The sequence below is a fragment of the Faecalibacterium sp. i25-0019-C1 genome (assembly GCF_042854225.1).
GTDB classification, from domain to species: domain Bacteria; phylum Bacillota; class Clostridia; order Oscillospirales; family Ruminococcaceae; genus Faecalibacterium; species Faecalibacterium taiwanense.
The window spans coordinates 1533472-1591142 of record NZ_AP031428.1 but is presented as its reverse complement, the minus strand read 5'-3'; the positions used below and the strand labels follow the sequence as shown (position 1 = coordinate 1591142).

Below are 57671 nucleotides of genomic sequence, written 5' to 3'. Positions count from 1 at the left end.
TCGCGGTCAGGGCCTTTTTCCCAGTGGCCGCCCGTCGCCGTTTTGTTCCCGGCGGGAATGGAGTAATAGCTCTCGAAGCCGCGGAAGTGGTCGATGCGCACCACATCGTAAATGGAGGTGGCGTGCTTCATGCGCTGCTTCCACCACGCAAAGCCGGTGGCTTTGTGCGTGGGCCAGTCATACAGGGGGTTGCCCCACAGCTGGCCGTCTGCTGCAAAGGCGTCCGGCGGGCATCCGGCCACCTGGGTCAGATGCATTTCTCCGTCGGTCTGGAACAGCTCCGGGTGGGTCCACAGATCGCTGGAATCCGGGCTGACATAGATGGGAATATCGCCCACCAGACGGACGCCCTTGCCGTTGGCGTAAGCCTTCAGGGCGTTCCACTGGGTGTAGAAGAAGAATTGCACCGCCTTGTAGTAATCCACCGCACCGGCGAGACGCTGTTTTGCGGCAGCAATGGCTTCCGGTTTGCGGCAGCGCAGGTCATCCGGCCAGTCGGCAAGGCCGGCCTGCCCCTGTTCGGCCTTGACAGCCATAAACAGGGCGTAATCCTCCAGCCAGAAGCTCTGCGCCTCGCAGAAGGCTTCATAAGCGGGGGAAGGGGAGGCCAGCAGACGATCCGCTGCTTTTTTCAGGACAACGGGCCGCTCGTTGTAGAGCGCGCCGTAATCGATGGGGCCTACAGGCCGTGCGGCGGGCACTTCATCGGCCGTCAGCAGACCGACGTCGGCCAGCAGGCGGTAGTCAATGAAGTAGGGGTTACCGGCAAAGGCGGAAAAGCTCTGATAAGGGCTGTCGCCGTAGCCGGTGGGGCCGATGGGCAGGATCTGCCAGTAGGTCTGCTTTGCATCGGCCAGAAAATCCACGAATGCAAAGGCCTCTTTTCCCAGCGTACCGATGCCAAAAGGCCCCGGCAGACTGAAAACGGGCATCAAAATGCCGCTTGCACGCATAGTGTGCGCACCTCCTTAGCCCTTGACAGCACCTGCCACAACGCCCTCAATGATGTACTTCTGGCAGGTCATGTACAGGATGATGATGGGGATAATGGCAATGATGATGCAGGCCATCATGGGAGCCAGCTCCACACGGCCGTAGCCGCCGCGGAAGTACTGGATGGCCATGGGAATGGTGCGGTATTTCTTGATGTCCAGCACCAGAGTGGGCAGCAGGTAGTCATTCCACACCCACATGGTCTCGAGGATGGCGGTGGAGATCATGGTAGGCTTGAGGATGGGGAATACGACCTTGAAGAAGATCTGAATGGGGTTGCAGCCGTCGATCATGGCCGCTTCCTCAATTTCCATGGGCACGCTCTTCATGAAGCCGGTGAACATGAACACGGCCAGACCGGCACCGAAGCCCAGATAGATGATGCAGATGTTCCACGGGGTGTTCAGATTGAGCTGGTCAGCGGTCTTGGACAGGGTGAACATGACCATCTGGAAGGGCACGACCATGGAGAACACGATCAGCAGGTTCATGAACTTGCTCAGCTTATTGTTCACGCGGGTGAGGTACCAACCGGTCATGGAGCAGCACAGCAGGATCAGCGCCACACTGGTAACGGTGATGACAAGGCTGTAGCCAAGGCTGGAAAGGAAGCCCATCTTGGTGACACCGTAAACGTAGTTGCTCAGGCCCGCAAAGGTCTCGGCGGTGGGCAGCTTGAACACGGTGGAGGTGGTAAAGCTGCCCTCGACCTTCAAGCTGTTCAGCAGGATCAGCACGATGGGGTAGATCCACAGCAGACTCAGCAGCGTCATGATGACGGTGAGGATGTTATCCCACATTTTTTTCTGTTTAGGCATTACTGCTGCACCTCCTTGGAACGGGTAAAGTGGAGCTGGATCAGAGAAATGACCACGACGATCAGGAAGAACACCACAGCCTTCGCCTGACCAATGCCCTTCCACTGGGCACCGGAACGGCCATAGAAGGTGTTGTAGATGTTCAGGGCCAGCATTTCACTGGCGTTGGCGGGTTCGCCTGCGGTCAGGGCAACGTTCTGGTCGAACAGCTTGAAGCTGTTGGTCAGGGTCAGGAAGGTGCAGATGGTCACGCTGGGCATGACCATGGGAATTTTGATCTTGAACAGGATCTCGCGGTCGTTGGCACCGTCGATCTTGGCGGCTTCGATCAGGTCGCCGGGCACGCTCTGCAGGCCGGCAACGTAAATGATCATCATGTAGCCGATCTGCTGCCAGCACATCAGGATGACCAGACCGACGAAACCGGCCTTGGCATCCAGCGCCAGCAGAGGTTTCTGCAGGTTGGCCAGCACACCGTTGAGCAGGATCTGCCAGATGTAGCCCAGCAGGATGCCGCCGATCAGGTTGGGCATGAAGTAGACGGTACGGAAGATGTTGGTGCCGCGGATGCCGCGGGTGAGCACCAGCGCAATGGCAAAGGCGCAGACGTTGATGAGCACGGTGGATACTACAGTGAACGCTGCGGTAAAGCCGAAGGCGTGCAGGAAGGTGGAATCCTGAAATACGTTGATGTAGTTCTGGATGCCCACAAAGGTGGTCTTGCTAACAGTAGTGAACCGCTGGAACGAAAGGTAAATGCCCCAGATGAAGGGCCAGATAAAGCCGATGATGAACGCGAGCAGCGTGGGCAGCACGAACACCGGCCAATATTTGCTGATGGCTTTTTGCATGATGTACCTCCTATATGCGGAGTGGTTAACAAAAAAGGGGAGGCGGGGCGAACTTCTTCGCCCGCCTCCCTGTTCAGTTCTTTTTTATAGACCGATCAGGAGCTTAGCCGTTTGCCAGCTTGTATTCCTTAGCCCAGCCATCGACGAAGGCGGTCACAACGCCGTCCCAGTCGCCGGTGCCTGCTGCGTAAGCGGTCAGAGCGCTGCCCAGGCCGTTCTTCCACTCCTCGGAAGGCATGGTGGAGAAGCACCAGTCAACACTGGTCTTGCCGTCGGCCACATACTGGTTTGCAATGCCGATCAGGGGGTTGGTGGAGTCCTTAGCCTTCTTGAAGGGGATGACGAAGCCCATCTTGTCAGCCATCGCGCTGGTGCCGGCCTCAGAGGTGACACACCAGTACAGGAAGTCCAGAGTAGCCTGAATGTCGGCATCAGAAGAGTTGTTGTTCACGCACCAGAAGTTCTCGGAACCGGTGCACAGGCCCTGATTCTCCTCGCCATCCACGCCGATGTAGATGGGCAGCATACCCAGGTTGTCGTCGCCCAGATCCTTCACGTCATTGTAAGCCCAAGTGCCGTTCTGGTAGAACACAGCCTTCTTGCCCACAAACTCAGCCACAGCGTCGTCGCCGGTCTTGGAAGCCAGCAGGGTAGGATCGCAGGTGGAATCGGTGATGTACAGATCCCAAATCTGCTTATAGTTGTCCAGATAGGTGCCCTTGATGGCATCGGTGGAGCCGATGCCGTCTGCCTTGTACTCGTAGTAGATGGGCAGGTTTGCCAGATGGGTCTTGAAGCGCCAGTCAGAAGAACCGTCCATGCCAGCGGAGGTGAAAGCACCGTCCACACCCAGCTCAGCCTTGCGTGCCTGAATATCGTCAGCAACCTTCTTCAGATCAGCAAAGCCCTTGATATCGTCCTGCGTGTAGCCGGCGGCGCTCAGCAGTTCCTTGTTATAGATGATGCCGTAGGTCTCGATGACATATGCGATGCTGGTAACAGCGTCGCCATCCTTCAGTGCGAAGGAATCGCTGGTCAGCTCACCGTACAGCTGGCTGCCGGACAGATCGTAGCAGTAATCCTTCCAGTTTGCCAGACCCACAGGGCCGTTCACCTGGAACAGGGTGGGAGCCTCGCTCTTCTCCATCTCGCTCATCAGGGTGGTCTCGTACTGGCCGGAAGCGGCGGTGACAACGGTCACAGGCACGCCGGTCTCCTTGGTGTACTCAGCGGCCAGATCCTGCCAATCCTGATCCTGCTCGGGCTTGAAGTTCAGGTAGTAGACCTTGCCGTCTGCCTTTGCAGCGGTGCTGGAAGCAGCGGTAGAACCGGCAGCAGAGGAAGCGGTGCTGCTGGAGGAGCCGCCGCAGGCAGCCAGACCCAGAGCAGCGGCGGAAACGCCAGCGGCCTTCAGGAAGTTACGACGAGTGATCATTTTCTTCATAATAAGTTCTCCTTCTTATTAAAAATAAACTATTTCAAAATCTCCGTCCCCTGACGGAGGGAAAACAAAATTTAAATCGCCCTTACGCTTTCGCCCTGCTGCAACTCCGGCTGCAAGGTGATGGTCTGGGCCGGTGCACCGTGCTCGATCTGCCGCACCAGCAACTCAATGCTCTGCAGCGAGATCTGTTCACTGGGCTGCACAACGGTAGTCAGAACAGGCACACAGTAACGGGACATCGTGATGCCGTCAAAGCCGATCACCGAAACATCCTCCGGCACCTGCAGCCCGGCGCTCGCCAGCGCGCGGATGGCACCTAAGGCAATCACATCGCTCATGGCGAACAGGGCGGTGAAGTCGGCCCGGCGGGCCAGCAGGCTGTTCACGGCGTGATAGGCAGACTCAAAATCGTAGTTGGACAGGCCGTACAGCTTGTCGCTGAACAGGATGCCCGCATCCTGCATCGCCTGCTGTGCACCCTCGCGGCGCATCACGCTGGGATAACTGGTGACCGGACCACCCAGCACTGCGATCTTACGATGCCCTTGCTGGATGAGGTAGTCCACAGCAGTGTAGGCTGCAGCGCGGTCATCCACGCCCACCATGGAAAGATTGGGAAAGTCCAGCTCGTCGGAGACCAGTGTGGTCAGCACCGAGGGGACTGTGATGTTGGCAAAGCCTTTTTTGAAGTTGGCTACGCTACCGCCCAGAAAGATCATACCTTTGGGCTTGATCTCCCGCAGGATCTTTTCGGCGGCATCGATCTCGTTGGCGTTTTCATCCAAATAGGAAACGATGCCATTGTAGCCATACAGGGTGGCGGCCCGCTGCAGCTGGACTAAGAAGTCCGAGAAGAAGAGATTGCGGGTGCCTTTGACCACGAACACCAGACTGCGGGACTGCTGGATCTTCAGCTGCCGTGCATTGGTGTTGGGCACGAACCCGGCCTCCCGCATTACCTTGAGTACATGCTCCTTGGTCTCGGGCCGGACATCGGGCCGGTCGTTGATGACACGAGAAATGGTGCTTACCGAGCAGCCGCTGATCCGGGCAATGTCCTTAATGGTCAGATTCGGCATTTTGTCGGAGTACCTCACTTTCGGTAATAGATTCGGGAACGTTGTCGGGAACGTTTTCAGTGACTATAGTATGGCATAATTTGTATAAAAAATCAATAACCCAAAAGTGTTTTCGTGAAAATTGCATAGCATTCTGAGCTGCTTTTGTGCAGATTGAATTGCGTACAAATCAAAATGTGCCGACAGTTCCGCAAATTCCCGGTACAAATCAGAAACAACCGGTAAAACCGTACCGATTTGTAACTTTTCAACATAGAGCAGTGGTTTTATAAAAGGAGAAAGAAAAAAAGCAATGCCCGGCAGATAACACAGCCTGCCGGGCATTGCATGGTTTTGAAATGGTTTATCCGCTTTTTCAAAAATACGGGTGCTGATAGGGTTCGGGTTCCGGGCCGCAGTACAGGCCAAACGCATCGCAGATCCAGTAGCCGCCGTCCTCCATGGGCACGCGGCACCACTGGTGGCTGTACTGGTTCTCGTTCACATGCTCATATGGGATGCCCAGAATGTCCAGACACAGAGCGGTGGCCCGGGCACACCCGGCACAGGATGCTGTGCGCAGTACAAAATAACCGTAGGGGTCGTTGTAATGGTTGGCTTCCATAGAGTAAGCCATGGAGCCATCATCCACCACCGCACGCAGGGCAGAGGCAATGCCGTAAAGCTGGTCTTCCCGGCTCATGAGCGCCAGCGGTGTGACCACCTTCAGCGCTTCCTGATATGCCTGCGCAAACTCCTCATCGGTGCACTTGCGCTTGAGAGACTTGTAGTGGGCCAGCTTGTTGATGGCCACCGGCGACCAGACGGAAGAAAACTGCGCTTCGGTCAAAGAAAGCTCGTCATCACCGGCAATGCCGTCCGCAGAAGGCTTGCGGCCTTCGTCAATGCCGTGATCCAGATAATGACGCAGCAGTGCACCCTCGTCATTGCCGCATACGGCCGCAACATCCGGATACTGTGCAGCGTAGTATGCTGCATCAAAGGTAGAAAGCGCAGCAGCGGAAAGACCGGTCTGTGCGGCCAGTAGCACACCGGCCGTCAGCGCCGCAAGTCTAAGATACCGTTTTTTCATGACAAAAACCTCCTCAAAAAAGAATAAAACGTCTCCTGAGCTCAGTATAGCACATCCGGGCCGGAGGGAAAAGACAAAAAAGCGCTCCCACCTTGTCATCGGTGAGAGCGCTTTGCTGATTGCTGATTATTTTGATTGAGTTGATTCTTTAAAGATTAGTCACTGACGTAGGGCATCAGAGCAACGTGACGAGCACGCTTGATGGCGATGGTCAGTGCGCGCTGATGATAAGCGCAGGTGCCGGTCACACGGCGGGGAATGATCTTTGCACGCTCAGAGACGTACTTACGCAGACGGGGCACGTCCTTGTAATCGATGGTGTCGATACGATCGACACAGAAGCTGCAAACCTTCTTGCGGCCGCGACGCATGGGGCGTGCGGGGCGAGAGCCTTCGGTTCTTTCAAAAGCCATTGCTTATTACCTCCTATTGGATTTTTAACGGATTGACCGTTTCGTGTCAGAACGGCAGGTCGTCGCTGTCGTCGATGACGGCGAAGTCGTCTGCATTGCCGGCAGAGTAGCTGGGAGCTGCCTCCACAGCGGCCGGGCGGGCAGGCGCTGCGTTCTGGTAGGCGGGAGCAGAATGATTCTGATAATTTGCTCCGCCGCCTGCATTGCTGTTTTTGGAGCCTGCAAAGTTGATATTGTTGGCTACCACTTCCACAGCGGTGCGGTTGTTGCCGTTCTTATCCTGATACTGGCGGGTCTGAAGACTGCCTTCAATGGCGATCAGACTGCCCTTTTGGAAATACTTGCAAACAAACTCGGCCTGCTGACGCCATGCAACGATATCGATGAAATCGGCCTGACGCTGCTCGCCCTGACGCGCAAAATTGCGGTCACAGGCAATGCGGAAGCTGCACACATTGGTACCCTGCTGGGTGGTGCGCAGTTCGGGATCCGCCACAAGACGGCCCATGATGGCAACAACATTCAACATTTTACGGTCTCCCTTTCTGTCACAGAAGAATTACTCCTCGTGAGCAATGATCAGGCTGCGCATAACACCTTCAGTGATCTTGTACACACGGTCCAGCTCAGCAGGGAAGCTGGGCTCGCTGGTGAAGTCGATCACGGTGTAAACGCCTTCCTCCTCGTCGTTGATGGGGTAGGCCAGACGGCGCTTGCCCCACTCGTCGATGGAATCGATCGTACCGTTAGCCTCGATCAGGGACTTGAACTTACCAACCAGAGCGGCGGTAGCCTCCTCGTCGAGAGCGGCGCTGGTAATCAGCATGGTTTCGTACTTTGCCATTTTGTAGCACCTCCTTTTGGACTTAAGGATCCTGCAATCACAGGACCAAGGGTACACACAAAACGCGGCATCGCGCCTTGTGTGCGGCGTGTCTGTTCAGACAGCAATTTATTATAGCAAGCTGTGTGGATTCTGTCAAGCTTTTTCCGAAAAAAGATATAATAAAAAATATTTTGATTTTTTTGTGAAAGAGGAATATAATATAGTGGCTTTCAGAGGATGAACGGCAGGGCAGCCGGGGAACGGCCGTCTCTCTGCTCTCTGTTATCCATCTTCGGAAGGAATGTATATATGGTTCTGGGAATTTTATAGTAAAGGAAGGATTCTTTGTGTATTCGGTTTTCCGTAACCTGGCAATCATCATCCTCAGCGCAAAGTTCTTTGGCCTGGTGGCCCGCAAGTGCAAGGCCCCGCAGGTGGTGGGTGAGATCCTTGCCGGTTTGATCATCGGCCCCTGTGTGCTGAATCTGGTGCAGACCAGTGATGCCATCTCCACCTTTGCGGAGATCGGCGTGGTCATGCTGATGTTCACCACGGGCCTTGGCACCAATCTGAAGGAACTGATCAAAGCCGGCCCCATCGCCACCCTGGTCGCCTGCGTGGGCGTAGCCGTTCCGCTGGTGGGCGGCACCCTGCTGTACAGTGCGTTCTACGGCTTCTCTGCCGTGGGCAGCCCTGAGTTCTACCGTGCCCTGTTCATCGGCACCATCATGACGGCCACCAGCGTGTCCATTACGGTGGCGACCCTGCAGGAGCTGGGCCACCTGAAGAGCTTTCTCGGCACCACCATCGTCAGTGCCGCCGTCATTGATGATGTCATCGGCATCGTAGTCCTCACCTGCGTACTGGGCGCAAGCTCCGGCACCGGCACGGGTCTGGGCAAGGTGCTCATTAATACGGTGCTGTTCTTTGCCACTGCCGTGGGCGTGGGCGTTGTGGCTCACTTTGCTATGACATGGCTGGACAAGCGCAATCCCCACACCCAGCGCATCACCATCGTGAGCATGGCGTTCTGCTTTGCCATGGCCTACATCGCCGAGGAATACTTCGGCATTGCAGATATCACCGGTGCCTATATCGCCGGTATCGTTCTGTGCACCATGGACGATGCCCCCTACGTGGAGCGCCGCGTGGATATCAGCAATTATATCATTTTTGCGCCCATCTTCTTTGCATCCATCGGCCTCAAGACCGACATCAGCGGCCTGACGCCGGAAATTTTCCTGTTCTGTGTCTGCTTCGTCATTGTGGCCCTCATTACCAAGATCATCGGCTGCGGCCTTGCGGCCAAGATCTGCCGCTTCAACTGGGGCGACTCCCTCAAGATCGGCGTTGGTATGATGACCCGCGGCGAGGTGGCGCTGATCGTGGCCCAGAAGGGCCTGGATGTCGGCGTGGTGGACTCGGTTTACTTTACCGCTGTGATCCTGCTGATCGTGGTGTCCAGTGTGGCAACTCCGCTGGTGCTGAAGGCACTCTTTACCAAGATGCCGCCGCAGAAGCACCCCAGTCAGGTAAATGGGTAAACAATAAAAAAGATCCTCCGACAGGTCTGCCGGAGGATCTTTTATTTTCAGGATAAGTTACAGTGTCTTGCAGAACTCCTTTAGGTAAGCGCGGAATTCTTCGCCGATCTCCGGATGCTGCAGGGCCAGCTCCACCTGAGCTTCCACCACCTTGAGCTTGTTGCCCATGTCGTAGTGCTTGCCGGTGAACTCTACGGCCGTCATGCCGCCGCGGGTGCGGGCATACTCGGCCATGGCATCGGTCAGCTGGATCTCGCCGCCTGCGCCGGGCTTGGTGTGGGCAAGGATATCGTAGATCTCCGGGGTCAGCAGCACGCGTCCCAGAATGGAGTAGTTGCTGAACTCCTGTCCCTTCTTGGGCTTCTCGATCATGTCGTCCACAAAGAAATAGTTGTCGTGGATGGGGGTGGTCTTCAAGCTGCAGTACCGGCTCACATCTTCCCATGGCACTGCGGAAACGCCTGCCGCCGGGCGGCCGAACTCCTCGTAGGCGCGGATCAGCTGAGCACAGACCGGGTCCTCGCCCCAGATCACGTCGTCGCCGTAGATGACAACAAAGGGATCATCGCCGGTGAAGGCCTTGGCGGTGTTCACAGCATGGCCCAGACCCAGCGTCTGCTTCTGGCGCACAAAGAGGATGTTTGCCATGTTGGCGATGCCAAGGCACTCTTCCAGCGCCTTTTCCTTGCCGGGCTTTGCCAGCTTTTCTTCCAGCTCAGGGCTGCGGTCAAAGTGATCCTCGATGATGCTCTGGTTGCGGCCCAGAATGATGAGGATATCGGTGATGCCGGAACGGACGGCCTCTTCCACCAGATACTGGATGGCGGGCTTGTCCACGATGGGCAGCATGCCCTTGGGCATGGCTTTGGTGGCGGGCAGCACGCGGGTGCCAAGACCGGCGGCAGGGATGACGGCTTTGGTGACTTTCTTCATCATGATCCATATTCTCCTATTACTATTTTGAAATCCGCAATGCCAGCCTTTGCAGGCGGCATTGCAGATCAGAGCATCCCGGCCAAAGCGTCCAGATTCGGACCCATCAGCACGGTAGCGCAGGCACCCAGCACCATCAGCAGTACAAAGGCACCGATCACACCGGCGATGCTCACGCCGCCCTGCGCAGACAGGACCGCACGGCGCTGGGCAGCGTCCGGGAACTCAGCACGGATGCGGCGGATGCGCTCGGCTGCGCTTTTGCGGTACAGCCACTTGGCGTACAGGGTGCGCAGCATCACCAGTGCAAAGCTGAACACTGTCATAATGCGGGAAAGCACGACGATGGCAGTGCTGCTGATGCCCGCAGTGAGCGGACTGCCGGTGGCCTGCATCATGCTCAGCAGGGTGGGCAGGGCCACCACCAGCTCTGCGGCCAGAAAACCAAAGGCCGGCTTCCACGCTTTGCGGTAGAAGAAATAGAACGGGCCGAACACCAGCGCCGAGAAGCACATGGAAATTTTGGTGTGCTGCAGCTGCATCCGGCTGTAATCGTTCAGGTAGACGGGCGCGGCCTTGCCAATATAATCGTTCCAGTCGCTGTAAGGGATGCCGTCGATCAGCTCTTCCTTGCCAAAGGCCGCCTGCACGTTACGGCGGGTGGGCTCCTCCACCGTCTGCTGATACTGGCGGTAAAGGTCGTTGTAATCAAAGCGTCCGTCTGCGTCGGTGCCGGGCTGGCTCTGGGTGGGCGGCTCCGGGCACTGGCTCTCCGGCGGAAGAACGGCACCGCAGCAGCGGCAGCGCTCTTCGGTGCGCAGGGTGCGCTCACCGCAGCTGGGGCAGGTGCGCAGAGCATCGTCTTTGTACGGGAACGTCCATTCATAGCCCGCGCCATGGGCGGGGGTGTGGATGCAGCGGCCAAGCTTTTCGTAGCACTCGCGGTGATAGGGTGCGCCGCAGTCCGGGCAGACCACGATATCATCGGTCAGCGCCAGCGGTCTGCCGCAGCCTTCACAGGGACAGCCATAATATTTCGGCATGATTTCCTCCTGTTGTATGGTTCATACTGGTATTATACTCCCCTGAAAGAGAAAAGAAAAGGTGAAAATCTTCAAAATTCCAGCAGGATAATCCATTTACCCCTTTACTTTAGCATAGATTCTCGGTATACTAATGAAGTATCTGTGTATAAACTGTGTCTTTTGGCAAGTACAAAGGACTTTATCTTATTTATCATTTCGAGAGGGATTTAGAGAATGATCACGATTGACGAACTGAAGGTGCAGCTTGCCGATTACGGCAAGGCGGTCAAGGACTTGGAAGAAGCCCTTGCCATTGATGCCTCCCGCAAGCGCGTGCAGGAGCTGGAGCACACCATGAGCCGCCCCGGCTTTTATGATGATGCAGACCTGAGCAAGAAGGTCTTTGACGAAGTGGGCGACCTGAAGGGCAAGCTGAGCCGCTTTGAAAAGCTGCAGGGCCTGTACGATGATGCCGAGACCATGCTGGAAATGCTGGATGAAGAATACGACCCCGCCATGATCCCCGAAGCAGAGGAGTCTGTGAACGCTGTGGGCAAGGCAGTGGATGAGCTGCAGCTGATGACCATGCTGAACGGTGAGTACGACCACAGCAACGCCATCCTGACCTTCCATGCCGGTACCGGCGGCACCGAGGCACAGGATTGGGCCGAAATGCTGTACCGCATGTACAACAAGTGGGCTTCCAACCACGGCATGACCGTGGAGGTTCTGGATTATCAGGACGGTGATGAAGCCGGCATGAAGAGCGCCTCCATGATGGTGAAGGGTGCCAACGCCTACGGCCTGCTCAAGAGCGAGAACGGTGTGCACCGTCTGGTGCGCGTGTCGCCCTTTGACGCCAACGCCCGCCGCCAGACCAGCTTTGCTTCGCTGGAAGTGATGCCCGAGCTGGATAACACCATTCAGGTGGATATCCGCCCCGAGGACATTGAGATGCAGGTGTACCGTTCCTCCGGTGCAGGCGGCCAGCACATCAACAAGACTTCTTCCGCTGTGCGTCTGATCCACAAGCCCACCGGCGTCGTGGTCAGCTGCCAGACTCAGCGCAGCCAGTTCCAGAACCGTGACTACGCCATGGAAATGCTGAAGGCAAAGCTGTATCAGATCGCAAAGCAGCAGCACATGGATAAGATCGACGACATCAAGGGCGTGCAGAACGAGATCGCATGGGGTCACCAGATCCGCAGCTATGTGTTCATGCCCTACACCATGGTCAAGGATCACCGCACCAACTACGAGACCGGCAATGTGGATGCCGTGATGGACGGCGATCTGGACGGTTTCATCTTCGCATACCTCAAGGCTGCAAGCCGCGGGGAACTGCAGGATACCTGATCTTGAACGTATAAAATGCAAAGGCCGTGCTTCCTTTTATGGAGGCACGGCCTTTTTTGTGCTCTTACGCCAGATCGGGCAGAATGGTGTCCCAGAGATTTTCCTCCTGCCGCAGGGCGTTGAAGCAGCAGTCCAAGTACATTTTGTTTGCCGCTGCAAGGATCGTGCTGCGCAGAAGCAGCTTTTCATCTGCGGCATCCACGGCAGGGTCGCGGATCTCCCTGGTGCAGCCGAATACGAACGGCAGGCAGTTTTCCATCTCGTCGCAGAAGTAGTCGTAAGCTGCCCCGGCGGAACAGTGCGCCCGCTGCATTTTGAACAGGGCATCGATATTTTCCATCGAAAGAACGGTCTTGGAGACTGCAATGTACATCAGGGATGCGATCTGATCGCGGGCGTACTTCTTGCGCACCGGGTGGGACAGAATGCCCTTTTTAACGTAGTTGCTGACCATGGAAGAGGTGAGCTCCACGCCGCAGAAGGTGCGGAAATAGCTGTTGACGTACTGCACGGTCTGGTCAAGATAAAGCCCCATCTGCGGGAGATCGGCGTACCGGGGCAGGGCAAACCCGGCGGCGCAGGCCGCAACGCGGCATTTGGTTTCAGTTTTCATATCGTAAGCAGTTTTCTAAGGTTGGTGCAGCAGGGCTGCGCGGGATACAGAAAATGGTTTTCTGGCGGTATTATAGCGCAAATCGGTTCTCTGGTCAACGGATTTTTAAAACTTTTGAAAGAATGTACAAAATCCCTTGACAGGTTTTTGAAAAACTGCTATGATGTCTGCAGTGAACCGAAAAACCATGCAGGCAGAAGTGCGTGTAAGGCACGGAAAATAAAAAATGACCTGCTATCACAAAATAGATTTGGAGCGTGCATTTTATGAAAACCAAGATCGTTGTGGATTCTTCGTCCAGCCTGTATGCCCTGCCGGGCGTGGATTTTGCCTGTGTGCCGTTGAAGATCGTCACGGATGAACAGGAATATCTGGATGACGGTACTCTGGATGCTGTGGACATGGCCCGGTCTCTGCGTACTTACAAGGGCAAGACCAGCACCTCCTGCCCCAATGTGGCAGACTGGCTGGCTGCTTATGAGGGTGCGGAGCAGATCTTTGTTGCCACCATCACGGGCACACTGTCCGGCAGCTACAATGCTGCACTGCTGGCAGCGGAAGAATACAAGGAAACGCACCCGGAGGCCCGTGTTTTTGTTCTGGACAGCCTGTCCGCCGGGCCGGAGCTGCGTCTGCTGGCAGAGCGTCTGCGGGATCTCGTCCGGATCGGGATGGAGTTTGACGAGATCTGCGAGGCGATCTTGGCTTACCACAAGCACACACATCTGCTGTTTTCGTTGGAATCGCTGGCCAATCTGGCCCGCAATGGCCGTGTGAAGCCTGCTGTTGCCGCTGTGGCACGGATGCTGGGCATCCGGGTCATTGGTCAGGCCAGTGAGAGCGGCGAGCTGGAGGTGCTGTGCAAGACCCGCGGCGAGCACGGTGCACTGGAGCGCATCGTGCTGGAATTGAAGGATCACGGCTTTACCGATGGTAAAGTGCACATTGCCCACTGTGATAACCCGGAAGCTGCCAAGCGCCTGAAGCTGATGATCCACGCGGTGTTTGCAGGGGCGCAGGTGGATGTGGCCGAGTGCGGCGGCCTGTGCAGCTACTACGCTGAGCAGGGCGGCCTGATGGTGGGCTATGAGGACGGAAAAACAGAGTAAAAGAGTTTTTGATATTGCAAGCAAGCCGGGCCTGCGGGTCTGGCTTGCTTTTTTTTGAACAGCGCAAAACTTGAAAAAGTTGTAAAACCGCGCTATACTTACACATAATTATAAATGGGAAAGGAGGGCAGGCCCATGCTTTTTCGTTCACCGGTCGTGCGCTTTTTCAGCCGCATTCTGAACCGCGTCACTATCACGGTTGCATTGGTGGCATTGCAGCTGCTGTGGCTGTGCTGGGTGGCGTTTGCCATCACCACCGGCACGGGCCGCGTGTGGGTGAACGGCCTGCTCAACGCACTGAGCCTGCTCATCGTCCTGTACCTTGTGCGCAAGGATGAGAACAGCGCCTACAAGGTGGGCTGGATCGCGCTGATCGGCATTCTTCCGCTGCTGGGCGGTGCGCTGTATCTGGCCTTTGGCAACAAACGCCCGGCCAAGCGTCTGCGCCTGAAAATGCAGGCGGTGGAGGATGCCCACAAAAAAGACCTTGTACAGGAGCCGGGTGTGCTGGAAGGTCTGGATGCCCGCGAGCAGGGGCAGAGCCGATATGTGGCAAAGTACGGCCCCTATCCGGCGTGGCAGAACACTCGCACGCAGTATTTTGCCTGCGGCGAAGCCATGTATCCGCAGCTGCTGGCCGATCTGGAAAAGGCTGAAAAGAGCATCTTTCTGGAATTTTTCATCGTGAGCCACGGCTGCATGTGGAACGGCATTGAAAAGATCCTGCGCCGCAAGGCTGCGCAGGGCGTGGATGTGCGCCTGATCTACGATGATTTTGGCAGTCTGCTGGGTCTGCCCGCCGATTTCATCGTGCGCATGGAGCGGGCGCACATCCGCTGCATCCCGTTCAACCCGGTGGTGCCGCTGCTCTCGCTGGTGATGAACCACCGCGACCACCGCAAGATCGTAGTCATTGACGGTACGGTGGCCTACACCGGCGGCGTGAATCTGGCAGATGAGTATATCAATGCGGAGCAGCGCTTTGGCTACTGGAAGGATGCAGCCCTGCGTGTGGAAGGCGATGCCGCGTGGAACTTTACGGTGATGTTCCTCAACTTCTGGAACGCCTTCCGCCCCAGCGAGACGGATTATGATGCATTTCGCCCCATGCCGCTGGTGCCGCCGGTATCGGACGGCATCGTGCAGCCCTACGCGGACAGCCCGCTGGACGAGGAACCGATGGCCGAGACGGTGTACCTGAACATCCTTGCGCAGGCACAGCGGTACGTTTATATCTACACGCCCTACCTTGCCGTGGGCGAGGAAATGCTGGACGCACTGAAAAACGCGGCCAAGCGCGGGGTGGACATCCGGCTGGTGCTGCCGGGCATCCCGGACAAAAAGCTGGTGTTCCGGCTGAGCCGGTCGTACTATCTGCCGCTTTTGAGGGCAGGTGTACGCATTTACGAATATACGCCCGGCTTTCTGCATGCCAAGTGCTGGGTAAGCGACGATGTAACTGCCGTAGTGGGCAGCATCAACATGGACTACCGCAGCCTGTTCCTACACTTTGAGTGCGGTGTACTGCTGCAAAAGAACAGTCAGGTGGCAGTTCTGCGGGACGATGTACGGGCCACGCTGCCGCAGTGCCGCGAGATACAGGTGACGGAATGCCGCACCAGCCTGCCCGGCACGGTGCTGGACAGTGTGCTGCGGCTGCTGAGCCCCTTGATGTAAAGAAACTCCCTCAGTCACCTCCGGTGACAGCTCCCTCGGAGAGGGAGCCTCTGGCGAAGAAGAAAAGCTTTCTGCACTGCCAAAGCCTCCCTCCGGGAGACAGACTTCCCCCGGCCGGGACAGATTCTCCCCGCGCCGGGGAGAAATGTCACCACAGGTGACAAAGAGAGGAACAGATGTCACGTAAGTGACAAAAAGGGGAACAGGTGGATGCGAACGAAGTGAGCAGACGGAAGGAGTTCCGTTTCATAAAACGTTCCTTTTCCGGGTAAACTAGCCCAAAAGCCCCTTTACGATGGGGGCAGGAAAGGGAGCGTTTTATTATAATGAAAAAGATACCTCGCATGATCCTGGGCTGCACGCTGGCGGCAGCTCTGGCCCTGACCGCCTGCAGCCGAAGCGATTCCGGTTCCTCCGGCAGCATGAGCACGAGCATGGGCGGCAGCTCATCGCAGACGGGGCAGGCGGGCCAGAACGCTGCATACCGCACCGGCCTTGGCATCCTGACCGAAGCGTCTGATCAGGAACGCGCGGGCAAGATCGATACCATCGCAGCTGCCGTTCTGCTGGATGCCGAGGGCAGGGTGGCAGATGTGATGCTGGACGAGGTGGAGATCTCGGTCACGGGGGACAGCACCGGCAAGGTGACGATGCCCACCGACAATCGCACCAAGCGCCAGAAGGGCGATGATTACCCGCTGGCGGCGGTGTCCTCGCTGAAAAAGGGCTGGGCAGAGCAGGCGGATGCCTTTGGCAATTATCTTACCGGCAAAACCCCGGATGAGGTGAAGAAGCTTGCCACCGACGATGACGGCAAGCCGAAGGATGCTGACCTGCTCTCCACCTGCACCATTGCGGTGGACGGCTATCGGGATGCTGTGGTGCGCGCCTGCGAGAATGCAAAGGCAGTCGGCTCGGCCCGCGGCGACCGCGCTGTGCTGGGCGTGTCAGTGCGCAATGACACCAAGGAACTGACCGCCGACGATGACCACGATGTGACCGCGCAGGTGGACATCACAGTGGCAGCCCTGACGCTGGATGCTGACGGCCGTGTGACCGGTGCAGTGGCGGATGTGGCAGAGCCTGCCCTTACCGTGGGCGCGGATGGTACGGTGTCGGCACCGGAGATGGTCAAAACCAAGGTGGAACTGGGCGACAGCTACGGGATGCGCGGGGCATCCAGTCTGGGCAAGGAATGGTACGAGCACAGCGAGGGCTGGTGCGATTACCTGAAGGGCAAGACCCGTACTGAGATCGCAGGCATCCCGGACGATGGTTCGGATGCCGACCTTGCGGCACTGTGCACCATCTCGGTGACGGAGCTGCAGAAGGCTGCGCTGGCAGCGTTTGCGGAAGAGTAAAGCGGAGAAAAGAGGAAAGGCGCAAAGCTTTTCCTCTTTTCTTTGTGCAACCAGACCAAAGAATTGGCACAGAAAAGCCTTGAAAAAGACGAACTGCACTAACTTTTGCATTTCCTCTTGCCAAATGGCTGCAAACGCGCTATTCTATAGTCACAGTTTAACACTTTAGCATGATAAAATGCTAAACCGAGAGGGAACACATTTGGGCAACAAAAAGGGGAGGAACCTTTTATGAAACGTCTTGTCTCTGCTTTTCTGGCTGGTGCCATGGCACTGAGCCTTGCCGCCTGCGGCGGTGCCGCATCCACTTCCACCGTGGCATCTTCTGCCTCTGCATCCGGGAGCGCAGCCGCCTCCGAGACCGCAGCCAGCGATCTGGACTACATCAAGGAAAAGGGCAAGATGGTCATTGGCTACACCGTCTATGAGCCGATGAACTACACCGATGCCGACGGCAACTTTACCGGTTTTGATACCGAGCTGGCAACTGCCGTGTGCGAAAAGCTGGGGGTCGAGCCGGAGTTCGTGGAGATCAACTGGGATACCAAGGTGGTGGAGCTGGATGCCAAGAGCATCGACTGCATCTGGAACGGTATGACCCTGACCGATGACATCATGGCCAACGCCGCAACCACCAAGGCCTACGCCAAGAACGCACAGGTCGTGGTCGTGAAGGACGGCACCGACTACAGCTCCACTGCGGATCTGGTGGGCAAGACCGTGGTTGCCGAGGCTGGCTCTGCCGGTGAAGCCGCCATTGAGGGCGACGAGAACCTTGCACAGGCCGATTACGTCTCCAAGGGCGTGCAGACCGACTGCCTGATGGAAGTTGCCGCAGGCACTGCTGATGCCGCTGTGCTGGATCTGACTCTGGCCAACGCCATGATCGGTGAGGGCACCGACTATGCAAGCCTGAAGATCGTGGACGAGCTGAACGCTGAAGAGTACGGCGTGGCCTTCCGCAAGGGCAGCGATGCCGCCGCAGCTGCGGATGCCGCCTTTGACGAGCTGAAGGCTGACGGCACCATGCAGGCTCTGGCCGACAAGTACGATCTGGCTCTGGCCGACTGAGTTCTATAAGAATGTAATTACTCCTTCCGTCATCGCTGCGCGATGCCACCTCCCTCGGTGAGGGAGGCTTTTTGTTGCCGACATGCGTGAGGCTCCCTCATTGAGGGAGCTGTCACCGAAGGTGACGGGAGGAGTTCAAAAAACGGATTGATGGGTGTGTTCTTGTGTCTGTGATTCTGAGTCGCCTTTCCGGCGCGTTTCTGCTCAACTGTGAGCTGTTCGCTCTGACCCTGCTGTTTGCGCTGCCGCTGGGTCTGGTGGTGGCTTTCGGCTCCATGAGCCGGTGTAAGCCGCTTTCCGGCGCGGTAAAGACCTTTGTGTGGGTCATCCGCGGCACGCCGCTGATGCTGCAGATCATCGTGATCTACCTTGGCCCCGGCCTGCTGGGCATGAATAACCCGTGGCCCTCCGGCTCCGGCGGACGCATGGTGGCGGCGGTGGTGGCCTTTGCCATCAATTACGCCTGCTACTTCTCCGAGATCTACCGCGGCGGCATCGAAGCCGTTCCCAAGGGCCAGACCGAGGCCGGTCAGGTGCTGGGCATGACCAAGACCCAGATCTTCTTCAAGGTGACGCTGCTGCAGGTGGTCAAGCGCATTCTGGCCCCCATGGGCAATGAGGTGATCACCCTCGTCAAGGATACCTCGCTGGCAAACACCATTGCCAACAAGGAGATCATCATGATGGCCAAGGAGTACAGCGCAAAGGGCTTGATCTGGCCGCTGTTCTCCACTGCCATCTTCTTCCTGGTGTTCGTGGGTGCACTCACCCTGCTGTTTGGCTGGGCCGAAAAAAAACTGGATTATTTCCGCTGATGAAAGGGAGAAAATTGGATCATGGCACTGCTTGAAGCCTCCGGCATCGGCAAAAACTTTGGCGAGACCAAGGTGCTCAAAGATATTTCGCTGAACCTTGAGCAGGGCGAAGCGCTGGCGATCATCGGCTCGTCCGGCTCCGGTAAGACCACCCTGCTGCGCTGCCTGAACTTTCTGGAACGGCCGGACACCGGCATCATCAAGGTGAACGGCGAGACCATGTGGGACGCTGCCGACCCCGCCACCCAGCGCGAGAGCGAGATCCGCAAAAAGCGGCTGCACTTTGGTTTGGTATTCCAGAACTTCAACCTCTTCCCGCAGTACACCGCCCTGCAGAACGTAATGCTGGCGGGTGAACTGCTGGCGAAGGAGCGCCCGGACTACAAGGCGAACAAAAAGGCCATCCATGCCGAGCTGGAACAGCAGGCACAGGAACTTCTGGCCCAGATGGGCCTATCTGCCCGGGCAGGCCACTACCCGCACCAGCTTTCCGGCGGTCAGCAGCAGCGCGTGGCCATTGCCCGCGCACTGGCTCTGCACCCGGACATTCTCTGCTTCGACGAGCCGACCTCGGCCCTCGACCCGGAGCTGACCGGCGAGGTGCTGCGCGTCCTGCGCGACCTTGCCGACCGCAAGACCACCATGATCATCGTCACCCACGAGATGCACTTTGCCCGTGACGTGGCCGACCGCATCATGTTCATGGATGGCGGCGTGGTGGTGGAGGAAGGCCCCGCCAAGCAGCTCATTGAGCACCCGCAGGAGGAGCGCACCAAACAGTTCCTTTCGCATTACGGAGAATAAGCAAAATCACCAATTCTTGCGGCAAAAATTTGGAAATGTTGATGCAATGCAAATCTTGTAAATCCTGCGTCACTCCACTATAATATCATTCATGAATGTACACGACGTCCTGCCCCTTTCCGGCAGGGCGTTTTTCACGGCAAAAATCACGACATCAAGCCGGTTCCCAGTGTGGCAGGAGGATTTTATACTATGACAAAGGATATGACCCAAGGCAGTCCGCTCAAGCTGATCCTTGCATTTGCGGTGCCGCTGATGCTGGGCAGCTTGTTCCAGCAGTTCTACAATCTGGCCGATACCATCATCGTGGGCCGCTTTGTGGGCGTGGAAGCGCTGGCCGCTGTGGGCAGCGTGGGCGGTTTGAACTATCTGGTGCTGGGCTTTGTGAACGGCATCGCCTGCGGCTTTTCCATCCCCATCTCGTGGACTTTCGGCGCAAAGGACTACAAGGAGATGCGCCGCTACACTGCCAACACCGTGTGGCTTTCCATCTTCTTTGCGGTGGTGCTGACCATTGTCACTGTGGCGCTGACCCGCTCGGTGCTGGTGTGGACGAACACCCCGGAAAACATCATCGACCTTGCGGATATCTATATCCGCACCATTTTTGCAGGCATCCCCTTCACCCTGCTTTATAATGTGACCAGCGCGCTGATGCGTGCGCTGGGCGACAGCAAGCGCCCGCTGTATTTCCTGCTGGTGGCAAGCTTTTTGAACATCGGGCTGGATCTGGTGTGCATCATCATGTTCCATATGGGGGCATTCGGTGCGGCATTTGCCACTGTGGTCAGTCAGGCTGTGGCGGGTCTGGGCAGTCTTTTGTACATCCTGCGCCACTACCCGGAGCTGCGCTGGAGCAGGGAAGAGGGCTGTTTCAGCCTGACCCACTGCGCAAAGCTGTGCAGTATGGGCATTCCCATGGGCCTGCAGTGCAGCATTACGGCCATTGGCAGCGTGGTGCTGCAGGGTGCGGTGAACGGTCTGGGCAGCGACATCGTGGCCGCGCAGACCGCCGGCGGCAAGGCGGCGCAGTTCCTGTGCGTGCCGCTGGAGAGTATCGGCACAGCGATGACCACCTATGCCAGCCAGAATATGGGCGCAAAGGACCTGGACCGTGTGGACCGGGGTGTGTACACCGCCCTCGGCATCGGCTGCGTGTACAGCATTGCGTCCTTCCTCATCCTGCGCGTGACGGATAAGCTGCTTATCGGCCTGTTCCTGGATGCCAGCGAGACCGCCATCATGGCCAATGCCCAGAGCTTTATCTTCTGGAACAGCGTATTCTACATCCCGCTGGCGGTGCTCATTATCTACCGCTACACCATTCAGGGTCTGGGCTTCTCCGGCCTTGCCATGTTTGCCGGTGTGGCCGAGATGATCGCCCGCGCCATGGTGGGCTTCTGGTTCGTGCCGCTGTGGGGCTACTTTGCGGCCTGCATCGCAAGCCCGGTGGCATGGTTCTTTGCCTGCTTCTTCCTCATTCCGGCCTACTTTGTGGTGCGCAAACGCCTGCAGAAGGAAAAGGACATCGAGAAGGAACACGATGCCCGCACCGCAAACGCTTAAAAAATGTTCGCAAGCTCTCCTGCAAAGGGGAGCTTTTTTGCTGTTTGGGCTGTAGAGTAGGCCGCGTGCTGGGAGCTTTCTCCGCGAACAGCCCGGAACCCACGGTTCCGCCCCTGTGCTTACGCACGGGGCCCCACTTCCCGGACATTCGCTGAAGAAACTCCCAGCCCTTGGTTTCAGGGAACTTTATCAGGTGCTACTGTGGGAGCGTTATCTGAGAAAGTTACTGATTTTGAACGATATGACGATTAAAAAGCAACTTTGTCAATGTGACAAGGTTGCTTTGTTCTGAGAAAGTTCCAACTTTGCCAAATGTCCGAACTTTGTCAAGTTGACAAACATCGAATTTATGACGTAGATGGGTTGTTAAATTGGAAGTTTGTCGGATATTTCTCCACGGTAGAGCTGCACTGCAGTCTGCCCGGATGATTTACAAATCCCGCCAAAAGCGTTATACTGCTTATGATTGTGTAATTTGGCAGGAGGTGAGCGCATGGCAGAGCAGCAGCTGGAACAGATCGAGGGCACCGTGGAGGACATCATCTACGAGAACACCGACAACGGCTATATGGTGTTCGAGGTGTCCGGCGGCGGTGTGGTCACAGTGGTGTGCGGCATTGTGGGTGAACTGCACGCGGGCGAAAGCGTGGTCTGCCGCGGCCGCTACGAGAACCACGCCACCTATGGCCGCCAGTTCCACGCACAGGAGTGCGAGACCGACATGCCCAAGGATCTGGAAGCGGTGTACGCCTTCCTTGCCAGCCGGTCACTGCCGTACATCGGGGCCAAGACGGCGGATAAGATCATCGACCTGTTCGGTGCCCAGGCGCTTGAGGTGATCGCCAACGACCCGGCCCGGCTCACGCAGGTGCCCGGCATCTCGGCGGACAAGGCCGACCGCATCCAGCAGGAGTTCAAGCGGATGTTTGGGATGCGGGAGCTGATCGCCTATCTGGCGCAGTTCGAGATCAGCCCGCGCCGCGCGATGGAGGTGTTCCGTACCTTCGGCCCCGGGGCCATGCAGGCCATTGCGGCAAATCCCTATCTGCTCTGCGGCGAACCGCTGCAGCTGGATTTCCGCCACGCGGACAGCATTGCCCAGTATTACCACATGGAAGGCGACTGCGCCCAGCGGCTGGAAGCGGCCCTGCTGCGCACCCTGCGCCACAACGCGGGCAACGGCCACACCTGCCTGCCGCGCACCCAGCTGCTGGAAACGGCATCCAATTTTATCCATCAGCCGCCGGAAAAGCTGGCTGCTGCGCTGGACGAGTGCATCCGCACCGAAGAACTGCGGGTGAAGCTGTTTGACGGCACACCGTATATTTATCTGCCCGACCTGCTGGAAGCCGAGGAGGACATTGCTGCCCGGCTTGCCATGCTGACAAAACGGGGCAAGAATACCGCCCACGGGCTGGATAAAAACATTCAAATTCTGGAACTGACGCAGGGCTTTGCCTATGCGCCCCTGCAGAAGGAAGCCATCCGCAAAGCCATGACCGAGAACTGCCTTGTGCTCACCGGCGGCCCCGGCACCGGCAAGACCACCACCGTTAACGCCATTCTGCAGCTGCTGGAAGATCAGGCGGAACGGGTGGCCCTGTGTGCGCCCACCGGCCGCGCGGCTAAACGGCTGAGTGAGCTGACCGGCCGCAAGGCCAGCACCATCCACCGTCTTTTGGAGGTGGACTACACCGGCGGCGTGGTCAGCTTTATCCACAACGACAAGAACCTGCTCAAGTGTGATGTGGTCATTCTGGACGAAATGAGCATGGTGGATGTGAAGCTGTTTCAGGCCCTGATCGCAGCGCTGCGCTACAGCTGCCGCATTATCATGGTAGGTGATGCCGACCAGCTGCCCAGCGTCGGCCCCGGCAATATTCTGGGCGAGATCATCCGCTCCGGGCTGGTGCCCACCGTGTGCCTGAACGAGATCTTCCGGCAGGCAAAGCGCAGCCTGATCGTGGAGAACGCCCACCACATCATCTCGGGTGAACCGCTGCAGAAGGGCGGTAAGACCGACGACTTCTTCTTTTTGGAATCGGACGGCGATGCGGCCCAGCGGTTGGTGTGTGATCTGGTCACCACCCGCCTGCCGCGCAGCTACGGCTTCGATCCGATCCGGGACATTCAGGTGCTGTGCCCCACCAAGCTTGGCCCTACCGGCACACAGGCACTGAATGTGGAACTGCAGAACCTGCTGAACCCGGAACAGACGGGCAAGCCCCAGCTGCAAAGCGCCGCCCGGGTGTTCCGCGTGGGCGATAAGGTGATGCAGGTGCGCAATAATTACGAGATCATCTGGAATCGCATTGGCGGGGAGCAGGGCGTGGGTGCCTACAATGGCGACATCGGCATTGTGGAGAGCATCAACACGCGGGATCGCTCCATGGTGGTGCGCATGGATGATAAGCGGCTGGTCTACCCGGCAGAGAACCTGGGCGAGCTGGAGATCGCCTATGCCATCACGGTACACAAAAGTCAGGGCAGCGAGTTCCCGGCGGTGATCCTGCCGGTGGCGCAGGTGCCGCCGCGGCTGTGCTACCGCAACCTGTTCTACACCGGCGTTACCCGTGCACGGAAGTTGTGCATTGTGGCGGGCCGCAGGGACGTTGTGAACCGCATGATGGGCAACATCCGCCAGAACCTGCGCTACAGCGGCCTTGCCTATCTTTTGCAGGCAGAGCTGCCGCCGGAACAGACGGAAACAGAATAACTCCTTCCGTCACCTTCGGTGACAGCTCCCTCGGAGAGGGAGCCTCTGGCGAAGAGGAAAAGCTTTCTGCACTGCCAAAGCCTCCCTCTGGGAGGGTGGTGGATGCGAACAAAGTGAGCAGACGGAAGGAGCTCAAAACCGGTATACTTTTTACGGAAACTATGCTATACTGTAAGTTGGTATGATTTCCGGCCTGCATCAACAGGCCGTTGTTTCGATAGAGGAACCAGAGAAAGGAAAAAAGAACTTATGGCACAGAACGATATCGGTATCGATCTTGGTACCACTACCATTATCATTGCGCAGGAGGGCAAGGGCGTTGTGCTCAACCAGCCCAGCGTTGTGGCAATGGATACCCGCAAGAAGACCGTGCTGGAAGCAGGCGATAAGGCCCTTGCTATGGTGGGCCGCACCCCGAACTATATTTCTGCCATCTTCCCGCTGAAGGACGGTGTGATCAGCGACCACACCATGACCCGTGAGCTGATCTGCCGTTTTGTCAAGCAGGTGTACAGCTCCCACATGGTCAAGCCCCGCGTGGCCGTCTGTGTGCCCGCCGCCATTACCGGCATTGAAAGCGATGCCGTGGTGGAGGCTGTGGTGGCCGCTGGTGCCCGTCAGGTGTACCTGATCGACGAACCCATTGCCGCTGCCCTTGGCTCCGGCATCGACATCACCCAGCCGGAGGGCCGCATGATCATTGATATCGGCGGCGGCACCACCGATATTGCAGTGCTTTCTCTGGGCGGCAAGGTCAAGGCCACCAGCGTGCGCGTGGCCGGCAACCACTACGACGAAGAGATCCTCAAGTTCGTGCGCAACAAGTACAGCGTTGCCATTGGCCAGCGCACCGCCGAAGAGCTGAAAAAGAACGTGGCCTGCTGCCCCCAGAAGACTGATTTCCACGAGACCATGGAGATCAAGGGCCGCAGCCTGCTCACCGGCCTGCCGGTGCGTGTGAATGTTTCCACTGACGACCTGTACGAACCGGTCATGATGCTCAGCGAGCAGATCGGCACCGCGGCCCATCAGGTGCTGGAAAAAACCCCTCCGGAACTGGCAGGAGATATCTTCCGCAATGGTGTCATGCTGACCGGCGGCGGTGCACAGCTGCACGGCCTTACCGAATACCTGAGCGAAGAGCTGAAGGTGGAGGTGACGGTTTCGCCCGATCCCGTCAACTGTGTGGCACTGGGCACTGCCATGAGCCTTGGCCTGAACGACAAGCTGGAAACCGGCTTTTTGGATGCAACGCCCCGCATTGGCCGCAGATAATCAAAGCTGCACCATTTATCCATGAATCTGAACAAAAGCGCCAAAAAGAAAAAATATCTATTTTTGTTGAAATAAATTGGAAAATAAGGTATAATGTACCCAAATTGATTTTCTGCTGACGATCTTGTATCGGACGCAGTATACAAGAAACAGGAGGAAAACCATGGATTTAGGTTTTGACGTGGTCGTTACCATTACCGGCATCGTACTGGTGTTCTTGATCCTTATCCTGCTGATGGCGATTATCACGCTGGAAGGCAAGATCTTCGATTCGATGAACGCAAAGAAGAAGGCTGCCAAGGAAGCCGCCAAGGCTCCCGCTGTACAGCCCGCTGCACCCGTGCAGCAGGCCGCAGCTGCTCCCGCTCCTCAGGTGGAAGAGGGCATTCCCGGTGATGTGATCGCCGCCATTATGGCAGCAATCCATGCAATGGGCAACGGCAAGTACACCCTCAAGGCTGTGCGCCGCAGCAAGAACGGCTGGGGCAATGCGGGTGTAAACGACACCACCGCACCGTTTTAACAGAGGAGGAAGAGCATGACACAGTTTATTGATACTCTGGTCGGTATTTTCCAAAGCTCCGGCTTTGCGAAGTTTGGCGAGCCGGGCGGCTACCTGTACGCAGTTATGATCTGCGTGGGCTGCTTTTTGCTGTACCTGGCCATCGTCAAAGAGTTTGAGCCGCTGATCCTGCTGCCCATGGCATTCGGCATGATCCTGGCAAACCTGCCCGGCAGCGGCGTTATCCACATGCAATATTTCGTCGGTGACGGTCTGGAACACCCCATGTGGGTGGAGATCCTGAACAACGGTGGTCTGGCCGATATGCTCTACATGGGCGTTAAGCTGGGCATCTACCCGCCGCTGATCTTCCTGGGCATCGGCACCATGACCGACTTCGCACCCCTGATCTCCAACCCCAAGAGCCTGCTGCTGGGCGCTGCCGCTCAGTTCGGCATCTTCGGTACTTACATGGGCGCTCGTCTGCTGACCGCTACCGGTCTGGTGGACTTCACCCAGAAGCAGTCCGCTGCTATCGCCATCATCGGCGGTGCAGACGGTCCTACCGCTATCTTCGTTACCTCCCGTCTGGCACCTGAGCTGCTGGGCTCCATCGCTGTGGCGGCCTACAGTTACATGGCGCTGGTGCCTGTTATCCAGCCGCCCATCATGAAGGCACTGACCACCAAGAAGGAACGTACCGTCGTGATGAAGCAGCTGCGCACCGTCTCCAAGACCGAGAGGGTCATCTTCCCCATCATGGTCACCATCATCGTTTCCCTGATCGTTCCGGATGCCGCTGTTCTGGTGGGTATGCTGATGCTGGGCAACCTGATGAAGGAGTGCGGCGTTGTGGATCGTATCCAGAAGACTGCCGGCAATGAGCTGATGAACATTATCACCATCTTCCTGGCACTGTCCGTTGGCTGCACCACCTCTGCAAACACCTTCCTGAACACCCGCACCCTGTTCATCATCGTGCTGGGCCTGATCGCATTCTCCTTCGGCACTGCCGCAGGTGTGCTGTTCGGCAAGCTGATGTATGTGCTGACCGGCGGTCAGGTGAACCCGCTGATCGGTTCCGCAGGCGTTTCCGCTGTGCCTATGGCCGCTCGCGTTTCCCAGAAGGTTGGCCAGAGCGAGAATCCCTCCAACTTCCTGCTGATGCACGCAATGGGCCCCAACGTGGCCGGTGTTATCGGTTCTGCCGTTGCTGCTGGTATCCTGATCAACATTTTCAGCTAAGCGCTTTCTGAAAAGCATTTTTTCCGCCCGTCGGTTCGCAAGAGCTGCCGGGCGGTTTTTGTTTTACGATTTGAAATGCCCGCCGCGTTTGCTTTGGGCATAAAATAAGGAAATTATATTATTTATTTCGTGTTTGTCGCAGCCTGCGGGCTGCTCCAAACACATTTTCACAAAAAGGCCGTAACGAAAAACGGCTGCTGTTTTATCAGATGCAATTTTTCTCTACGACCTCTTTCGTGAAAAAGTAACTCCGAAAAGACCGCAGGCTTTTCGGAGTTACAAATTATAAAAATATTTTTTCCGCTGAAAATAGCCAGAGCGAACGCGGCGGCTATTCTCAATCGTTTTGAAATGTGGTATACTGTATTTTGATAGTATAAACATAAAAGGAACAGGGGAAACCATGGCAACAGATCTCACACAGGAATTCTGCGCTCTGCGCGATACCTATATCGAAAAACAGTTTGGCCGCCTGAACGATATGCAGCGGCAGGCAGTGTTCACCACCGATGGCCCGCTGCTCATCCTTGCTGGTGCAGGCAGCGGCAAGACCACCGTGCTGGTAAACCGCATTGCAAACCTCATCCGGTTCGGCTCGGCCCACGGCTCCAAACAGACACCGCGCCCGGCCACGGAGGACGATATCAAGGCTCTGCGCAACGCCATCATGACCGGCACTGCCGCCCCCAGCTGGCTGGACGGGATGCTGCGCCAGAACGCTGTGCGCAGCTGGAACGTGATGGCCATTACCTTTACCAACAAGGCAGCAGGGGAGCTGAAGGAACGTCTGCGCCGGATGCTGGGCGGCGAGGAGGGCGATGAAGTGTTCGCTTCCACCTTCCACTCGGCCTGTGTACGCATCCTGCGCCGCTGGGCGGAGGAGATCGGCTACCCGCGCAGCTTTACCATCTACGATACCGATGATTCCCAGCGCGTGATGAAGGCTGTCTACAAAGACCTGAATGTGGACGATAAGTTCCTGCCCATCAAGGCTGCGATCAACCAGATGAGCCGATGGAAGGATCAGCTTGTCAGCCCGGAACAGGCCCTTGCCAGCCCCGCAAAAGATACCAAAGGCGCGCTGACGGCCCGCATCTACGCGGCCTACGAAAAGCGCCTGAAGGAAGCCGGAGCATTCGACTTTGACGACCTGATCTACCAGACTGTGCAGCTGCTGGCCGAGCACAAGGATGTGCGGGATTTCTACCAGAACAAATACCGCTATCTGCTGGTGGACGAGTATCAGGACACCAGTGTGGCGCAGTTCCGTCTGGTGAGCCTCCTCACCGGCCCGGAAAAGAACATCTGCGTGGTGGGCGATGATGACCAGAGCATCTACCGCTTCCGCGGCGCTACCATTGAGAACATCCTTAATTTCGAGCGCATTTACCCGGGCACCAAGACCATCCGTCTGGAACAAAACTACCGCTCTACGTCCAATATCCTGAACGCTGCGAACTGTGTCATTCAGCACAACACCGAGCGCAAGGGCAAGACCCTGTGGACCAGCAATGGCGAGGGCGACAAGGTGCAGGTGTACACCGCCGAGAACGAGCAGGACGAGGCCAGCCACATCGCGGATGTGATCGGCCAGCACCTGAAAGAGGGCGGACATCTGGCCGACCACGCCATCCTCTACCGCATGAACGCCCAATCGGCCCCCATCGAAAGCTACTTTACCCGTGCAGGCATCCCCCACAAGATCGTGGGCGGCCAGCGCTTCAACGACCGCAAAGAGGTCAAGGATATCCATTCCTACATGTCCATCGTGGCGAACCCCCGCGATGATGTGCGCCTGCGCCGCATCATCAACGAGCCTGCCCGCAAGATCGGTGCCACCACCGTGGAGGTGATTGCCGATCTGGCCGCGCAGGAGGGTGTGAGCATGCTGGACATCATCGGCCATGCCGACCAATATGCAAAGCTCAGCCGCGCCGTAATGCCGCTGCTCAAGTTCTGGCAGATCTATCAGCGCCTGCAGGATTCTTTGGAGATCCGCACGCTGGACGAGTTTGCAGCCGATGTGATCGAGCTGACCGGCTATAAGGCCATGCTGGAAGCCGATGCAGCCAAGGGCCACGAGGATGCGGCTGACCGCCTGCAGAACCTTGGTCAGCTGGTCAACAACGTCAAGAACTACTGCGACCAGCACGGCGAGGAAGCCACGCTGGAAGGCTATCTGGAAGATATCGCCCTCATCAGCGATATCGACAGCTATAACGAGAGCGCCGATCAGGTGGTGCTCATGACCATCCACTCCGCCAAGGGTCTGGAATTTCCGTATGTGTTCCTGATTGGCATGGAGGAGGGCGTGTTCCCCAGCGAGATGAGCAAGTATTCCGAGGCTGATCTGGAAGAGGAGCGCCGCCTTGCCTACGTGGGCATCACCCGCGCCAAGAAGGAGCTGTACATCTCCAACAGCGTTTCCCGGATGCTGTATGGCCGCACCCAGCGCAACGAGCCGAGCCGCTTTTTGCGGGAGATCGAGCCGGAGTATATCGAGGAGACCCGCAGCCCGGTACTGGAACAGCGCTCCCGCTTTGGCGGCTGGGGTGACAGCTATCGTGATACGGTGCCCGGTGGTGCGTCCGGTTACTCCGGGCCGTCCGGATGGGGCCGCAGCGCCAGTGGGTACGGTTCGGGCGGCTACGGAAGCGGCTATAGCAATCGCAGCGGCTACCTGAACCGCGAATACAACGCGGGCGAGGGCCGCGGCTTTGGCTCGGCCTATGCAAACCGGGGCCAGAGCCAGAGCGGATATGGTTCCGGCTATGGCCGCAGCGGCGCAGGTACGGGATATGGCTCTGGTTACAGTTCTGCATATTCTGACGGAACAGCGCAGAAAAAACCTGCAAAGCAAATCTCCTTTACAGGCACACCGGCAGCAAAAACCGCTGCAAAAGGCGCAAAACACTATGAGCCGGGCGATCTTGTGGAGCACAAGGTGTTCGGACGCGGTCAGGTAGTGGCTGTGAAGCCTGCCGCCGGAGATCAGATCGTGGAGATCAACTTTGAAAAGGTGGGCATCAAAAAGACCATGGCCAATTTTGCGCCCCTGACCAAAATCACTGCGGAGGAATAACACACTTATGATGACTGTTCGTTTGATCGCACATACCCCGGAGCCGGAAAAGGTGGTGGCTGCAGCGGCAAAGCTCTGCTATTCCGATGCGCACATCACCGACCTGCTGGACGGCCTGACCGAGGAAAAGACCGCGAAGTTCCTGACCATGCTCAGCGATCTGGGCCATGCCAGCCCCATTGAACATGCCAGCTTCACCTTTGGCATCGAGGGGGTCAGCCGCACTTTGCTGGCGCAGATCACCCGCCACCGTATTGCATCCTTCAGTGTGCAGAGCCAGCGCTATGTGCGGCTGGACGATTTCCGCTATGTGGTACCGCCCGAGATCGAAGCTATCCCGGAAGCAAAGGAAGCTTTCCTTGCCAGCATGGAAGAGGACGCAAAGCGCTACCTCGACCTTGCCCACAAGCTGGAAGAAGGCCACACCGCCCGCCTGATGGCTGAGGGAATGCCGGAAAAGCAGGCCCGCGCCAAGGCCAGCAAGCAGGCCAACGAGGATGCCCGCTTTGTACTGCCCAACGCCTGCGAGACCAAGATGGTGGTCACCATGAATGCCCGCAGCCTGCAGAACTTTTTCCACCTGCGCTGCTGCAGCCGCGCCCAGTGGGAGATCCGGGAGCTGGCCGAAAAAATGTTTGAGCTGGTGTACCCGGTGGCACCGCATATCTTTGCAAAGTCCGGCCCGGCCTGTGTGAGCGGCCCCTGCCCGGAGGGAAAAATGTGCTGCGGAAAAACCGCCGAGGTGCGTGCAAAATATGCCGCGATCAAAGAAGGTGCCGAAGCATGAGCAAGGGAAAACTGATCGTACTGGAAGGGCTGGACGGCAGCGGCAAGGCCACGCAGGCAAAGCTGCTGGAAGCACATTTAAAGGAGCAGGGCTTTTCTGTGCGGGAGATCACCTTCCCGAATTATGAGAGCGACTCCAGCGCCCTTGTAAAAATGTATCTGGCAGGGCAGTTCGGCCAGCACCCGGACGATGTAAACGCCTATGCAGCCTCCAGCTTTTATGCGGTGGACCGCTATGCCAGCTACAAAAAGGACTGGGGCAGTTTTTACGAGAATGGCGGCATCGTCATTGCCGACCGCTACACCACCTCCAACGCGGTGCACCAGTGCTCCAAGCTGCCGCCGGAGCAGTGGGAGAGTTTTCTCGGCTGGCTGTTTGATTTTGAATTCCATCTGCTGGGCCTGCCTGCGCCGGATGAGGTGATCTACTTACAGGTAGACCCCGCCGTGAGCCAGAAGCTTATGACCCAGCGTTACCACGGCGACGAGAGCAGGAAGGATGTGCACGAGAAGGATACCGAGTATCTTGCCCGCAGCCGCTGCGCCGCCGAGTATTGTGCCGCGCACCTTGGCTGGGCCGTCGTGCATTGCACCAGCGGGGACAACATGCGCAGCATCGAAGACATTCAGGCCGAAGTGCAGGAGATCGTGTTGAAGCAGCTGACATAATTTTCGATAAGAGGGGGCATCCTGACAGATGTATCGTTTGATGCAGCCGGAAGATAAACCGGCAGTGCTGGCTTTATGGCAGAGCCAGCGCAATGAATCAGAAGAATTTGCCAAAAAGGCCATTGAGCAGTTTGCAGGCGAGCAGAACGTCTATGTGGCCGAGGAAAATGACGAGATCGCCGCGGTGGCGCTGGCTGTGCCGGTCACGCTGCAGGGCCGCAGCGGCACCTACCTGTACGGTCTGTGCGGCGCGGGCAGCCTGATCCTGGCGGGCCTTGTAGACTATCTGTGTGCCCAGCAGAAGCTGCGCGGCGCAGGGTTTACAGTGGCGGTGCCCACCAGCCCGGAGCAGGCCGCACTGCTGCAGGATAAGGGCTTTGCATGGGCCTTCGCCCTGCGCTGTCTTCCCCGCGAGGTGGAACGCAACCTGTGGAGTCAGGCGGAGTTTGATTCCGTCACCGCCAAAAAGCTGTGTGAGCTGCGGGAGCGCTTCTGGCCCGATACCGTGCAGCTGACCCCGGAGCGCATGGCCGTGGTGCTGGGAGATCTGTACTCCTCCGGTGCCACCATCGTTTCCAGCGCCCACGGCTATGGTATTTATTTCCGCAAGGAGGATACGCTTTACTTTGTGGAGCTGCAGGCCGACAATGACCGCGCCGCCGAAGTACTGATGGAAGCCGCCCGCGAAAAGGAAGTCATCGTGGAAAAGGCGGTCATTACCGTGGGCGCATCCCAGCCGCTGTTCCTCGGCGAGGGCACCCGGCAGGACTACGGCATGATCCGCTTTGATGCCGAACCCTTTGATGTAGCCGAAAGCTACATGCGCCTGATGCTGGAAAACTAAGATAAAAGGAAGGTGCTTATGGCACACGAAAAAAACACCCGCAAAAAAGGCGGTGTAGGGAAGATCCTGCTGGTGCTGGTGGTACTGCTGGCGCTGGCCGTTGGCGGGGCGCTGCTGTTTGCGCACAACGAGATCAGCGGCAATGGCAGACCCGGCACGGAGGTAACGGTGAGCATCCCGCAGGGCAGCGGCGTTTCCGTCATTGCGCAAAAGCTCAAGGATGCGGGTGTGATCCGCTCGGCCTATCTGTTCCGCTGGTATGTGGGGCAAAAGGGTGCGGCATCAAAGCTGCAGTATGGCGATTTTACCCTGCAGAAGAGCGCCTGTTCTTACGATGCCATTATTGCGGTCCTGTCCACTTACGCCAAGGCCGAAACGGTGCGCGTGACCGTCCCAGAGGGAACCACGGCCATTGCCATTGCCCAGAAGATGGAAGCCGCCGGGCTGTGCAGCGCGGAGGACTTTTTGAAGGAAGCCAACGAGGGCGATTTCAGCGAATACACCTTCTGGCAGTACGTGCCGGACGATGCCGACGCGCCGGACCGCTTTATGAAGTGCGAGGGCTATCTCTTCCCGGAGACCTACGAATTCTTAAAGGACGACACCGTGCACAACTATGTGGCCACCTTCTATGCCCAGTTCGATGCACAGATCACCGATGAGATGTATGCAGAACTTAAAAAGCAGGATATGACCCTGCCCCAGCTGATCACACTGGCATCCTTTGTGCAGGAGGAAGCAGGCAACAGTCAGGACTCGAACGTGGCACAGGTGTTCCACAACCGTCTGGCTGCGGATTCGCCCTACCCGCGCCTGCAGAGCAACACCTCCAGCTATATCCAGAGCGACAGTGACAACAATTACCTCTGGAACTGGGTGGCACCCTACTATGGCGGCTGGGATAATATCCCGGAAAATATCGTGGCTGCGTATGATACCTACAGCTGCAAGGGCCTGCCTGCCGGGCCGATCTCGAACCCTGGCATTGCGGCCATCAAGGCAGCGCTGGCCCCCCAGCCCAATGAGGAGGCCAAGGATGCCTATTTCTTTGTGACCGACCTCAAGGGCAGCTATTATTATGCCCACACCCTGAGCGAACACAGCGCAAACTGCCAGAAGGCAGCACAAGTGAACAAAACTGTGAATACGGAAAAATGAGAGGAATTTGAACTATGCTGCAAATCCCGGAACTGCTGGCCCCGGCAGGCGATCTGGAACGCCTGCGCTATGCCATCAACTACGGTGCCGATGCCGTTTACTGCGGCCTGCCTGAATTTGGAATGCGGTCTGCTCCGGCCAACTTTACGCCGGAACAGTTGGCCGAGGGTGTCATCTACGCTCACGCCCGTGGCCGCAAGGTCTACCTGACCATGAACACCCTGCCCACCAACGAGGAAGCCGACCGCCTGCCCGAGGCCATCAAGGAAGCAGCCAAGGCCGGTGTGGATGCCTTTATCGTGGCAGACCTTGGTGTGCTGGATGCCTGCAAGACCTTTGCACCGGACATCGATGTGCACATGTCCACCCAGACAGGCATCACCAACTGGGCTGCGGCTCGCGCCGCCTACAACATGGGCGCAAAGCGCGTGGTGCTGGCCCGTGAGATGTCCCTGCAGGATATTGCGATCCTGCGCGATAAAACACCGCCGGAGCTGGAGATTGAAGCCTTTGTGCACGGTGCTATGTGCATGAGCGTTTCGGGCCGATGCCTGCTTTCCAACTACATGGCGGGCCGCGACGCGAACCGCGGCCAGTGTGCCCAGCCCTGCCGCTGGAAATACTATCTCAGCGAGGAGACCCGTCCGGGCCAGCTGTACGAGATCGGCGAGAACGAGAACGGCAGCTACATCCTCAACGCCAATGATATGTGCACCGCGCCTTTCCTTGACCTGATCTGCAAGGCAGGTGTGGACAGCCTGAAGATCGAGGGCCGTGCCAAGACCTTCTACTATGTGGCAAGCGTTACCGCCGCCTACCGCAGGGCGCTGGACGCTTATCTGGCCGACCCGCTCAACGACAACTTTGAGCTGCCTGCTGAAGTGTACGAGGAGCTTACCCGTACCAGCCACCGCCACTACTCGCCGGGCTTCTACTTTGGCCGCGAGCAGGCCAGACAGGCCACCGACAGCGCTACTTACATCCGCGAGTGGGAGTTTGTGGGCACGGTGGACGGCTGGGAGAACGGCGTTGCCTCCTGCCAGCAGCGCGGCAAGTGGAGCCTGGGCGACACTCTGGAAGCCCTCTGCCCGGATGGCCGCAGCATTCCGCTGAACCCTGAGTGGATCGAAAACGAAGCCGGTGAGCGGGTGGAGAGCACCCCGCATGCCATGGAAAAATACACCATTCCCACGCCGGAGCTGCCGCCCATGAGCCTGCTGCGGCGCAAAACGGTATAAGGAGACCACAATGGAAGCAACACGCCTGTGTCCATACTGCCTGCAGCCGCTGCCCGGAGCAGCACAAAGCTGCCCGCACTGCGGCAAAAGCTTTGCCGGGCGCAACCCCGGCGGCACCCTGCCGGTGGGCACCGTGCTGGCCGGGCGCTACACCGTAGGGGAAATGCTGAGCATCGACGGCGAGGGCATCCTCTACCGCGGCGCAGAGAATCTGGGCCGTTTCCGGGTGACCATCAAGGAATATCTGCCCATTACCCTCACGGCGGAGCGCACGGCAGAAAGCACCCTGCGGCCCAAGACCGGCAGTGAGGTGCTGTTCAAGACCACCCGCATGGATTTTGCGGACCTGTACCGCTCCATCCAGCGCATCACTCCGGCCAATGGTCTGGAAGCCGTGCTGGATGTGGTGGAAGCCAATAACAGCGTTTACGCCATTCTGGAAAATCTGGGCGGCACCCCGCTGGATCAGTGGCTGGAAAACCACCCCGGCACCATCCGCCCGGACGATGCCTGCACCATGCTGCAGCCGGTGTTTGAAGGTGTAGCCGCCATGCACAAGATCGGTCTGGTGCACCGCGGCATCTGCCCGGAGAACATCCGCGTGATGGAAAACGACCGCTGCCGTCTGGCGGGCTATGCCACGGTGGGCCTGCGCACGGCGGGCAGCGGCCTGCGCGAACAGCTGTACGAAGGCTATTCCGCCCCGGAGCAGTATTCCACCGCAGAGTTCGAGGGCCGCTATACCGATGAATACAGCCTTGCGGCCGTGTTCTACCGCATGGTGTGCGGGCAGGCCCCGGTGCCTGCAGCGCAGCGCATGGTGGCAGACTCCAACCCACGCGCAAAATCGGTGAACGGCAGCCTGCCGCTGTACGTCTCGCAGGTGCTGCAGCTGGGCCTGCGCCTGCGGCCCATGGAGCGCATCCAGACCGTGCCGCAGCTGTATCAGGCCCTTTCTTCCAAGGAATACACCGCCGAGCTGACCCGCACCATGAAGCCGGAGACTCCGGTGCGCACAGCCCAGCCGGAGCCGGAACGTAAGGAGCATCTGCTCAGCTTAAAAGCGCTGCTGGCGGGCATCGTGATCCTGCTGTCCATCCTCATTCTGCTCACGCTGTGGAGCGTGCTGAGCCAGCACATCCACCGGCCTGCCGCGTCGGCTGCGGAGTCGGAACCGGCCAGCAGCGAGGTGATGGTGCCGCAGAACCTTGTGCCGAACTTTATTGGCATGGACTACACGCAGGTGCAGAACAACCGGGAATATACCAGCATGTATCTGTTCTACGTCACCGAGGAATACAGCGATACCGCCCCGGCGGGCCAGATCATCCAGCAGGAGCCGAGCGCGGACACTGTGCTCAAGGCAGGGGAGACCATACAGCTGGTGGTGAGCAAAGGCCCGCAGATGGCCGAGATGCCCAATATCATCGGCTTTACGCAGGATGGCGCGGTAAAGGAACTGGAAGCGAGGGGCCTTGTGGCCAGCTGCTTTATGGTGGTGAACGATGGCTCCTATGCATCCGGCTGCGTGGTGCGTACCAGCGAGGAGCCGGGCACCAAGGTGAAAGTGGGCACGGTGATCACCGTGTATATTGCGGCAGACCCCAGTGTGCAGATCACTGTCACACCGGAGGAACCCGCCGCTACCGAACCCACCACGACAGAGCCGGCCCCTCCGGAAACAACAGATCCTACCCCCACGGAACCGGAATACAATACAGACTAAAAAACAAAAGCAGAAGCGGGAGCCTTGCAAAGGCCCCCGCTTCTGCTTGTTTAGGATAGGAAAGAGAATGGCTTAGTTAGAGGTTGGTGTAGCCCATCAGGTAGCGGTCTACCTCGGCGGCGCAGTCGCGGCCTTCGCGCAGGCCCCACACCACAAGGCTCTGGCCGCGGCGCATATCGCCGCAAACGAACACCTTTTCCACGTTGGTCTTGAAGCTGTGGTCTGCCACGTTGCCGCGGGCGGTCAGCTCCACACCAAATGCATCGGCCACGTAATTTTCGCAGCCGGTAAAGCCTGCGGCGATGAACGCCAGCTGGCAGTTGTAGGTAAATTCTTCACCGGTGGGCACCATGCTGGTACGGCCGGTCTCGGGATTTCGCTCCGGCTTCAGGTAGGAGATGATAGCACCGGTCAGATTGCCCGCATCATCCTTCAAAAACTCCTTCACGGTGGTCTGGTACACGCGCGGGTCCTTGCCAAACTTTGCAAGGCACTCGGTCTGGCCGTAGTCCACCTTCAGCACACGGGGCCACTCCGGCCACGGGTTGGAGGCTGCACGCTCCTTGGGCGGCTGCGGCATCATTTCCAGTGCCACCAGATCGGTGCAGCCCTGCCGCAGGGCTGTGCCCTGACAGTCGTTACCGGTATCACCGCCGCCGATCACCAGAACATTCTTGCCCTTGGCATCGATGGCCTTGCCGTCCGCGAACTGGCTGTCCAGCAGACTTCTGGTCACGCTGGTCAGGTAGTCCACGGCAAAGTGCACGCCGTTTGCATCGCGGCCGGGCACATTCAGGTCGCGGGCCTTCTTGGCACCGCAGCACAGCACCACGGCATCGTAGCCGTTCAGCAGCTCTTCGGCGGCAACAGCCCCGCCCACATCCATGTTGGTGCGGAACTCCACGCCCTCAGCCTGCATGATCTTGATGCGGCGCTCGATGACGGATTTGTCCAGCTTCATGTTGGGGATGCCGTACATCAGCAGGCCGCCCACGCGGTCGGCACGCTCGAACACAGTCACGGCGTGGCCGCGCTTGTTCAGGTATTCAGCCACCGAAAGGCCGGAGGGGCCGCTGCCCACCACGGCTACGCTCTTGCCGGTGCGGGAGGGCGGCGGTGCGGCGTGCAGCCAGCCCTTGGCGTAAGCCGTCTCAATAATGGCGTGCTCGTTCTCGCGCACGGTCACGCTGCTGCCGGTCACATCGCCGCAGGTGCAGGCCGCTTCACACAGGGCAGGGCACACCCGGCTGGTGAACTCCGGAAAGCGGTTGGTGGCCATCAGACGGTGCATGGCCAGCTCCCACTTGCCATGATAAACAAGGTCGTTCCACTCCGGGATGAGGTTATTCAGCGGGCAGCCGGAGGCCATGCCACCGATCATCATGCCGGCCTGACAGAAGGGAACACCGCAGTCCATGCAGCGTGCTGCCTGCGTCTGCTGCTCCTCGCGGGAGAGCCAGACGTGAAATTCGTTAAAGTTTTCAATGCGTTCCAGCGGCGGAACATCCGTGCTGGTTTTGCGCGTATAGTCGATAAATCCAGTTGTCTTACCCATAACGCTGCCCTCCTTACTTCTTCTTCTGCACCGTGTAGAATGCTTCGATCTGTGCCTGCTCGCCGTCCAGACCGCGCTCCTCAACGGATGCGATCACACGCAGCATACGGTCATAATCGTAGGGCAGAACTTTCTTGAACTTGGGCAGGAATTCGCTGAAGTTGTCAAGAATCTCTTTGCCGCGGGGAGAGCCGGTGGCCTCCACATGTTCGCGGATCAGCTCTTTCAGGGTGGCAACATCGTACTTGTGCTCCACAGGCTCCAGGCTGACGGTCTCCTTGTTCACGCGCTGGTAGAAGTCCCAGTTCTCGTCCAGCACGTAGGCGATGCCGCCGGTCATACCGGCTGCAAAGTTCTTGCCGGTCTGGCCCAGAACCACCACCGTGCCGCCGGTCATGTACTCGCAGCCGTGGTCGCCAACGCCCTCCACAACGGCGGTGGCACCGCTGTTGCGCACGGCGAAGCGCTCACCGGCCACGCCGGAAATAAACGCCTTGCCGCTGGTAGCACCGTACAGGGCCACGTTGCCGGTGATAATGTTCTCCTCGGGCTTGAACGTGATGCCCTTGGGCGGGCGCACGACGATCTTGCCGCCGGACAGGCCCTTGCCCATGTAGTCGTTGCAGTCGCCCACAAGGTCCAGCGTCAGGCCGTTGGGGATGAAGGCACCAAAGCTCTGGCCGCCTGCACCCACACAGTGGGCGGTGTAAATATCATCCGGCAGGCTGTTGCCGTATTTGCGGGTGATCTCGCTGCCAAAGATGGCACCAAAGGCGCGGTCGGTGTTGGAGACATCCAGCGTCACGCTCTGGGCATTCTTGCTGCTGAGCTTGAACTTCTTCATCAGCACCTTCATATCGAGGGTGTTTTCCAGATGGAAGTCGTAGGTGTCCTCCTTCACGAAGTGAACATTGCTGTTCTCGATGGCAGGGTTGTGCAGGATGCAGTCGAGATCCATCTTGGAAGCGCGGCTGCCGGGTGCGGCAGGCTTGACCTTGAGCAGGTCGGTGCGGCCCACCAGTTCATCGATGGTGCGCACGCCCAGCTTTGCCATGTACTCGCGCAGCTCCTCGGCCACAAAGGTGAGGTAGTTGATGATGTATTCCGGCTTGCCCTTGAAGTTCTTGCGCAGCTCCGGGTTCTGGGTGCAGATGCCCATGGGGCAGGTATCCAGATTGCACACACGCATCATCACGCAGCCCTCGGCCATCAGCAGGGTAGTGCCGAAGCCGAACTCCTCTGCGCCCAGCATACAGCTGATGGCAACATCGCGGCCGGAGAGCAGCTTGGAGTCGCTCTCGATGCGTACGCGGGTGCGCAGGCCGTTCAGGATCAGGGTCTGATGGGTCTCGGCGATGCCCAGCTCCCACGGCAGGCCAGCGTGCTTGATGGAAGTACGCGGTGCTGCACCGGTGCCGCCGTCGTAGCCGGACACCAGAATGACCTGTGCGCCGCCCTTGGCAACACCGGCCGCAATGGTGCCAACGCCGGCCTCACTGACCAGCTTGACATTGATGTTGGCGCTGCGGTTGGCGTTCTTCAGGTCGTAGATCAGCTCTGCAAGGTCCTCGATGGAGTAGATATCGTGGTGCGGCGGGGGAGAGATCAGGCCCACACCGGTGGTGCTGTGGCGGGTCTTTGCAATCCACGGATATACTTTGGCACCGGGCAGATTGCCGCCCTCACCGGGCTTTGCGCCCTGTGCCAGCTTGATCTGGATCTCTTCCGCAGAAACGAGGTATTTGCTCGTTACACCAAAGCGTGCGGAAGCCACCTGCTTGATCTTGGAATTGCTCTCGCTGTGGTAGCGCTCTTCGGGTTCGCCGCCCTCGCCGGTGTTGCTGCGGCCGCCCAGACGGTTCAGGGCGATGGCAATGGTCTCATGGGCTTCACTGCTCAGGGCACCATAGCTCATGGCTGCGCCCTTGAACCGCTTGACGATGGAGCTTACCGGCTCCACCTCTTCCAGCGGGATGCCGCCGTCAGGAGCATAGTTGAAGTCCAGCAGGCTGCGCAGATGCACGCCGTCAGCACCCATATTGTCCACGGTGCTGGTGAACTGCTTGAAAGCCGAGTAGTCGTTCGTCCAGCAGGCTTTCTGGAACAGATGGATGGTCTGGGGGTTGAACAGGTGTTCTTCCTTGCCGCTGCGGAACTTGTGTGCGCCGCTGTCGGCCAGCTCCATGTTGATGTCCAGACCCAGCGGGTCGAAGGCTGCGTTGTGCTGGGCTTCCACATCGGCCTGAATGTCCGAAAGGGTAATGCCGCCCACACGGCTCACCGTGCCGGTGAAGTATTTGTCGATGACATCCTTGGAGATGCCCACAGCCTCAAAGATCTGGCTGCTCTGGTAGCTCTGGATGGTGGAAATGCCCATCTTGGAGGCAATCTTCACAATGCCGCTGAGGATGGCGTTGTCGTAGTCCTCCACGGCTGCATAATAATCTTTGTCCAGCAGGCCTTCGTCGATGAGCTGGCCGATGGTCTCATGTGCCAGATAGGGATTGATGGCGCAGGCACCGTAGCCCAGCAGAGCGGCAAAGTGGTGCACCTCGCGCGGCTCTGCACTTTCCAGGATCAGGGCCAGTGCGGTGCTCTTCTTGGTGCGGATCAGGTACTGCGAAACCGCGGAAACTGCCAGCAGGCTGGGAATGGTCACGTGGTATTCATCCACATCGCGGTCAGAAAGGATGATGATGTTTGCACCATCCTTGTAGGCGCGGTCGACCTCCAGAAATACACGGTCGATGGCCTTTTCCAGACTGGTATTCTTATAGTAGTTGATGGACACCGTGGCTACCTTAAAGCCGGGCACGTTCATGTATTTGATCTTGAGCAGGTCGGTGCTGGTCAGGATGGGGTTGTGCACCTTGAGCACCTTGCAGTTCTCGGGCTTGTCTTCCAGCAGGTTGCCGTGTGCGCCAATATACACGCTGGTGGAAGTGACCACCTTTTCGCGGATGGCATCGATGGGCGGGTTGGTGACCTGCGCAAAGCGCTGCTTGAAGTAATTGAACAGCGGCGGATGCTGGTTGCTCAGCACAGCAAGCGGGGTGTCGGTGCCCATAGCGCCGGAAGGCTCTGCGCCTGCCCGTGCCATGGAGAGGATCATGGTGTTCACATCCTCATACTTGTAGCCGAACACCTTCTGCAGGCGGGTGAGCTGATCGCCGGTGTAGCTTTCCACCTTCACGTTGGGAATTTTCAGTCTGGCCAGCTCCACAAGGTTGCGGTCGATCCACTCGCCGTAAGGCTCACGGCTGGCGTAGAACTCCTTGAGCTTTTCGTCGTCCACCACTTCGCCCTTCACGGTGTCCACCAGCAGCATTTTGCCGGGGCGCAGACGATCCTTGACCAAAATATTATCCGGCTCGCATTCCAGCACACCCACCTCGGAGGACAGGATCATGCGGCCGTCCTTGGTGATGTAATAGCGGCTGGGGCGCAGACCGTTGCGGTCCAGCACAGCGCCCATCACGTCGCCGTCCGAGAAGAGGATGGCAGCGGGGCCATCCCAAGGCTCCAGCATGGTGGCATAATACTGGTAGAAATCGCGCTTTTTCTGGCTGATGTTCTTGTTGTTCTCCCACGGCTCGGGAATGGTGATCATCACGGCCAGCGGCAGATCCATGCCGTTCATCACCATGAATTCCAGCGCGTTATCCAGCATGGCGGAGTCGGAGCCGGAAGTGTTGATGATGGGCAGGATCTTGTTCATGTCGTCCTGCATGATGGAGCTGGAGATGCTCTCTTCACGGGCCAGCATGGCATCCGTGTTGCCCTTGATGGTGTTGATCTCGCCGTTGTGCAGGATGAAGCGGTTGGGGTGTGCGCGCATCCAGCTGGGGTTGGTGTTGGTGGAGAAGCGGCTGTGCACCATGCCGATGGCAGACTCGTAATCGGGGTCCTGCAGGTCGGTATAGAACAGGCGCAGGTCGTGCACAAGGAACATGCCCTTGTACACGATGGTGCGGCTGGACAGGCTGGGCACATAAGTGCCGTTGCTGGCCTGCTCGAACACGCGGCGCACAATGTACAGCTTACGGTCAAAATCGATGCCCTTGCTCACCTTGGCGGGCTTTTTGATGAAGCACTGCCAGATAGCAGGCATACAGTCGCGGGCTTTCTGGCCCACGGCATCCGGGTTCACGGGAACCTTGCGCCATGCCAGAAATTCGAGGCCTTCCTTGCGGGTGACCACCTCGAACAGCTTCATGGCCTGCGCACGCAGGTGTTCGCTCTGGGGGAAGAAGAACATGCCCACACCGTACTCGCGCTCGTTGCCAAGGTTGATGTTCAGTTCTTCGGCCACCTTGGAGAAGAACTTGTGGCTGATCTGCAGCAAAATGCCCACACCGTCGCCGGTCTTGCCCTCGGCATCCTTGCCGGCACGGTGCTCCAGCCGTTCCACAATGGCCAGTGCATCGTCCACGGTCTGGTGGCTTTTGCGGCCCTTGATATCCACCACAGCGCCAATGCCGCAGGCATCGTGCTCAAACTGTGGATCGTACAGACCAAGGGTGTTTTTCTGCTCTGTAAAGTTTTCCATAGACTTTCCCATCCTTATCTAAAATCCTCACCGGTGCGGCACCCTCCGCATTTTGACAAAAAAGAAAAGCGCCCCGCAAGGGCATACTTTACCCTTGCGGAACGCCTTTGTTCCGGTAACTATTATTATACTGAACGCTGAAAAAGATTCAAGTGACAGCTGCACCAAATATAACAGCGGCTTTCCACTGCTTCTTGTGCGAAACGCCGCGTATGGCGGTCAGTTGTAGCTATAGTGAGAACAGTGCAGGCTCAATGTCTGCCCAGAATGGCCTGCAGGTCATTTTCCGGCGTTGTTACGGCTTTTAAATCGTACTTTTGCTGCAGGGCAGCCACAACGACCGGCGAGAGGAACGGGGGCAGGGTAGGCCCCAGCCGGATGTTCCGGATGCCCAGCGCCAGCAGCGCGATGAGGATGCACACGGCCTTCTGCTCAAACCAGCACAGCACCAGCGAGAGGGGCAGGTCGTTGACGCCGCAGCCAAAGGCGTCGGCCAGCGCCAATGCGATGCGGATGGCGCTGTAGGCGTCGTTGCACTGGCCCACGTCCAGGATGCGGGGCAGGCCGGTGCCCGGCACGGTGCCAAGGGGCAGGTCGTTCAGGCGGAACTTGCCGCAGGCCAGGGTCAGCAGGATGGTGTCGGGCGGGGTAAGGCGGGCAAACTCGGTGTAGTAGCGGCGGCTGGGCCGGGTGCCGTCGCAGCCGCCCACCAGAAAGAAGTGCCGCAGCTTACCGTCCCGCACCGCCTGCACGATCTCGTCCGCGTGCTGCAGCACGGCGGTGCGGGCAAAACCGGTGGTCACCGTGGAGCCGCCGTTCAGGCCGGGCAGCAGGGTGTCCTGCGCGTAGCCGCCCAGCTCCAGCGCCTTTTCGATCACCGGGGAAAAGTCGCGCCCTTCGTCGATGTGGGGCACGCCGGGGTAAGCCACCACCGAGGTGGTGAACACCCGGTCGGCGTAGCTGGCGCGCAGGGGCATGATGCAGTTGGTGGTGAACAGGATGGGCGCGGGGATGTCCTCGAACTCCCGCTGCTGGTTCTGCCATGCGGTGCCAAAGTTGCCCTTGAGGTGGGGGTAGCGGCGCTTCAGCTCCGGGTAGCCGTGGGCGGGCAGCATCTCCGAGTGGGTGTAGACGTTGACGCCCCGGCCTGCGGTCTGTTCCAGCAGCTGCTGTGCGTCGTAGAGGTCGTGGCCGGAAATCACGATGAACGGCCCCTTTTCAATGGTCAGGGGCACCTGCACCGGTTCCGGATCGCCAAACGCGCCGGTGTTGGCCGCGTCCAGCAGCTCCATGCAGCGGTAGCTGGCTTCTCCTGTGGCCTGCACCAGCTGCCACAGTGCGTCGGTGGTCTGGCCGGGGTCGCCCACGGCCTGCAGGGCGGTACAGAAGAACCGGTCCAGCTCCGGGTCGATGCGGCCCAGCACCCGGGCGTGGTAGTTGTAGGCGGCCATGCCCCGCAGGCTGAACAGCACAAAGCATTTCAGGCTGCGCCGGTCGGCGTCCGGTTCCCGCCAGAGGGCCTGCATGTCGTAGTCCGAGCCGGTGCCGGGGCTGGCGTCGTGCACCCGGCGGGTCAGCGCGTCCACGGCGGCGGGGTCAAAGTTCACGTTGGTAATGGTGGTGAACAGCCCCTGCATCAGCAGCCGGGCCTGTTCCGGGGTCGGGCCGCGCCCCGCCGCGATGAGCTGCCCGGCAAACGCGATGAGCGCCCCGGTGAGCCGGTCCTGTGCGGCGGCTGTCTCGGCCGACTTGCCGCACACCCCCGCTGCGCCGGTGCAGGCGGTGCAGCCCGCCGCCTGCTCACACTGAAAACAAAACATCTGCTCGTCCATACAAAACTCCCTTTCTGCCATAAGATACTGCCAGTGTGGGCAGAGCGGGGCGGGGTTATACCAAAAAAGAGCCACACCCCTGCGGGCGCGGCTCTTAGACGACGCGGTATGACTTAGTAGGTGATGCCCTGTGCCATCATGGCAGTAGCGACCTTCAGGAAGCCGGCGCAGTTTGCACCGACCATCAGGTTGCCCTCGGAACCGGCAGCCACAGAGGCATCGTAGGAAGCATGGAAAATGCCTTCCATGATGCCCTTCAGCTTGGCATCGACCTCTTCAAAGGTCCAGCTCAGACGCTCAGAGTTCTGGCTCATCTCCAGACCGGAGGTGGCCACGCCGCCTGCGTTGGAAGCCTTTGCAGGTCCGTACAGGATGCCGTTGGACAGGTAGACCTCGATGGCCTCCGGGGTGCTGGGCATGTTGGCACCCTCGCACACGACGGTGCAGCCGCCCTTCACCAGAGCCTCAGCGGACTCCTTGTTGATCTCGTTCTGGGTTGCGCAGGGCAGGGCAATGTCGCAGGGGACAGTCCAGACCTTGGTGCAATCTGCAACATAGGTTACACCCTCGTGGGTCTCGGCGTACTCCTTGATACGGCCGCGGCGGACTTCCTTCAGATCCTTGACGTAGGCCAGATCGATGCCGTTGGGGTCGTAGACGTAGCCGTTGGAGTCGGACATGGTCACGACCTTAGCACCCAGCTGGGTGGCCTTCTCGCAGGCGTAGATGGCCACATTGCCGGAACCGGAGATGACCACGGTCTTGCCCTCAAAGCTGTCGTTGCGCATGCACTTCAGAGCCTCAGCGGTGAAGTAGCACAGGCCGTAGCCGGTAGCCTCGGTACGGGCCAGAGAACCGCCGAAGGTCAGACCCTTGCCGGTGAGCATACCGCCCTGGAAGCTGTTGGTCAGGCGCTTGTACTGGCCGAACATATAGCCGACCTCACGGCCGCCGACACCGATATCACCGGCGGGGCAGTCCACGAACTGGCCGATGTGGCGGTACAGCTCGGTCATGAAGCTCTGGCAGAAGCGCATCACTTCCATGTCGCTCTTGCCGTGGGGGTCGAAGTCAGAGCCGCCCTTGCCGCCGCCCATGGGCAGGGTGGTCAGGCTGTTTTTGAAGGTCTGCTCAAAGCCGAGGAACTTCAGGATGCCCTGATTGACAGAGGGATGGAAGCGCAGGCCGCCCTTGTAGGGGCCGATGGCGCTGTTGAACTGCACACGGTAGCCGCGGTTCACCTGAACCTTGCCCTGATCGTCAACCCAGGGCACACGGAAGGTGATGATGCGCTCCGGCTCGACCAGACGCTCGATCAGAGCGGCCTTCTCGTACTCAGGGTGCTTCTCCACAACGGGCTGGATGCTCTCCAGAACCTCGCGCACAGCCTGCAGGAACTCAGGCTCGTTGGCATTGCGCTTTTCCAGACCTTCGTAAACGCGCTTCAGGTATTCATTCGTCAGCATAGTAGAATACTCCTTTTCCCAATTACTCTATAAAATTTGAAAAAGACGAAACCGCCCGGCACACCGCACAGCGGACGCGCTGCTAAAACGCTTTGGGACGATCCCGGATTTCCGTTCTTACACACCGGCCTGCTTATGGCTGCAGACCGCTTTATTATTATAAAGCATTTCTGTGGGTTTGACAATAGCGAGAAAGCAGAAAATGCTTCAAAAAAACAGATGAAAAGTTGAAACCGCTTCACAAAACGAAAAATAAAAGAAAAAAACGGCACAGAACCTTGTTTTTTAAAGCGCTGGCAGAACAAAAAAATACGGAAAAGAACGTCTTTTCTCCATTTTGCTGCATTCTGCAGGCGCAGAAAGCTATATTTTCTGCAACCAAAAAGCCCTGCACCACGCAAACGGCACAGGGCAGAGAAACGATTTTTACTTCTTCAGCAGCTTTTCGCAGGCATCGGCGGCACCTTCCAGATATTCGCCGCCGTAGGTCTCGATCATACCGGCATCGGAAAGCGCAGCCAGCTGGGGATCGATGGGACACTTTGCCAGCACGGGCAGGCCGTGCTTTGCAGCCACCTCATCCACATGGCTCTCGCCGAACACATTGATGTGCTTGCCGCAGTCGGGGCAGACGATGTAGCTCATGTTCTCCACAATGCCCAGCATGGGCACCTTCATCATCTCAGCCATGTTCACGGCCTTGGCCACGATCATGCTCACCAGCTCCTGCGGGCTTGCCACCACAACAATGCCGTCCACCGGCAGGCTCTGGAACACGGTCAGGGGCACATCACCGGTTCCCGGGGGCATGTCCACGAACAGGAAGTCCACGTCCTTCCAGACCACATCGGTCCAGAACTGCTTGACAGCACCGGCGATCACCGGGCCGCGCCACACAACGGGGTCTTCCTCATTTTCCACCAGCAGGTTGATGCTCATGACATCGATGCCCATGCGGCTCTGGATGGGCCAGCAGCCCTTGTCGTCGGCCATGGCACGGCCATGGATGCCGAACAGCTTGGGAATGGACGGGCCGGTGATGTCAGCATCCAGAATGCCGCAGTGGTAGCCGCGGCGTGCCATGGCGCAGGCCAGCAGAGCGCTGGTCATGCTCTTGCCAACGCCGCCCTTGCCGGACACAACGCCGATGACCTTTTTGACGCTGCTGTTGGGGTTGGGTGCGTCATGCTTGGGCGCTGCATCGCGGGAAGAACATGCTGCTCCACAGCTGGAGCAGTCATGGGTACATTCTTCGCTCATTCTCTTTTTGCGCACGGCTGGCTCAGAGGCATTGGCCGTGTGCTTCCTCCTTAAACAGAATACGGCCATATAAAAGCCGCCCCTTTACTATACCATAAAAGCGCTCAGGAAACAACCCGCCGCGCCGCTCTGCTTTTGCATATCCTGTTCCGCCGCTTCATATGCTGGAACCGGAACATTCCGGCAGGAGGTGCGCCATGCGGCAGAGCTATTTGAAAAATGCGGCGCTGCTCACCGGTTCAGACGTGGTGCTGCGGCTGGCCGGTATGGGCCTGCGCATCTGGCTGGCAAACGAGCTGGGCGGCGAGGGGATGGGCCTTTACCAGCTGGTGCTGGCGGTGTATTCGCTGTTCATCACGCTGGCAACGGCGGGCGTTTCGGTGGCGGCTACCCGGCTCATGGCCGAGGAACTCAGCGGCCCGGCTTCCGCCCGTGGTGCAGCCCGCGGCATGCTGCGCCGTCTGCTGGCGGCAGGACTTGTGCTGGGGCTGTTTGCCGCTGCACTGCAGCTGGCGACAGCGGATCTTGCGGCCCGGTTGTGGCTTGGCGATGTCCGCGCCGTTGGTGCTTTACGCGTTTCAGCGCTGGGAATGCCATGGATGGCGGTCTCGGCGGTGCTGCGGGGCTTTTTCATCGCCCGGCGGCATGTAGCTCCCAATGTGTTCAGCCAGCTTACGGAGCAGACGGTGCGCATCGCGCTGGTGGCACTGGCGCTTACCCGTACCGAGGGCCTTGCGGTGGGCGTGCGCTGTATGCTGGTGCTGGGAGCTACCGCCGTCAGCGAAGCGGTGTCGGCGCTGTGCATGCTGGCCTTTTACCGGCGGGATGCCCGCAGTGCCTTTGCGGGGCAAAAAGCCGTCCGCCCGGCAGACCCGGCCCGCCGTCTGTGGGAGATCCTGTGGCCGGTGGAGGGCGGGCGGGTGCTGGCAAGCGCCCTGCACACGGCGGAGAATATGCTGGTGCCCGCCTGCCTTGCGGTCTATCTGATCAACGCGGGCGGGCGCACCGCCGCGCTGGAGCAGTACGGAGAACTGAAAGGCATGGCTCTGCCGCTGCTTACGTTCCCATTTGGCCTGCTGGGCAGTCTTTCGGTGCTGCTGATGCCGGAGATCACGCAGGCTCATATTCTGGGCCAAACCGAACGGCTCAACGCACTTTTGAACCGGATGCTGCGGCTTACCGGCTATTTTTCCGCGCTGGCAGGGGTGCTGTTCTGGGTGTGGGGACGGCCGCTGGCACAGCTTTTGTACCAAAGTGCGGATGCCGGGTTTTATCTGGAAACGCTGGCTCCTGCCATGCCGCTGATGTATCTGGAAAGCATGGTGGACGGTGCCATGAAAGGGGTAGGGGAGCAGAAGGCGGCCTTCCGCTACAGCGTGTGGGATTCCATCCTGCGCATTGGCGGGGTGGTGGCGCTGCTGCCGCGCTTTGGCATGAAGGGCTTTTTGGCAGTGATCCTGCTTTCCAGCCTGTACACCTGTGCGGCCAACACCGGGCATCTGCTGTTTTCCAGCGGCACGCAGCATGCATTCCGCCGCTGGCTGGGTGCACCGGCACTGGCAGCTGTGCTGGCTGCGGCGGCTGGCATGGTGCTGCGGAAGCTGCTTGCGGATGGGTTTGCGGCTCGGCTGCCTTTGCAGCTGGCCGCGTTGGGCGTAGGCGGCTGCGCTACCACAGGAGTGTTCCTGCTGGCGGCATGGCCGCTGGGCCTTGGAGAGGAAGCAGCCGCGCTCTGGGCTGCGCACCGGCCCGGCAGGCCGAAAAAATAGAGGGAGTTTGGCAGCGGATTCAAATTTTCTGGACATTCTGCAGTGTTCTGAGTATAATATAAAGATAGGGCTGTCCGGTGTGCCGGATGCTCTGTGAAACCGGAAGCTTTTCCGGCCAAAACTGCGGCTCTTGTGCCGTATGTAAAAGAGGACTTTTTTGTGAAAGATAAAAAGAACACACCGCAGGTGCTTGCGCGCCGGGCGCTGCTTGTGCTGCTGGATGCAGCCATTGTTGCATTCAGCTTTTATTTTGCGCTTCTGCTGCGGGCAGACGGAGCAGTGGAAGCTGCCTGGTGGCCGCATAACCGTGAGCTTCTGTACGAAAATCTGCCATGGATCGTGGCGGTGTACATTGCCAGCTTTCTGTTCAGCGGGCTGTACTCCGTACTGTGGAAGTATGCCGGTGAACGCGACCTGATGCGTCTGGCGGGAACGGTGGCTGTGCCTACCGTTGTCGTCTACTGTGTCAACCGTCTGTGCATCCACGGCGTGCTGTTCAACTCCGCCAACTGTATGGCGGCGGTGCTCATCTTCCTGCTGGTGGGCGGCAGCCGTCTGGCATGGCGGCTGTTCCTGAACCACCCGCTGGGCGAAAAGCTGCGCGGCGCTGCCAGCAAGGACCCCAACCGCCCGGTGATGATCGTAGGTGTAGGCGAAGCCGGTGCATGGGCCATCAACGTGTGCAAATCCAATAAGGAATATGGTCACGCGGTGGTGGCGGTGGACGATGATCCCACAAAACTCAACCAGACCATCCACGGGGTGCCGGTGAAGGGCACGCTGGAGGATATCCCGGACCTGTGCAAGCGCTACGGCATCCACAGCATCATCATCGCCATTCCTACCCTGAAGGGCAGCAAGCTGAACCATGTCATCGATCTGTGCGTCAGCACCCATTGTGCGGTGCAGCTGCTCAGTGACCCGCAGCTGGTGGGCAGCGGTACACCGCAGCAGGGAGCCTTCCGCGAGTTGAACCCGGCGGACTTCCTTTCCCGCGATGAGGTGACGCTGGATACCGATCAGATCTCCGGCTACCTCACCGGCAAGACCGTTCTGGTCACGGGCGGCGGCGGCTCCATCGGCAGCGAACTGTGCCGTCAGGTGATGCGCTTCAAGCCCGGCAAGCTGCTTATTTTTGATATCTACGAGAACTGCGCCTATGAGCTTTTGATGGAGCTGCAGCAGAAGTACGGCCGGGATATCCCGGTAACGGTGCTCATTGGCTCCATCCGCGATAAAAAGCGTCTGGATGAGGTTTTTGAAACATATCATCCCACTGTGGTGTTCCATGCGGCAGCACACAAGCATGTGCCGCTGATGGAGGTCAGCCCTGCAGAAGCGGTCAAGAACAATGTTCTGGGCACCAAAAATCTGCTGGTGAGCGCCAGCGAACACGACGTGGAGCGGTTCGTGCAGCTTTCCACCGATAAGGCTGTGAACCCCACCAGTGTGATGGGCTGTACCAAGCGCATCTGCGAAATGCTCATTCAGACCTTTGCGGGCAACACGGATATGAAGTGTGTGGCTGTGCGTTTTGGCAATGTGCTGGGCAGCCATGGCAGCGTCATTCCGCTGTTTGAGGCTCAGATCAAAAAAGGCGGGCCTGTCACCCTGACAGACCCCAACATTGAGCGCTACTTTATGACCATTCCGGAAGCGGCCCAGCTGGTGCTGCAGGCCGGTGCACTGGCCGAGAGCGGCAATATCTATGTGCTGGACATGGGCGAGCCGGTCAAGATCATGGATCTTGCCAAGCAGCTCATCCGCTTTTACGGCTATGAGCCGGGCGTGAATATGGAGATCAAGATCGTGGGTCTGCGCCCGGGCGAAAAGCTCTACGAAGAGCTGATGATGGACGAGGAGCAGGATAAGATGCGCCGCACCCAGCACAATAAAATTTTTGTGGCTTCGCCGCGCAGCATCGATCTGGCCGAGTTCTACGAGCAGCTGCAGGAGCTTGCCGCTGCGGCAGAGCACAACGACGAGGGTGTGGTGCAGCAGCTGGCAAAGATGATCCCGACCTTCACCCCCACCCGCCAGAATCTGAAGCTGTAAACTCCCCCAGTCTGCTGCGCAGACAGCCCCCTCAAAGAGGGAGCTTGTCCGTGCGGCAAAGCCTCCCTCTTTGAGAAAGACTTCCCCCCGGCCGGGACAGATTCTCCCTGCGCCGGGGAAAATGTCACCACAGGTAACAAAGAGAAAAACAGATGTCGCGCCAGCGACAAAAAGGGGAATGGGTGGCATCGCATCAGCGATGACGAAAGGAGTTTCTACTGATGTCACTGCGGCGATCGGCCGCGTGCATATAAAATGAGAGGGATGTTACTATGGAAAAGAAACCGTTTCTGACCGAGGCGATGGCACAGGAGATCATTCAGGATGTGCCCACGCCGTTCCATGTCTACGATGAGAAGGGCATCCGTGAAAATGCCCGCCGCATCAACAAGGCATTCAGCTGGAACAAAGGCTTCAAGGAGTATTTTGCCGTCAAGGCTCTGCCGAACCCTGTCATCCTGCAGATCCTCAAGGAGGAGGGCTGCGGCGTGGACTGCTCGTCCCTGACTGAGCTGATGCTCAGCGAGGTGTGCGGTTTCTCCGGCAGTGAAATCATGTTCTCCTCCAACCAGACTCCCGTAGAGGATATGAAGAAGGCCTACGAGCTGGGTGCCTATATCAATCTGGACGATGCCACCATGGTGGAATTTCTGGAGCGTGTCGCCGGTGTGCCGGAGAACATCTTCTGCCGCTATAACCCGGGCGGCACCTTCAGTCTGGGCGAGAGCGAAGAGGGCTTTCAGGTCATGGACAAGCCCGGCGATGCCAAGTACGGTATGACCGAGGAGCAGATGATCGAAAGCTACAAGAAGCTGGCCGCCAAGGGTGCCAAGAACTTCGGCATTCACGCTTTCCTTGCTTCCAATACCATTTCCGATGAGTATTACCCGGAGCTGGCAGGTATCCTGTTCCAGCTGGCTGTCCGGGTGCAGAAGGCCACCGGTGTGCACATCGGTTATATCAACCTGTCCGGCGGTGTGGGCATCCCGTACCGCCCGGAGCAGACCGAGAACGATATCATGGCCATCGGCGAGGGTGTGCGCAAGAAGTTTGAGGAAATTCTGGTGCCCGCAGGCATGGGCGATGTGGCCATCTTTACTGAGATGGGCCGCTTTACCACCGGCCCCTACGGCGCACTGGTGGCAACTGCCATCCACGAAAAGCACATCTATAAGGAATACATCGGTCTGGATGCCTGCGCTGCCAACCTGATGCGCCCGGCCATGTATGGTGCTTACCATCACATCACCGTGCTGGGTAAGGAAAATGAGCCTTGCGACCATATGTACGATGTGGTGGGCGGTCTGTGCGAGAACAACGACAAGTTTGCCATTGACCGGATGCTGCCCAAGATCGACATTGGCGACATCGTTTATATCCACGACACCGGTGCACACGGCTCTGCCATGGGCTACAACTACAACGGCAAGCTGCGCAGCGCCGAAGTGCTGCTGTGCGAGGATGGCACCCACCGTCTGATCCGCCGTGCCGAGACTCCGCGCGATTACTTTGCAACGCTGGATTTCCTGCCCCTGATGAAGCCGCTGTTTGAAGATTAAGAGGGATCATAAATGTTTTTTGGCTTTCAGCTCACCCTTGGCCTGATGATGGTATTCTACGGCTATTCGGTCATGAAAAATCCCCGTGTCTGGGGAGATCAGGGCCGCCGTGCCGTCAAAGCGGAGCACTTTGAGGAATACTGCCGCCAGAACGGCCTGTTCTTTTTGAAGGCAGGCTGCGTGGTGGCGGTGATCGGTGCGCTGGATGCGCTCATCACGCTGGATGCCCTGCTGTACGCTCTGCTGTACCTCTTCGGTCTGGCCTTCGCGTTCTATCCGCTGGTCAAATGGTGCCGCGAAAATGAGGGCTTCAGCTGGCCTTGGCCCCATGTCCAGAGCGAGAAAAAGCGCATCAAAGAGCTGCGTAAGGAGCAGAAAACTCACGCCTTGCAGGACGAAGATAAAAAATAACAGAAACAGAATGACACCCTGTATCGGAAAATTTTCGGTACAGGGTGTCATTTTTTACACGTCAGAAATGAGACGGTTTTCTATAAGAAAGTCTCTGGCGTGTTTATATGCGTAAGTACGCTTACTTCCACCGGACAAGGAGTATCCGAGTTCTTTAAAATATCTGGAACCGAAAAAGCGTAAATCAGAACCAGAATAGTTGTCATTAAGGGATTTTTGAAATTTAGTGTCCTCTTTCACCGATTCGGAAAAAGAATAGAAAAGTTCCTTATAAGGACAATCGTTTAAATTGCCAGTCATGCAATGATCGACATCCCGATACACACAAAAGATGAAAAAGGCTGTGCGGGTGAAAGAATCTAATTGTGCAAAAACAGTATCATACAGCATCCGCTTTCCAGTATAGTAGGAAACACTAATATGCATTTCATCAGCATATTGAAATAGTTCAGGGTTTGGAATGCTGTCACGATCAACATATCTGGAAATTAAGGCTGAAGCATCTGTAGAAGACAATGCGGAAGGAACAACCTCATCACGTTCCATAGCGAGATCAGAAAGATAATCCATCTGGGAATTACTGGGAGAAGTTGGAGTAAGGCGAGAATAGGAAATAGGATCTTCGTATCCTAAATCCATAATACGGGATAGCACATCCTCACCGGAAAAAACACGAATGCTACGTTTTGTACGCATCTTTCCGGTTTGGGTGAATTTACCAGAAAAAACATAATCGGAGTAGTTGAGATTGCAGTCAGATGAGTCAGAATAAAGTTGATCGTAATCACTGAAGTGGCCATTAAAAGAGCTGTTATTGGACTTGCCTGCGGGCAATGTGTTCTCTGAAGATGTGGACACATCAAAAAGGGAATGAAATAAAGAAGAAAAAAGCCCCATAACGTCAACCTCCGTTTCAGGTGAGAGAAACGATCGCCTTTTGCAGTTTCTGATAAAACTGCCCCAGATGATATCCGTCCACAAACCGGTGGTTCACTTCCACGCTCATGCCGAGGGTCTCACGGTCGTTCTGCAGGACATATTTGCCCCAGCAGATGCGGGGGATGGCATCGTCTTTGTCAAAATCCCGCTCGTTGGTGCAGCTGGTCAGATCAAACCACGGCGTGGTGGAAATGTAGATCAGCGCGTCCGTCTCGCAGTCCTGATCCAGAAAGCTCTGCTGTGCTGTGCTCTTAGCTTTTGCAGCGCAGCAGAACTCGTCCAGCGTGCCGGTCTTGGGCAGTGTGACGATGTGGAACTGCTCACTGCCGGGCTTCAGGTCGGTCAGGCTGGGGATGCGCTTATCCAGAAGCCAGACCTCGCCGTTCCGGATGGTATAGCGGAAATTCACCACGCTGTTCACGGCATCGGTCACGAGATAGCCGAGGGCATAATAAAAGGAAATGCCGCGGGCTTTGGTGTAGGCGTGGAGATTCGTCACGTCCACCCGGAAGGTGACACTGTAAAATGGCTGCGACACTCCGGAAAAGAACCGGAACAGCTCTGCCCGCGGCCACGTGTTCATGTCGATTTTATGCATGGTCGTTTTCTCCATCCGCCTTGCTCTTATCCAGCGCATCGAACTGCTTTATGATCTGCGGGTCCTTCAGCTTGACGACCTTGCCGGAGAGATAATGCAGGGTGTTTTCCTCGGGAATATCAAGGAAAGTGACCCGCACAGCGCACAGGGCCTGCGTTTTGGTGCCGGTGCGCTCGTTCATCTTGCGGTTGCCGTACTTGATGTCGCCCAGAACCGGACGGCCCAGATAGGCCAGATGTGCGCGGATCTGGTGGGTGCGGCCGGTGACAAGGCCGATCTTGCACAGGGCAAAGGGGCCTGCGGTGCGCAGCACGTCCACGTCCGTAATGATCTGCTTGCGGCGCTCGTCCTGCGACTGGTGTGCATGGATGCTCACCTTGTTGTTCTTCTCGTCGTGCTCCCACCATGCGGTGAACCGCCCGGACTGCGGGATACCCACCGTGATGGTGTAGTACTCCTTTTTGAGTAGGTCAGTGCGGATGATCTCGTTCATGTCCCGCAGGGCGGTGTAGCTCTTGGCGGCGATCACAAGGCCTTCGGTGCCGCGGTCCAGCCGGTTGCAAATGCCGGGCTTGAACCGGTTCTCGCCGTGGGGGTCGTACTCGCCTTTTTCGGCCAGATACTGGGTAAAAGCGTCCACAAGGTTTGCATCGCCGGTGCGGTCACTGTGGCACAAAAGGTGGGTGGGTTTGTACAGCACAGCAATGTTTTCGTCCTCATAAATGATATTGACCTTGGGCTGATTCTGCTTTTTTTTCGGCGCGGCCTTCTGCACGGTTTTTGCGCCTTCCGGCGGGAAAAACTCGTCGTTGATGTACAGCTCGATCAGGTCGCCTGCCTGAATGCGGTACTCCGGCACGGCCTTTTTTCCGTTTACCTTCACGCGCTTATTGCGGAAGCTCTTGTACAAAAGGCTGGTGGGAAAATCGCGGGTCACGCTCTGCACAAAGCGGGAAAGACGAACGCCGTCGTCGTTGGCGGTTGCGGTATATTGTTTCATAAATGTTCCTCAATTTTCAAGAGATACCTTTATAGTAATACAGCCTTGGCTGCAAGTCAACGCGGAAACGCCCCGGATCAAAACTATTTTACCGCAAAGCCTTGAGTTCCGGGCGCAAAATGGGTACTATTATAAGGAATGAATCAGAAGGAGAGTACCGCAATGGCAGAACACAAACGGCATCAGGGACACCGCCAGCGGATGCGCGAACGGGTGCAGAACTACGGTCTGGACAGTCTGGCCGAGCACGAAGCGCTGGAATATGTGCTGTACCTCACCAACGCCCAGAAGGACACCAACGGCATCGCTCACGACCTGATCGACCGCTTTGGCGATTTTGCCGCTGTGCTGGAAGCCAGCGAGGAAGAGCTGTGCACTGTGGAGGGCGTAGGCCCGGCCACAGCCCGGATGTTGCATCTGCTGCCGGAGATCAGCCGCTACTATGGCCGCAGCCGTACCAGCACCACCCGCTGCATCAGAACTACGGAGCAGATGGGCAGCTATCTGATGGCGAAGTTTGCGTGGTCGGATTACGAGCGTGCAATGCTGGTCAGTCTGGACAGCCGTAAGCGGGTGCGCGCGGCGGTCTGGCTGCGGGAAGGCACCACCGACCGGGTAAGTCTGGACATCAAGGATGTGGTGTCTGCGGCCATCAAGGGCGGCACCGACACGGTGGTGCTCAGCCACAACCACCCCAACGGTGCGGCCTTGCCCTCCATGGAGGATCTGGAGGCCACTGGCAATATTGCCCGGGCATTGGGCCTTGTGAACATCCATCTGCTGGATCACTTCATCCTGACCGATACGGAGTATTTCTCCATGCGGGACGCAAACCGCCTGCCGATCTATGACTTTAAAACAGGTACGCTTTTCTGGCCTTGATCCGTGAAACAACAAAAAAGTGTTTACATTATAAAACTGGTGTGCTATAATCAAACCGTAAAATACAACTGATTGTGGTTCTTTGCGCGAGGGCCGGAGAGGAGAGGGAAGATGGCAGACGAAAAATTTGAACTGGTATCCTCTTACCAGCCCACCGGCGACCAGCCGCAGGCCATTGAAACACTGGTGAAAGGCGTGGAGCGGGGCGACCGCTGCCAGACCCTGCTGGGTGTTACCGGCAGCGGCAAGACCTTTACCATGGCAAATGTTATTGCAAAATGCAACCGGCCCACGCTGGTTCTGGCCCACAACAAAACGCTGGCGGCCCAGCTGTGCACCGAGTTCCGGTCGTTTTTCCCCAACAACGCGGTGGAGTATTTCGTCTCCTACTACGATTACTACCAGCCGGAAGCCTATATCCCCAGCACGGACACCTATATTGAAAAGGACAGCGCCATCAATGACGAGATCGACCGTCTGCGCCACTCGGCCACGGCGGCACTTTCGGAGCGGCGGGACGTGATCATTGTAGCATCGGTTTCCTGCATCTACTCGCTGGGCGACCCCATCGACTACCGCAGCATGGTCATCAGCCTGCGCCCCGGCATGCAGATGGAGCGCGATGCGCTGTGTCAGAAGCTGGTCACTCTGCAGTATGAGCGCAACGACGTGAATTTTGTGCGCAATAAGTTCCGTGTGCACGGCGATATCGTGGACATCTACCTTGCCTATATGAGCGAGCTTGCCATCCGTGTGGAATTTTTTGGGGACGAGATCGACCGCATCACGGAGTTCAACCCTCTCACCGGGGCCAAACAGAATGTAGTCAAGCATGTAGCCATCTTCCCGGCCAGCCACTATATCGTCAGCGCCGAGAAGAAGGCCGCAGCACTGGAAAAGATCCGCGCCGAGTGCGACGCACAGGTGAAGCAGTTCACCGCCGAGGGCAAGCTGATCGAGGCGCAGCGCATTGCCCAGCGCACCAATTACGACATTGAGATGCTCAACGAGGTTGGCATGTGCAAAGGCATCGAGAACTATTCGGCGGTGCTTTCGGGCCGTGCGCCGGGCAGTATGCCCACCACTCTGCTGGATTATTTCCCGGATGATTTTCTGCTGTTTGTGGACGAGAGCCATGTTACCCTGCCGCAGGTGCGCGCCATGTACGGCGGCGACTATGCCCGC

At 58.0% G+C, this 57671-nt stretch carries 46 protein-coding genes (2 of these 46 only partly in view); 26 read left to right on the top strand and 20 right to left on the bottom strand.

Annotated features, from left to right (window positions below; translation table 11 throughout):
- The 9 genes from malQ to rpsF all read right to left on the bottom strand — a co-directional run.
- On the bottom strand, window positions 1–953 hold the 5' portion of the coding sequence (malQ, locus tag ACGHUK_RS07865; protein ID WP_223389778.1) for a 4-alpha-glucanotransferase. The gene continues 511 nt to the left of window position 1, outside the view; the window shows 953 of its 1464 coding nt (coding positions 1–953); the start codon lies at window positions 951–953; its stop codon lies beyond the left edge, outside the window.
- Between the two features lie 15 nt (window positions 954–968).
- Entirely contained in the window at window positions 969–1811 is an 843-nt protein-coding gene (locus ACGHUK_RS07860; RefSeq protein ID WP_120081444.1) for a carbohydrate ABC transporter permease, read from the bottom strand.
- A complete protein-coding gene (locus tag ACGHUK_RS07855; protein ID WP_005938991.1) occupies window positions 1811–2662 on the bottom strand; it encodes a carbohydrate ABC transporter permease in 852 nt (283 codons plus the stop codon). Before ACGHUK_RS07855 ends, ACGHUK_RS07860 begins: the two co-directional genes overlap by 1 nt.
- Window positions 2663–2765: 103 nt before the next feature.
- Complete coding sequence (locus tag ACGHUK_RS07850; protein WP_207698010.1) at window positions 2766–4106, bottom strand: ABC transporter substrate-binding protein; 1341 nt, start codon at window positions 4104–4106, stop codon at window positions 2766–2768.
- A 71-nt stretch (window positions 4107–4177) separates the two neighbouring features.
- Entirely contained in the window at window positions 4178–5185 is a 1008-nt protein-coding gene (locus ACGHUK_RS07845; protein WP_390573972.1) for a LacI family DNA-binding transcriptional regulator, read from the bottom strand.
- A gap of 355 nt (window positions 5186–5540) precedes the next feature.
- Window positions 5541–6257 (bottom strand): hypothetical protein, encoded by a 717-nt coding sequence (locus ACGHUK_RS07840; protein ID WP_337680012.1) that lies wholly within the window; start codon window positions 6255–6257, stop codon window positions 5541–5543.
- 155 nt (window positions 6258–6412) lie between these two features.
- The gene (gene rpsR, locus ACGHUK_RS07835; protein ID WP_015538096.1) at window positions 6413–6670 is read right to left on the bottom strand and encodes a 30S ribosomal protein S18; all 258 of its coding nucleotides are present in this window, start codon (window positions 6668–6670) and stop codon (window positions 6413–6415) included.
- A gap of 46 nt (window positions 6671–6716) precedes the next feature.
- Window positions 6717–7199: a single-stranded DNA-binding protein gene (locus ACGHUK_RS07830; RefSeq protein ID WP_390573970.1), complete on the bottom strand. Its 483-nt coding sequence runs from the start codon at window positions 7197–7199 to the stop codon at window positions 6717–6719.
- A 30-nt stretch (window positions 7200–7229) separates the two neighbouring features.
- A complete protein-coding gene (gene rpsF / locus ACGHUK_RS07825; protein WP_005938979.1) occupies window positions 7230–7514 on the bottom strand; it encodes a 30S ribosomal protein S6 in 285 nt (94 codons plus the stop codon).
- A 329-nt stretch (window positions 7515–7843) separates the two neighbouring features.
- Between rpsF and ACGHUK_RS07820 the strand changes: the two genes are divergently transcribed.
- On the top strand, window positions 7844–9040 hold the full coding sequence (locus tag ACGHUK_RS07820; RefSeq protein WP_005938977.1) for a cation:proton antiporter: 1197 nt from the start codon (window positions 7844–7846) through the stop codon (window positions 9038–9040).
- 57 nt (window positions 9041–9097) lie between these two features.
- On the opposite strand, the gene ACGHUK_RS07815 is transcribed toward ACGHUK_RS07820, so the two are convergent.
- Entirely contained in the window at window positions 9098–9973 is an 876-nt protein-coding gene (locus tag ACGHUK_RS07815; protein WP_097777715.1) for a UTP--glucose-1-phosphate uridylyltransferase, read from the bottom strand.
- 68 nt (window positions 9974–10041) lie between these two features.
- Complete coding sequence (locus ACGHUK_RS07810) at window positions 10042–11016, bottom strand: RING finger protein (protein ID WP_082210830.1); 975 nt, start codon at window positions 11014–11016, stop codon at window positions 10042–10044.
- A gap of 216 nt (window positions 11017–11232) precedes the next feature.
- Between ACGHUK_RS07810 and prfB the strand changes: the two genes are divergently transcribed.
- A complete protein-coding gene (gene prfB, locus ACGHUK_RS07805) occupies window positions 11233–12354 on the top strand; it encodes a peptide chain release factor 2 (RefSeq protein WP_097775423.1) in 1122 nt (373 codons plus the stop codon).
- Window positions 12355–12418: 64 nt separating this feature from the next.
- Here prfB and ACGHUK_RS07800 read toward each other — a convergent pair whose 3' ends face one another.
- Entirely contained in the window at window positions 12419–12967 is a 549-nt protein-coding gene (locus ACGHUK_RS07800) for a DUF1836 domain-containing protein (RefSeq protein WP_390573968.1), read from the bottom strand.
- A 266-nt stretch (window positions 12968–13233) separates the two neighbouring features.
- On the opposite strand from ACGHUK_RS07800, the gene ACGHUK_RS07795 reads away from it, so the two are divergent.
- From ACGHUK_RS07795 to ACGHUK_RS07710, 18 genes are all read left to right on the top strand, one after another.
- A complete protein-coding gene (locus tag ACGHUK_RS07795) occupies window positions 13234–14076 on the top strand; it encodes a DegV family protein (RefSeq protein ID WP_390573967.1) in 843 nt (280 codons plus the stop codon).
- 135 nt (window positions 14077–14211) lie between these two features.
- Window positions 14212–15753, top strand: a complete 1542-nt coding sequence (gene cls, locus ACGHUK_RS07790; RefSeq protein WP_390573964.1) for a cardiolipin synthase — start codon at window positions 14212–14214, stop codon at window positions 15751–15753.
- 326 nt (window positions 15754–16079) lie between these two features.
- Window positions 16080–17114: a hypothetical protein gene (locus tag ACGHUK_RS07785; RefSeq protein WP_390573962.1), complete on the top strand. Its 1035-nt coding sequence runs from the start codon at window positions 16080–16082 to the stop codon at window positions 17112–17114.
- Between the two features lie 231 nt (window positions 17115–17345).
- A complete protein-coding gene (locus ACGHUK_RS07780; protein WP_390573961.1) occupies window positions 17346–18185 on the top strand; it encodes a transporter substrate-binding domain-containing protein in 840 nt (279 codons plus the stop codon).
- A 170-nt stretch (window positions 18186–18355) separates the two neighbouring features.
- On the top strand, window positions 18356–19000 hold the full coding sequence (locus ACGHUK_RS07775) for an amino acid ABC transporter permease (protein WP_005938622.1): 645 nt from the start codon (window positions 18356–18358) through the stop codon (window positions 18998–19000).
- A gap of 21 nt (window positions 19001–19021) precedes the next feature.
- Window positions 19022–19804, top strand: a complete 783-nt coding sequence (locus ACGHUK_RS07770; RefSeq protein WP_390573959.1) for an amino acid ABC transporter ATP-binding protein — start codon at window positions 19022–19024, stop codon at window positions 19802–19804.
- A gap of 192 nt (window positions 19805–19996) precedes the next feature.
- Entirely contained in the window at window positions 19997–21370 is a 1374-nt protein-coding gene (locus tag ACGHUK_RS07765; protein WP_371287740.1) for an MATE family efflux transporter, read from the top strand.
- Between the two features lie 493 nt (window positions 21371–21863).
- On the top strand, window positions 21864–24086 hold the full coding sequence (locus ACGHUK_RS07760; protein ID WP_390573957.1) for an ATP-dependent RecD-like DNA helicase: 2223 nt from the start codon (window positions 21864–21866) through the stop codon (window positions 24084–24086).
- Between the two features lie 249 nt (window positions 24087–24335).
- Window positions 24336–25361 (top strand): rod shape-determining protein, encoded by a 1026-nt coding sequence (locus tag ACGHUK_RS07755; RefSeq protein ID WP_097775429.1) that lies wholly within the window; start codon window positions 24336–24338, stop codon window positions 25359–25361.
- Window positions 25362–25524: 163 nt separating this feature from the next.
- Window positions 25525–25884: an OadG family transporter subunit gene (locus ACGHUK_RS07750; RefSeq protein ID WP_097782221.1), complete on the top strand. Its 360-nt coding sequence runs from the start codon at window positions 25525–25527 to the stop codon at window positions 25882–25884.
- Between the two features lie 15 nt (window positions 25885–25899).
- Window positions 25900–27108, top strand: a complete 1209-nt coding sequence (locus tag ACGHUK_RS07745; RefSeq protein ID WP_154256136.1) for a sodium ion-translocating decarboxylase subunit beta — start codon at window positions 25900–25902, stop codon at window positions 27106–27108.
- Window positions 27109–27511: 403 nt separating this feature from the next.
- On the top strand, window positions 27512–30190 hold the full coding sequence (locus ACGHUK_RS07740; RefSeq protein WP_390573955.1) for an ATP-dependent helicase: 2679 nt from the start codon (window positions 27512–27514) through the stop codon (window positions 30188–30190).
- 7 nt (window positions 30191–30197) lie between these two features.
- Window positions 30198–30977, top strand: a complete 780-nt coding sequence (thyX, locus tag ACGHUK_RS07735; protein ID WP_298637568.1) for an FAD-dependent thymidylate synthase — start codon at window positions 30198–30200, stop codon at window positions 30975–30977.
- Entirely contained in the window at window positions 30974–31645 is a 672-nt protein-coding gene (locus ACGHUK_RS07730; RefSeq protein ID WP_390573953.1) for a dTMP kinase, read from the top strand. Before thyX ends, ACGHUK_RS07730 begins: the two co-directional genes overlap by 4 nt.
- Before the next feature lie 28 nt (window positions 31646–31673).
- On the top strand, window positions 31674–32489 hold the full coding sequence (locus tag ACGHUK_RS07725) for a hypothetical protein (protein WP_154261022.1): 816 nt from the start codon (window positions 31674–31676) through the stop codon (window positions 32487–32489).
- 18 nt (window positions 32490–32507) lie between these two features.
- Complete coding sequence (mltG, locus tag ACGHUK_RS07720) at window positions 32508–33647, top strand: endolytic transglycosylase MltG (protein ID WP_097782216.1); 1140 nt, start codon at window positions 32508–32510, stop codon at window positions 33645–33647.
- 14 nt (window positions 33648–33661) lie between these two features.
- Window positions 33662–34885: a U32 family peptidase gene (locus ACGHUK_RS07715; RefSeq protein ID WP_097782215.1), complete on the top strand. Its 1224-nt coding sequence runs from the start codon at window positions 33662–33664 to the stop codon at window positions 34883–34885.
- Window positions 34886–34895: 10 nt separating this feature from the next.
- Window positions 34896–36611 (top strand): PASTA domain-containing protein, encoded by a 1716-nt coding sequence (locus ACGHUK_RS07710; RefSeq protein WP_390573950.1) that lies wholly within the window; start codon window positions 34896–34898, stop codon window positions 36609–36611.
- Window positions 36612–36687: 76 nt separating this feature from the next.
- Here ACGHUK_RS07710 and ACGHUK_RS07705 read toward each other — a convergent pair whose 3' ends face one another.
- The 5 genes from ACGHUK_RS07705 to ACGHUK_RS07685 all read right to left on the bottom strand — a co-directional run bounded on the left by ACGHUK_RS07705 (window position 36688) and on the right by ACGHUK_RS07685 (window position 47273).
- Window positions 36688–38166 (bottom strand): glutamate synthase subunit beta, encoded by a 1479-nt coding sequence (locus tag ACGHUK_RS07705; RefSeq protein WP_005941486.1) that lies wholly within the window; start codon window positions 38164–38166, stop codon window positions 36688–36690.
- Window positions 38167–38179: 13 nt separating this feature from the next.
- Entirely contained in the window at window positions 38180–42715 is a 4536-nt protein-coding gene (gene gltB, locus ACGHUK_RS07700; RefSeq protein WP_242702811.1) for a glutamate synthase large subunit, read from the bottom strand.
- Between the two features lie 251 nt (window positions 42716–42966).
- Window positions 42967–44547, bottom strand: coding sequence for a hydroxylamine reductase (hcp, locus tag ACGHUK_RS07695; protein WP_390573947.1), 1581 nt, complete (start codon window positions 44545–44547; stop codon window positions 42967–42969).
- A gap of 113 nt (window positions 44548–44660) precedes the next feature.
- Complete coding sequence (gdhA, locus tag ACGHUK_RS07690) at window positions 44661–46013, bottom strand: NADP-specific glutamate dehydrogenase (protein WP_154256131.1); 1353 nt, start codon at window positions 46011–46013, stop codon at window positions 44661–44663.
- A 426-nt stretch (window positions 46014–46439) separates the two neighbouring features.
- On the bottom strand, window positions 46440–47273 hold the full coding sequence (locus ACGHUK_RS07685) for an Mrp/NBP35 family ATP-binding protein (RefSeq protein ID WP_044953699.1): 834 nt from the start codon (window positions 47271–47273) through the stop codon (window positions 46440–46442).
- Between the two features lie 197 nt (window positions 47274–47470).
- On the opposite strand from ACGHUK_RS07685, the gene ACGHUK_RS07680 reads away from it, so the two are divergent.
- The 4 genes from ACGHUK_RS07680 to ACGHUK_RS07665 all read left to right on the top strand — a co-directional run bounded on the left by ACGHUK_RS07680 (window position 47471) and on the right by ACGHUK_RS07665 (window position 53067).
- Window positions 47471–49042: an oligosaccharide flippase family protein gene (locus ACGHUK_RS07680; RefSeq protein WP_390573944.1), complete on the top strand. Its 1572-nt coding sequence runs from the start codon at window positions 47471–47473 to the stop codon at window positions 49040–49042.
- 159 nt (window positions 49043–49201) lie between these two features.
- Window positions 49202–51097, top strand: coding sequence for a polysaccharide biosynthesis protein (locus ACGHUK_RS07675; protein WP_390573941.1), 1896 nt, complete (start codon window positions 49202–49204; stop codon window positions 51095–51097).
- Between the two features lie 272 nt (window positions 51098–51369).
- Window positions 51370–52656 carry a diaminopimelate decarboxylase gene (locus ACGHUK_RS07670; protein WP_097775440.1) on the top strand — a complete coding sequence of 429 codons (1287 nt, stop codon included), beginning with the start codon at window positions 51370–51372 and terminating at the stop codon, window positions 52654–52656.
- Between the two features lie 12 nt (window positions 52657–52668).
- Window positions 52669–53067, top strand: coding sequence for a hypothetical protein (locus ACGHUK_RS07665; RefSeq protein WP_390573939.1), 399 nt, complete (start codon window positions 52669–52671; stop codon window positions 53065–53067).
- 54 nt (window positions 53068–53121) lie between these two features.
- Here the strand turns inward: ACGHUK_RS07665 and ACGHUK_RS07660 are convergent, their stop codons facing one another.
- Genes ACGHUK_RS07660 through ACGHUK_RS07650 form a run of 3 tightly spaced genes read right to left on the bottom strand, consistent with a single transcriptional unit; the run spans window position 53122 to window position 55604 of the window.
- Window positions 53122–53964 (bottom strand): hypothetical protein, encoded by an 843-nt coding sequence (locus ACGHUK_RS07660; RefSeq protein ID WP_390573937.1) that lies wholly within the window; start codon window positions 53962–53964, stop codon window positions 53122–53124.
- Window positions 53965–53980: 16 nt separating this feature from the next.
- Complete coding sequence (locus ACGHUK_RS07655) at window positions 53981–54619, bottom strand: CatA-like O-acetyltransferase (RefSeq protein WP_390573935.1); 639 nt, start codon at window positions 54617–54619, stop codon at window positions 53981–53983.
- Complete coding sequence (locus ACGHUK_RS07650; protein WP_390573933.1) at window positions 54597–55604, bottom strand: RluA family pseudouridine synthase; 1008 nt, start codon at window positions 55602–55604, stop codon at window positions 54597–54599. Before ACGHUK_RS07650 ends, ACGHUK_RS07655 begins: the two co-directional genes overlap by 23 nt.
- Window positions 55605–55766: 162 nt before the next feature.
- On the opposite strand from ACGHUK_RS07650, the gene ACGHUK_RS07645 reads away from it, so the two are divergent.
- Entirely contained in the window at window positions 55767–56486 is a 720-nt protein-coding gene (locus ACGHUK_RS07645; protein WP_044953632.1) for a RadC family protein, read from the top strand.
- Window positions 56487–56597: 111 nt separating this feature from the next.
- A protein-coding gene (gene uvrB, locus ACGHUK_RS07640; protein WP_097775443.1) for an excinuclease ABC subunit UvrB crosses the window boundary here: on the top strand, window positions 56598–57671 show its 5' portion. 984 nt of this gene lie beyond the right edge of the window; 1074 of the gene's 2058 nt are visible here — the first part of the coding sequence; it begins with the start codon at window positions 56598–56600; its stop codon lies off the right edge, out of view.

What these genes read in the sequence shown, in the direction of transcription:
- ACGHUK_RS07860 (WP_120081444.1), bottom strand. Translation starts at nt 1,811, where the DNA reads ATGCCTAAACAGAAAAAAATGTGGGATAACATCCTCACCGTCATCATG.
- ACGHUK_RS07855 (WP_005938991.1), bottom strand. Translation starts at nt 2,662, where the DNA reads ATGCAAAAAGCCATCAGCAAATATTGGCCGGTGTTCGTGCTGCCCACG.
- ACGHUK_RS07850 (WP_207698010.1), bottom strand. Translation starts at nt 4,106, where the DNA reads ATGAAGAAAATGATCACTCGTCGTAACTTCCTGAAGGCCGCTGGCGTT.
- ACGHUK_RS07845 (WP_390573972.1), bottom strand. Translation starts at nt 5,185, where the DNA reads ATGCCGAATCTGACCATTAAGGACATTGCCCGGATCAGCGGCTGCTCG.
- ACGHUK_RS07840 (WP_337680012.1), bottom strand. Translation starts at nt 6,257, where the DNA reads ATGAAAAAACGGTATCTTAGACTTGCGGCGCTGACGGCCGGTGTGCTA.
- rpsR (WP_015538096.1), bottom strand. Translation starts at nt 6,670, where the DNA reads ATGGCTTTTGAAAGAACCGAAGGCTCTCGCCCCGCACGCCCCATGCGT.
- ACGHUK_RS07830 (WP_390573970.1), bottom strand. Translation starts at nt 7,199, where the DNA reads ATGTTGAATGTTGTTGCCATCATGGGCCGTCTTGTGGCGGATCCCGAA.
- rpsF (WP_005938979.1), bottom strand. Translation starts at nt 7,514, where the DNA reads ATGGCAAAGTACGAAACCATGCTGATTACCAGCGCCGCTCTCGACGAG.
- ACGHUK_RS07815 (WP_097777715.1), bottom strand. Translation starts at nt 9,973, where the DNA reads ATGAAGAAAGTCACCAAAGCCGTCATCCCTGCCGCCGGTCTTGGCACC.
- ACGHUK_RS07810 (WP_082210830.1), bottom strand. Translation starts at nt 11,016, where the DNA reads ATGCCGAAATATTATGGCTGTCCCTGTGAAGGCTGCGGCAGACCGCTG.
- prfB (WP_097775423.1), top strand. Translation starts at nt 11,233, where the DNA reads ATGATCACGATTGACGAACTGAAGGTGCAGCTTGCCGATTACGGCAAG.
- ACGHUK_RS07800 (WP_390573968.1), bottom strand. Translation starts at nt 12,967, where the DNA reads ATGAAAACTGAAACCAAATGCCGCGTTGCGGCCTGCGCCGCCGGGTTT.
- ACGHUK_RS07795 (WP_390573967.1), top strand. Translation starts at nt 13,234, where the DNA reads ATGAAAACCAAGATCGTTGTGGATTCTTCGTCCAGCCTGTATGCCCTG.
- cls (WP_390573964.1), top strand. Translation starts at nt 14,212, where the DNA reads ATGCTTTTTCGTTCACCGGTCGTGCGCTTTTTCAGCCGCATTCTGAAC.
- ACGHUK_RS07785 (WP_390573962.1), top strand. Translation starts at nt 16,080, where the DNA reads ATGAAAAAGATACCTCGCATGATCCTGGGCTGCACGCTGGCGGCAGCT.
- ACGHUK_RS07780 (WP_390573961.1), top strand. Translation starts at nt 17,346, where the DNA reads ATGAAACGTCTTGTCTCTGCTTTTCTGGCTGGTGCCATGGCACTGAGC.
- ACGHUK_RS07770 (WP_390573959.1), top strand. Translation starts at nt 19,022, where the DNA reads ATGGCACTGCTTGAAGCCTCCGGCATCGGCAAAAACTTTGGCGAGACC.
- ACGHUK_RS07765 (WP_371287740.1), top strand. Translation starts at nt 19,997, where the DNA reads ATGACAAAGGATATGACCCAAGGCAGTCCGCTCAAGCTGATCCTTGCA.
- ACGHUK_RS07760 (WP_390573957.1), top strand. Translation starts at nt 21,864, where the DNA reads ATGGCAGAGCAGCAGCTGGAACAGATCGAGGGCACCGTGGAGGACATC.
- ACGHUK_RS07755 (WP_097775429.1), top strand. Translation starts at nt 24,336, where the DNA reads ATGGCACAGAACGATATCGGTATCGATCTTGGTACCACTACCATTATC.
- ACGHUK_RS07750 (WP_097782221.1), top strand. Translation starts at nt 25,525, where the DNA reads ATGGATTTAGGTTTTGACGTGGTCGTTACCATTACCGGCATCGTACTG.
- ACGHUK_RS07745 (WP_154256136.1), top strand. Translation starts at nt 25,900, where the DNA reads ATGACACAGTTTATTGATACTCTGGTCGGTATTTTCCAAAGCTCCGGC.
- ACGHUK_RS07740 (WP_390573955.1), top strand. Translation starts at nt 27,512, where the DNA reads ATGGCAACAGATCTCACACAGGAATTCTGCGCTCTGCGCGATACCTAT.
- thyX (WP_298637568.1), top strand. Translation starts at nt 30,198, where the DNA reads ATGATGACTGTTCGTTTGATCGCACATACCCCGGAGCCGGAAAAGGTG.
- ACGHUK_RS07730 (WP_390573953.1), top strand. Translation starts at nt 30,974, where the DNA reads ATGAGCAAGGGAAAACTGATCGTACTGGAAGGGCTGGACGGCAGCGGC.
- ACGHUK_RS07725 (WP_154261022.1), top strand. Translation starts at nt 31,674, where the DNA reads ATGTATCGTTTGATGCAGCCGGAAGATAAACCGGCAGTGCTGGCTTTA.
- mltG (WP_097782216.1), top strand. Translation starts at nt 32,508, where the DNA reads ATGGCACACGAAAAAAACACCCGCAAAAAAGGCGGTGTAGGGAAGATC.
- ACGHUK_RS07715 (WP_097782215.1), top strand. Translation starts at nt 33,662, where the DNA reads ATGCTGCAAATCCCGGAACTGCTGGCCCCGGCAGGCGATCTGGAACGC.
- ACGHUK_RS07710 (WP_390573950.1), top strand. Translation starts at nt 34,896, where the DNA reads ATGGAAGCAACACGCCTGTGTCCATACTGCCTGCAGCCGCTGCCCGGA.
- ACGHUK_RS07705 (WP_005941486.1), bottom strand. Translation starts at nt 38,166, where the DNA reads ATGGGTAAGACAACTGGATTTATCGACTATACGCGCAAAACCAGCACG.
- gltB (WP_242702811.1), bottom strand. Translation starts at nt 42,715, where the DNA reads ATGGAAAACTTTACAGAGCAGAAAAACACCCTTGGTCTGTACGATCCA.
- hcp (WP_390573947.1), bottom strand. Translation starts at nt 44,547, where the DNA reads ATGGACGAGCAGATGTTTTGTTTTCAGTGTGAGCAGGCGGCGGGCTGC.
- gdhA (WP_154256131.1), bottom strand. Translation starts at nt 46,013, where the DNA reads ATGCTGACGAATGAATACCTGAAGCGCGTTTACGAAGGTCTGGAAAAG.
- ACGHUK_RS07685 (WP_044953699.1), bottom strand. Translation starts at nt 47,273, where the DNA reads ATGAGCGAAGAATGTACCCATGACTGCTCCAGCTGTGGAGCAGCATGT.
- ACGHUK_RS07680 (WP_390573944.1), top strand. Translation starts at nt 47,471, where the DNA reads ATGCGGCAGAGCTATTTGAAAAATGCGGCGCTGCTCACCGGTTCAGAC.
- ACGHUK_RS07670 (WP_097775440.1), top strand. Translation starts at nt 51,370, where the DNA reads ATGGAAAAGAAACCGTTTCTGACCGAGGCGATGGCACAGGAGATCATT.
- ACGHUK_RS07665 (WP_390573939.1), top strand. Translation starts at nt 52,669, where the DNA reads ATGTTTTTTGGCTTTCAGCTCACCCTTGGCCTGATGATGGTATTCTAC.
- ACGHUK_RS07660 (WP_390573937.1), bottom strand. Translation starts at nt 53,964, where the DNA reads ATGGGGCTTTTTTCTTCTTTATTTCATTCCCTTTTTGATGTGTCCACA.
- ACGHUK_RS07655 (WP_390573935.1), bottom strand. Translation starts at nt 54,619, where the DNA reads ATGGAGAAAACGACCATGCATAAAATCGACATGAACACGTGGCCGCGG.
- ACGHUK_RS07650 (WP_390573933.1), bottom strand. Translation starts at nt 55,604, where the DNA reads ATGAAACAATATACCGCAACCGCCAACGACGACGGCGTTCGTCTTTCC.
- ACGHUK_RS07645 (WP_044953632.1), top strand. Translation starts at nt 55,767, where the DNA reads ATGGCAGAACACAAACGGCATCAGGGACACCGCCAGCGGATGCGCGAA.